At 63.3% G+C, this 56,105-nt stretch carries 52 protein-coding genes, 1 tRNA gene and 4 pseudogenes (2 of these 57 cut by a window edge); 18 read left to right on the top strand and 39 right to left on the bottom strand.

Annotated features, from left to right (window positions below):
• The 7 genes from WKH79_RS12705 to WKH79_RS12675 form a co-directional block, all read right to left on the bottom strand.
• Positions 1 to 231, bottom strand: the beginning of a protein-coding gene (locus WKH79_RS12705; RefSeq protein ID WP_050599567.1) for an acyl-CoA dehydrogenase family protein. It extends 861 nt beyond the left edge of the window; only the first 231 of its 1,092 coding nucleotides appear in the window; it begins with the start codon at positions 229 to 231; its stop codon lies beyond the left edge, outside the window.
• Positions 231 to 1,481: an acyl-CoA dehydrogenase family protein gene (locus tag WKH79_RS12700; RefSeq protein WP_063506922.1), complete on the bottom strand. Its 1,251-nt coding sequence runs from the start codon at positions 1,479 to 1,481 to the stop codon at positions 231 to 233. Before WKH79_RS12700 ends, WKH79_RS12705 begins: the two co-directional genes overlap by 1 nt.
• Positions 1,482 to 1,487: 6 nt before the next feature.
• Positions 1,488 to 1,964: an OB-fold domain-containing protein gene (locus WKH79_RS12695; protein ID WP_006834185.1), complete on the bottom strand. Its 477-nt coding sequence runs from the start codon at positions 1,962 to 1,964 to the stop codon at positions 1,488 to 1,490.
• A complete protein-coding gene (locus WKH79_RS12690) occupies positions 1,961 to 3,133 on the bottom strand; it encodes a transporter (RefSeq protein WP_006834186.1) in 1,173 nt (390 codons plus the stop codon). The genes WKH79_RS12695 and WKH79_RS12690 overlap by 4 nt, the downstream gene beginning before the upstream one ends.
• Positions 3,130 to 3,822, bottom strand: coding sequence for a Coq4 family protein (locus WKH79_RS12685; protein WP_006834187.1), 693 nt, complete (start codon positions 3,820 to 3,822; stop codon positions 3,130 to 3,132). Before WKH79_RS12685 ends, WKH79_RS12690 begins: the two co-directional genes overlap by 4 nt.
• 80 nt (positions 3,823 to 3,902) lie before the next feature.
• Entirely contained in the window at positions 3,903 to 5,045 is a 1,143-nt protein-coding gene (locus WKH79_RS12680) for a nitronate monooxygenase (RefSeq protein WP_341859084.1), read from the bottom strand.
• 50 nt (positions 5,046 to 5,095) lie between these two features.
• Complete coding sequence (locus WKH79_RS12675) at positions 5,096 to 5,824, bottom strand: FCD domain-containing protein (RefSeq protein ID WP_006834189.1); 729 nt, start codon at positions 5,822 to 5,824, stop codon at positions 5,096 to 5,098.
• A 201-nt stretch (positions 5,825 to 6,025) separates the two neighbouring features.
• Here WKH79_RS12675 and WKH79_RS12670 point away from each other — a divergent pair, with 201 nt between their 5' ends.
• The 6 genes and pseudogenes from WKH79_RS12670 to WKH79_RS12645 form a co-directional block, all read left to right on the top strand.
• Complete coding sequence (locus WKH79_RS12670) at positions 6,026 to 7,288, top strand: cytochrome P450 (RefSeq protein WP_006834190.1); 1,263 nt, start codon at positions 6,026 to 6,028, stop codon at positions 7,286 to 7,288.
• 28 nt (positions 7,289 to 7,316) lie between these two features.
• Entirely contained in the window at positions 7,317 to 7,643 is a 327-nt protein-coding gene (locus WKH79_RS12665; RefSeq protein WP_006834191.1) for a 2Fe-2S iron-sulfur cluster-binding protein, read from the top strand.
• A 68-nt stretch (positions 7,644 to 7,711) separates the two neighbouring features.
• Positions 7,712 to 8,923 carry an acyl-CoA dehydrogenase family protein gene (locus WKH79_RS12660; RefSeq protein WP_006834192.1) on the top strand — a complete coding sequence of 404 codons (1,212 nt, stop codon included), beginning with the start codon at positions 7,712 to 7,714 and terminating at the stop codon, positions 8,921 to 8,923.
• Positions 8,924 to 8,941: 18 nt separating this feature from the next.
• Complete coding sequence (locus WKH79_RS12655) at positions 8,942 to 10,012, top strand: acyl-CoA dehydrogenase family protein (protein ID WP_006834193.1); 1,071 nt, start codon at positions 8,942 to 8,944, stop codon at positions 10,010 to 10,012.
• A gap of 166 nt (positions 10,013 to 10,178) precedes the next feature.
• Positions 10,179 to 12,912, top strand: a pseudogene (locus tag WKH79_RS12650) (TonB-dependent receptor).
• 320 nt (positions 12,913 to 13,232) lie between these two features.
• Positions 13,233 to 13,403: pseudogene (locus tag WKH79_RS12645) on the top strand (IS3 family transposase); the annotation flags it as partial.
• Between the two features lie 156 nt (positions 13,404 to 13,559).
• On the opposite strand, the gene WKH79_RS12640 reads toward WKH79_RS12645, so the two are convergent.
• Entirely contained in the window at positions 13,560 to 13,973 is a 414-nt protein-coding gene (locus WKH79_RS12640) for a hotdog fold thioesterase (RefSeq protein WP_006834195.1), read from the bottom strand.
• The gene (locus tag WKH79_RS12635) at positions 13,970 to 14,857 is read right to left on the bottom strand and encodes an alpha/beta hydrolase (protein ID WP_006834196.1); all 888 of its coding nucleotides are present in this window, start codon (positions 14,855 to 14,857) and stop codon (positions 13,970 to 13,972) included. The genes WKH79_RS12640 and WKH79_RS12635 overlap by 4 nt, the downstream gene beginning before the upstream one ends.
• Before the next feature lie 263 nt (positions 14,858 to 15,120).
• Here WKH79_RS12635 and WKH79_RS12630 point away from each other — a divergent pair, with 263 nt between their 5' ends.
• The 3 genes from WKH79_RS12630 to WKH79_RS12620 all read left to right on the top strand — a co-directional run bounded on the left by WKH79_RS12630 (position 15,121) and on the right by WKH79_RS12620 (position 17,786).
• A complete protein-coding gene (locus WKH79_RS12630; RefSeq protein ID WP_228135198.1) occupies positions 15,121 to 15,306 on the top strand; it encodes a MarR family transcriptional regulator in 186 nt (61 codons plus the stop codon).
• Between the two features lie 330 nt (positions 15,307 to 15,636).
• On the top strand, positions 15,637 to 16,203 hold the full coding sequence (locus WKH79_RS12625; protein WP_006834198.1) for a MarR family transcriptional regulator: 567 nt from the start codon (positions 15,637 to 15,639) through the stop codon (positions 16,201 to 16,203).
• Positions 16,200 to 17,786 carry an AarF/UbiB family protein gene (locus WKH79_RS12620; RefSeq protein ID WP_006834199.1) on the top strand — a complete coding sequence of 529 codons (1,587 nt, stop codon included), beginning with the start codon at positions 16,200 to 16,202 and terminating at the stop codon, positions 17,784 to 17,786. The genes WKH79_RS12625 and WKH79_RS12620 overlap by 4 nt, the downstream gene beginning before the upstream one ends.
• Before the next feature lie 138 nt (positions 17,787 to 17,924).
• On the opposite strand, the pseudogene WKH79_RS12615 reads toward WKH79_RS12620, so the two are convergent.
• Positions 17,925 to 18,401 (bottom strand): annotated as a pseudogene (locus tag WKH79_RS12615) (integrase core domain-containing protein); the annotation flags it as partial.
• A 173-nt stretch (positions 18,402 to 18,574) separates the two neighbouring features.
• Between WKH79_RS12615 and WKH79_RS12610 the strand changes: the two are divergent.
• The 3 genes from WKH79_RS12610 to WKH79_RS12600 all read left to right on the top strand — a co-directional run bounded on the left by WKH79_RS12610 (position 18,575) and on the right by WKH79_RS12600 (position 19,960).
• Positions 18,575 to 19,159: a lytic transglycosylase domain-containing protein gene (locus WKH79_RS12610; protein ID WP_341859083.1), complete on the top strand. Its 585-nt coding sequence runs from the start codon at positions 18,575 to 18,577 to the stop codon at positions 19,157 to 19,159.
• Between the two features lie 64 nt (positions 19,160 to 19,223).
• Positions 19,224 to 19,775, top strand: coding sequence for a thermonuclease family protein (locus WKH79_RS12605; RefSeq protein ID WP_341859082.1), 552 nt, complete (start codon positions 19,224 to 19,226; stop codon positions 19,773 to 19,775).
• A complete protein-coding gene (locus WKH79_RS12600) occupies positions 19,766 to 19,960 on the top strand; it encodes a hypothetical protein (RefSeq protein ID WP_341859081.1) in 195 nt (64 codons plus the stop codon). Before WKH79_RS12605 ends, WKH79_RS12600 begins: the two co-directional genes overlap by 10 nt.
• Before the next feature lie 136 nt (positions 19,961 to 20,096).
• On the opposite strand, the gene WKH79_RS12595 is transcribed toward WKH79_RS12600, so the two are convergent.
• Both WKH79_RS12595 and WKH79_RS12590 read right to left on the bottom strand, forming a co-directional pair.
• Positions 20,097 to 21,320: an integrase arm-type DNA-binding domain-containing protein gene (locus tag WKH79_RS12595; RefSeq protein ID WP_222828596.1), complete on the bottom strand. Its 1,224-nt coding sequence runs from the start codon at positions 21,318 to 21,320 to the stop codon at positions 20,097 to 20,099.
• A gap of 165 nt (positions 21,321 to 21,485) precedes the next feature.
• A tRNA-Leu gene (locus WKH79_RS12590) sits at positions 21,486 to 21,572 on the bottom strand.
• A 172-nt stretch (positions 21,573 to 21,744) separates the two neighbouring features.
• Here WKH79_RS12590 and WKH79_RS12585 point away from each other — a divergent pair.
• A complete protein-coding gene (locus WKH79_RS12585; RefSeq protein WP_341859080.1) occupies positions 21,745 to 22,695 on the top strand; it encodes a complex I NDUFA9 subunit family protein in 951 nt (316 codons plus the stop codon).
• Positions 22,696 to 22,714: 19 nt separating this feature from the next.
• On the opposite strand, the gene WKH79_RS12580 is transcribed toward WKH79_RS12585, so the two are convergent.
• Genes WKH79_RS12580 through WKH79_RS12570 form a run of 3 tightly spaced genes read right to left on the bottom strand, consistent with a single transcriptional unit; the run spans position 22,715 to position 25,112 of the window.
• The gene (locus tag WKH79_RS12580; RefSeq protein ID WP_050601781.1) at positions 22,715 to 23,164 is read right to left on the bottom strand and encodes an NfeD family protein; all 450 of its coding nucleotides are present in this window, start codon (positions 23,162 to 23,164) and stop codon (positions 22,715 to 22,717) included.
• An 8-nt stretch (positions 23,165 to 23,172) separates the two neighbouring features.
• The gene (locus tag WKH79_RS12575; protein WP_341859079.1) at positions 23,173 to 24,180 is read right to left on the bottom strand and encodes an SPFH domain-containing protein; all 1,008 of its coding nucleotides are present in this window, start codon (positions 24,178 to 24,180) and stop codon (positions 23,173 to 23,175) included.
• On the bottom strand, positions 24,174 to 25,112 hold the full coding sequence (locus WKH79_RS12570) for a dienelactone hydrolase family protein (protein ID WP_341859078.1): 939 nt from the start codon (positions 25,110 to 25,112) through the stop codon (positions 24,174 to 24,176). The genes WKH79_RS12575 and WKH79_RS12570 overlap by 7 nt, the downstream gene beginning before the upstream one ends.
• A 126-nt stretch (positions 25,113 to 25,238) precedes the next feature.
• Here WKH79_RS12570 and WKH79_RS12565 point away from each other — a divergent pair, with 126 nt between their 5' ends.
• The gene (locus WKH79_RS12565; RefSeq protein WP_341859077.1) at positions 25,239 to 27,410 is read left to right on the top strand and encodes a PQQ-dependent dehydrogenase, methanol/ethanol family; all 2,172 of its coding nucleotides are present in this window, start codon (positions 25,239 to 25,241) and stop codon (positions 27,408 to 27,410) included.
• On the opposite strand, the gene purU is transcribed toward WKH79_RS12565, so the two are convergent.
• The 4 genes from purU to WKH79_RS12545 form a co-directional block, all read right to left on the bottom strand.
• A complete protein-coding gene (gene purU / locus WKH79_RS12560; RefSeq protein ID WP_341859076.1) occupies positions 27,411 to 28,265 on the bottom strand; it encodes a formyltetrahydrofolate deformylase in 855 nt (284 codons plus the stop codon).
• Positions 28,266 to 28,338: 73 nt separating this feature from the next.
• Positions 28,339 to 28,665 carry a hypothetical protein gene (locus tag WKH79_RS12555; protein WP_050601776.1) on the bottom strand — a complete coding sequence of 109 codons (327 nt, stop codon included), beginning with the start codon at positions 28,663 to 28,665 and terminating at the stop codon, positions 28,339 to 28,341.
• Between the two features lies 1 nt (position 28,666).
• Positions 28,667 to 29,683: a nitronate monooxygenase gene (locus tag WKH79_RS12550; RefSeq protein WP_341859075.1), complete on the bottom strand. Its 1,017-nt coding sequence runs from the start codon at positions 29,681 to 29,683 to the stop codon at positions 28,667 to 28,669.
• 41 nt (positions 29,684 to 29,724) lie between these two features.
• A complete protein-coding gene (locus WKH79_RS12545) occupies positions 29,725 to 30,534 on the bottom strand; it encodes a LytTR family DNA-binding domain-containing protein (RefSeq protein ID WP_341859074.1) in 810 nt (269 codons plus the stop codon).
• Positions 30,535 to 30,692: 158 nt separating this feature from the next.
• Between WKH79_RS12545 and WKH79_RS12540 the strand changes: the two genes are divergently transcribed.
• Entirely contained in the window at positions 30,693 to 31,229 is a 537-nt protein-coding gene (locus WKH79_RS12540) for a DUF2306 domain-containing protein (RefSeq protein WP_341859073.1), read from the top strand.
• Positions 31,230 to 31,235: 6 nt separating this feature from the next.
• On the opposite strand, the gene purT is transcribed toward WKH79_RS12540, so the two are convergent.
• Together purT and WKH79_RS12530 are read right to left on the bottom strand one after the other, a co-directional pair.
• Positions 31,236 to 32,396 carry a formate-dependent phosphoribosylglycinamide formyltransferase gene (gene purT / locus WKH79_RS12535; RefSeq protein WP_341859072.1) on the bottom strand — a complete coding sequence of 387 codons (1,161 nt, stop codon included), beginning with the start codon at positions 32,394 to 32,396 and terminating at the stop codon, positions 31,236 to 31,238.
• Complete coding sequence (locus WKH79_RS12530) at positions 32,393 to 33,673, bottom strand: aspartate kinase (RefSeq protein WP_050601771.1); 1,281 nt, start codon at positions 33,671 to 33,673, stop codon at positions 32,393 to 32,395. The genes purT and WKH79_RS12530 overlap by 4 nt, the downstream gene beginning before the upstream one ends.
• A gap of 53 nt (positions 33,674 to 33,726) precedes the next feature.
• On the opposite strand from WKH79_RS12530, the gene ubiG reads away from it, so the two are divergent.
• Positions 33,727 to 34,497, top strand: coding sequence for a bifunctional 2-polyprenyl-6-hydroxyphenol methylase/3-demethylubiquinol 3-O-methyltransferase UbiG (gene ubiG, locus WKH79_RS12525; protein WP_341859071.1), 771 nt, complete (start codon positions 33,727 to 33,729; stop codon positions 34,495 to 34,497).
• Here the strand turns inward: ubiG and WKH79_RS12520 are convergent.
• From WKH79_RS12520 to WKH79_RS12500, 5 genes are all read right to left on the bottom strand, one after another.
• Positions 34,478 to 35,512, bottom strand: a complete 1,035-nt coding sequence (locus WKH79_RS12520) for a glycerophosphodiester phosphodiesterase family protein (protein ID WP_341859070.1) — start codon at positions 35,510 to 35,512, stop codon at positions 34,478 to 34,480. The genes ubiG and WKH79_RS12520 overlap by 20 nt on opposite strands.
• Positions 35,491 to 35,841, bottom strand: coding sequence for an ArsC family reductase (locus WKH79_RS12515; RefSeq protein WP_341859069.1), 351 nt, complete (start codon positions 35,839 to 35,841; stop codon positions 35,491 to 35,493). The genes WKH79_RS12520 and WKH79_RS12515 overlap by 22 nt, the downstream gene beginning before the upstream one ends.
• Positions 35,842 to 35,936: 95 nt before the next feature.
• Entirely contained in the window at positions 35,937 to 38,294 is a 2,358-nt protein-coding gene (locus WKH79_RS12510; protein ID WP_341859068.1) for a TonB-dependent receptor, read from the bottom strand.
• 147 nt (positions 38,295 to 38,441) lie between these two features.
• Complete coding sequence (gene ruvC / locus WKH79_RS12505) at positions 38,442 to 38,909, bottom strand: crossover junction endodeoxyribonuclease RuvC (protein ID WP_063513106.1); 468 nt, start codon at positions 38,907 to 38,909, stop codon at positions 38,442 to 38,444.
• A 117-nt stretch (positions 38,910 to 39,026) separates the two neighbouring features.
• Positions 39,027 to 39,773 carry a YebC/PmpR family DNA-binding transcriptional regulator gene (locus WKH79_RS12500; RefSeq protein ID WP_341859067.1) on the bottom strand — a complete coding sequence of 249 codons (747 nt, stop codon included), beginning with the start codon at positions 39,771 to 39,773 and terminating at the stop codon, positions 39,027 to 39,029.
• A 92-nt stretch (positions 39,774 to 39,865) separates the two neighbouring features.
• On the opposite strand from WKH79_RS12500, the gene WKH79_RS12495 reads away from it, so the two are divergent.
• Positions 39,866 to 40,576 carry a CPBP family glutamic-type intramembrane protease gene (locus WKH79_RS12495; RefSeq protein ID WP_341859066.1) on the top strand — a complete coding sequence of 237 codons (711 nt, stop codon included), beginning with the start codon at positions 39,866 to 39,868 and terminating at the stop codon, positions 40,574 to 40,576.
• Here the strand turns inward: WKH79_RS12495 and WKH79_RS12490 are convergent, their stop codons facing one another.
• The 5 genes from WKH79_RS12490 to WKH79_RS12470 all read right to left on the bottom strand — a co-directional run bounded on the left by WKH79_RS12490 (position 40,577) and on the right by WKH79_RS12470 (position 42,925).
• Positions 40,577 to 40,852 carry a hypothetical protein gene (locus tag WKH79_RS12490; protein ID WP_341859065.1) on the bottom strand — a complete coding sequence of 92 codons (276 nt, stop codon included), beginning with the start codon at positions 40,850 to 40,852 and terminating at the stop codon, positions 40,577 to 40,579.
• Positions 40,853 to 40,938: 86 nt separating this feature from the next.
• Positions 40,939 to 41,286, bottom strand: coding sequence for a heavy metal-binding domain-containing protein (locus tag WKH79_RS12485; protein ID WP_341859064.1), 348 nt, complete (start codon positions 41,284 to 41,286; stop codon positions 40,939 to 40,941).
• A gap of 54 nt (positions 41,287 to 41,340) precedes the next feature.
• Positions 41,341 to 42,216 (bottom strand): SDR family oxidoreductase, encoded by an 876-nt coding sequence (locus WKH79_RS12480; RefSeq protein WP_341859063.1) that lies wholly within the window; start codon positions 42,214 to 42,216, stop codon positions 41,341 to 41,343.
• A gap of 73 nt (positions 42,217 to 42,289) precedes the next feature.
• Positions 42,290 to 42,526 (bottom strand): DUF2312 domain-containing protein, encoded by a 237-nt coding sequence (locus WKH79_RS12475; protein WP_050601763.1) that lies wholly within the window; start codon positions 42,524 to 42,526, stop codon positions 42,290 to 42,292.
• Between the two features lie 84 nt (positions 42,527 to 42,610).
• Positions 42,611 to 42,925 (bottom strand): DUF1244 domain-containing protein, encoded by a 315-nt coding sequence (locus WKH79_RS12470; RefSeq protein ID WP_063506200.1) that lies wholly within the window; start codon positions 42,923 to 42,925, stop codon positions 42,611 to 42,613.
• 49 nt (positions 42,926 to 42,974) lie between these two features.
• Between WKH79_RS12470 and pyk the strand changes: the two genes are divergently transcribed.
• Positions 42,975 to 44,441 (top strand): pyruvate kinase, encoded by a 1,467-nt coding sequence (gene pyk / locus WKH79_RS12465; protein ID WP_341859062.1) that lies wholly within the window; start codon positions 42,975 to 42,977, stop codon positions 44,439 to 44,441.
• Positions 44,442 to 44,494: 53 nt separating this feature from the next.
• Here the strand turns inward: pyk and WKH79_RS12460 are convergent, their stop codons facing one another.
• From WKH79_RS12460 to rpoB, 8 genes and pseudogenes are all read right to left on the bottom strand, one after another.
• Complete coding sequence (locus WKH79_RS12460; RefSeq protein WP_341859061.1) at positions 44,495 to 44,794, bottom strand: hypothetical protein; 300 nt, start codon at positions 44,792 to 44,794, stop codon at positions 44,495 to 44,497.
• 52 nt (positions 44,795 to 44,846) lie between these two features.
• Positions 44,847 to 45,209 (bottom strand): hypothetical protein, encoded by a 363-nt coding sequence (locus tag WKH79_RS12455; protein ID WP_341859060.1) that lies wholly within the window; start codon positions 45,207 to 45,209, stop codon positions 44,847 to 44,849.
• Positions 45,210 to 45,241: 32 nt separating this feature from the next.
• Positions 45,242 to 46,072, bottom strand: coding sequence for a hypothetical protein (locus WKH79_RS12450; RefSeq protein WP_341860126.1), 831 nt, complete (start codon positions 46,070 to 46,072; stop codon positions 45,242 to 45,244).
• Between the two features lie 38 nt (positions 46,073 to 46,110).
• On the bottom strand, positions 46,111 to 46,536 hold the full coding sequence (locus WKH79_RS12445; RefSeq protein WP_341860134.1) for a hypothetical protein: 426 nt from the start codon (positions 46,534 to 46,536) through the stop codon (positions 46,111 to 46,113).
• A gap of 13 nt (positions 46,537 to 46,549) precedes the next feature.
• On the bottom strand, positions 46,550 to 47,899 hold the full coding sequence (gene gltX / locus WKH79_RS12440; RefSeq protein ID WP_341859059.1) for a glutamate--tRNA ligase: 1,350 nt from the start codon (positions 47,897 to 47,899) through the stop codon (positions 46,550 to 46,552).
• A gap of 40 nt (positions 47,900 to 47,939) precedes the next feature.
• Positions 47,940 to 50,303: an EAL domain-containing protein gene (locus WKH79_RS12435; RefSeq protein WP_341859058.1), complete on the bottom strand. Its 2,364-nt coding sequence runs from the start codon at positions 50,301 to 50,303 to the stop codon at positions 47,940 to 47,942.
• A gap of 193 nt (positions 50,304 to 50,496) precedes the next feature.
• Positions 50,497 to 54,825 (bottom strand): DNA-directed RNA polymerase subunit beta', encoded by a 4,329-nt coding sequence (gene rpoC / locus WKH79_RS12430; protein WP_050601756.1) that lies wholly within the window; start codon positions 54,823 to 54,825, stop codon positions 50,497 to 50,499.
• A 60-nt stretch (positions 54,826 to 54,885) separates the two neighbouring features.
• Positions 54,886 to 56,105: pseudogene (gene rpoB, locus WKH79_RS12425) on the bottom strand (DNA-directed RNA polymerase subunit beta) (it continues 2,987 nt past the right edge of the window).

Genomic DNA, 56,105 nt, shown 5'->3' with positions numbered 1-56,105 from the left:
CTGCTCGGCCACAGCGGCGGCATCGAGCATTGTCATCCCGAGCCCGTCATGTTGCTCGGGAACCATCATTCCCCAAATGCCGATTTCGCCCAGCGCCGAACGCACGTTGTCGCTGAAGGGAACCGAGCCCTCCGCGCATTCGCGCACATGATCGAGCGGACAAGTATCAGCAAGAGTGCGGCTGATCGCGTCGCAGAGCATCTCTTGGTCTTGCGAAAGTCCGAAATCCATCAGGCGGCTCCCTTATTCTGCCCGCTTGCAACGGCCGTCGCCTGTTCGACGGCGGGAGGCGTTGCGAACTTGGGTTCGCGCGGCATTTCCAGCCCGCGTTCGGCGATGATGTTCTTCTGGATCTGGGCGGTGCCTCCACCGATGATCAGACCAAGCTGGAACATGTAGTTCCACTGCCAGGCACCGTCTTCGCGCTCGCGCTCGCTTCCGTGATAGAGTATGCCCATCTCGCCCATTGCGTCGATCGCGAGCGCGGAAATCTGATGGGCGAGCTCACAGCTCTGCAGCTTCACGACAAGTTTCGCCATGCCGCCGGCATCCCCCCTAAGGCTGTTCGACAGGATGCGCATGCCGTTGAATTTCATCGCCGCGACTTCGGCTTGCAATGCAACCAGCCGGTCACGCAGAACGGCGTTGTCCATTGCGCAACCCTGGCCGATGCGTTCTTTTTGCATCAGCCTGACCAGCGCCTGGAGCCGGTTTTCCAGTGCATCGGGGTCGCCCAGCATGCCACGTTCATGGCCCAGTGTGGCATTGGCCACGTACCACCCCTGCCCGCGCTGCCCGACGATCTGATCCAGGGGAACCCGCACGTCGGTAAAGAACGTTTCATTGAACTCGGCATGACCGGTCATGGTCTTGAGTGGTCGGACCTCGATCCCTGGTGTGTCCATCGAGAAGATCAAGTAGGAGATGCCGCCGTGCTTGGGCGCGTCCGGTTCGGTCCGAACAAGGCAAAAGATCATGTCCGCCTGCTTGGCCGTGCTGGTCCAGATCTTCTGTCCGTTGATGACAAAGTCGCCATTTTCGACGCGGGCGCTGGTCTTGAGCGCGGCGAGGTCCGATCCCGCTCCAGGTTCCGAATATCCCTGACACCAGACTATCTCGCCATTTAGGGTCGGCTCGATCCATTGCCGTTTCTGGGCTTCGGTTCCGAGTTCCAGCAGCGTGGGAACGAGCATGGAAATGCCCTGGTTCGCAAGGCCTGCGGGGATGCCAGCGCGCGAAAATTCCTCGGCAATGATCCGCGATTTCAGGATGTCCGGCTCGGCTCCGTATCCGCCGTATTCCTTGGGAATCGTACGCGCCGTGTAACCATGCAGGATCAACAGCTTTTGCCATTCGACGGCTTCGGGGGAAGGGCGCGCGGCACGGCCTTGGCCATCGGGTGCGCGGTGACCGTGGGTTTGCAGGAACTGGCGCACTTCCTCGCGAAACGCGTCATACTGGGGTCCGTAGTCGAGATCCATCTTGGTCTATCCTTCTGCGCGCGCGATCGCGACGGGTCGGAATACTGGCAGGCGAAAATCTTCGGAGATCGGCTCGAAATCCAGCGTGACCGGCAGATCGAGCTCAAGCTCGTCGAGCGCGCAATCGACCAGCCGGGTTGCCATGCGCACTCCCTCCTCCAGTTCCACCACCGCAGCGATGAAGGGAATCTCGCCGGCGAAGGCGGGATGCAGTGCCTGATGGGTCACCGTCCAGGAAAACAGCGTGCCATTGCCGGTGCTACGCTCCCACGACCATTCAGGAGAACCGCATCGGGCGCACATATAGCGCGGCAAATGCCGAAAACTGCCGCATCCTTCGCACTGCTGGAAGTAAAGGTTGCCGTCCTGACACCGGTTCCAGAATTCCTGCTCCACCGGATCCTGCGGGCGCGGCTTTGGCTTGGCTGGTGCGGCCTGCGCCGAGGGGCGCATCTTGGGCGGCAGATCTTTCTCGTCGCTCACGCAAACCTCCTCAAAATCGCTATACTGCCGTCACCCAGATCGCCCCAGCCGGTCACCAGGCCGGTCTGGGCGCCTTCGACCTGCCGCTCCCCACAATCGTGGCGCAACTGACGCACCGCCTCGACGACATGGTTCAGTCCCCAAACATGGGCCTCGCTCAGCAGGCCGCCATGGGTGTTGACGGGATAGCGCCCGCCCAGCTCGATCTGGCCATTCGCGACGAACTCTGCCTGTCCACCTGGTTCGCAATAGCCCAGGGCCTCCAGCTGAAGGAGAACCACGTAGGTGAAGCAGTCGTAGATCTGCAGAAAATCCATGTCTTCGCGATCGACCCCCGCCATTTCGAACGCGCGCGGCGCGGCGTAGCTCAGGCCGATCTTGAAGGGGTCGGGACGCGAAGGGATATCGTCGGCGGGGTAAGGATGCCCTTCAGCCGCACCGGCGATGCTCACGGGAACATGCGGCATGTCCCTGGCGCGGTCTATTCGCGAAACCACGACTGCGCATGCCCCGTCAGTCTCCAGACAGCAATCGTAGAGGCGAAAGGGTTCGGATATCCAGCGCGCGGAATGGTAGGTTTCGGCATCCAGTTCCCGGCCATAAGTGAAGGCCTGCGGATTCATCTGCGCATGGCGACGGCACGCCAGTGCAACGGCCGCCATCGCTTCCGGGCCGATATCGTAAATTCGGGAGTGCCGGGTGGCGAGCCAGGCATACATCTGCACCGGCAGGAACACGCCATACGGAATGTAATAGCCTTGGATCGTATTCGTCAGGGTGTTCATGTTCATCGGCCGCGTCGGCGGTGCGCCAGGCTTGGGCCGCAAGGCGGAATAACCGTTCCACCCGAGCGTCACCAGCACATGGTCGCATAAGCCGCTGGCAATTGCCATCGCGGCGTTCTGGAGTGCCGTGGTAGGGCTCGCCCCGCCCATGTGGACCGTAGAGGCATAGCGCAGAACTTCGATACCGAGGTTAGCCGCCATCTCTTCCGAGGTGGTGTAGATCGGCGGAGGAACCATGCCGTCGATATCCGACGGCTTCAGCCCTGCATCTGCTATGGCTTTGCGCGATGCTTCCAGCATCATGTCGACCGCGGTTTTCTCGGTGCCTTTCACGAAAGCGGTTTCGCCCACTCCGGTGATGGCCGATTTGTCGCTTAAGCTCATGCCTGCCTGACCGCCTGGTAATCGCGTTCGAGCTGTTCGGAAAGAGCGCGCACCCTCTGATAGGTCTCCGGCGGACGCAGTCGCAACTCGCGGCGGACATCCTCCAACGGACGATCGAGATTTTCTTCCCAGTAGAAGGTGGTCAGATCGGCTGCAGCCCGGCCCCGGCGCCACGCTTCAAATGCAGCGCGCGCCACTGGCAACTGGGCAGCTTCCAGTTTCATCTTGGGAATGCCGACGCCCAAGATGAAAGCGATCCCGTGATTATAGAATTGCGCGTTTCCGAAGGACAGCACGCACAATTCGCCCAGTGCGTCCCTGCCGTATCCGGCGACGTCATGAAACAGGTCATGCGAATCGCGAAGGCGCCGACGATAGAGGGAAACATCGGGGTCGCCGAGGTCCTCCAGACCTCCGGCCTCGCTGGCTTCCGCCAGACCTTCTGCTGTCAGACCCTCCCCGTAAACAAAATCGAGGTAGGCTCGGCCAAGCGTGCCAGACGCACAGGTCGCAAGGCGTTTGCGATCGCACAAGGTTTCAAGTAGGTCGGCCCGGTCGGAAGCGATACGCCGCCCATCGCTCGACTTCATGAAGCGATTGAAATTCCGATAATAGGAATTGCCCGACAATGCCTTGACGATACGGAACACCTGCGCCGTATCCTCCTTGTCGGCAATCAACTGCCTCATTGCCCCAGCGCTCTGAGAGGCTCTACGGGGCGGCGCAATTCATGACCTTTGGCGTAAGCCATCTTCTTGCCTCCTGCGCTTCACTTGTAGATACCAGCGGACGCCAACGCCTTCTCGGCTCCATCGACCAGGTCGCGCATCACTTCGGCGACAGGCCGGATCGAATCGATCAGGCCGATGCCTTGCCCCGCGAAGCCGGGGATGACATCCTTGCGCTCTGCCTTGATCCCGGAGGCCATGACCGGGCCGGAGATCATCGACTGATAGGGCATCGGCAGAGGCTCCTTTCCGGCCTGCACCCAGGCGTCGGCCCATTTGTTACGGATCATGCGCGCCGGTTTGCCGGTAAGCGATCGACTAACGACCGTATCGGCATCGCCGCTTTCGGTGATCGCCTCTTTCTGGAAGCGCTCGATGCCCGCTTCCTCGGTCGCGAGAAATGCCGTGCCGACCCACGCGCCCTCTGCCCCCAGCATCATCGCAGCGGCAACACCCCGGCCATCCGAGATACCGCCGGCCCCAAGGACAGGAACACGATCGCCAACGGCGTCGACCACCTGGGGAATCAAGGAAATAGTCCCGATCGGCGAGTTGTGACCTCCGCCATCGTGCCCTTGCGCGACGATCATGTCGATGCCCGACCCGACGACCTGTTCGGCGTGCTTGACCTTGCCGATCACCGCCATGACCTTGGTGCCATTGGCATGGAGCCGATCCATCCACGGTTCAGGATTGCCAAGGCCGGCAGCATAAACCGGCACCTTTTCCTCGATCACCACTTCCATCTGCGCCTCAAAGAATTCCTTCGAGAACAACTGCGGGCCGCCCTTGCCCATTTCAGGCGCGCCCGCCGCCCGCATGGCGGCGGCAGCATCGACCTCCGGAAGCTCTTCACGATCCATGAAGTCGCGCGCGAACTGCTGATATTCACCCATCAGATCCATGGGATTTTGGGGTGCAGCACCGCTTTGAGGGGCAGAGCCGCGCCTGACCGACGCGGGGAGCAGCGTATCGACACCGAAAGGTTTGTCGGTCAATTCCCGGGTCTGGCGAATCCAGTCACGCAACTGATCGGGCGAACACGCCGCGGCACCCAGGACCCCGAGCCCGCCGGCATTCGAAACCGCAGCCGCCAGCGCCGGAACGCTCGCTCCGCCCATCCCGGCAAGCAGGATCGGGTACCGGATCCCCAGCATTTCGCATATTCGGCTCTTCAACGCCATTCTTCCTCTCCAGCCACTTGCCTAAACGCACACTCAAACTATTGAAAATTCTACAGCTGCCCCCACCGCACCCGCTGCGAGACCAGCTCGGGGCTGCGCTCCGAAAGATAGACGGCAGAGCCGGCCACCAACCGGCTCATTGCTTGACGGGCCGCGGCGCTGTCGCCAGTCCGCACTGCCTCGAGCACCCGCACCAGAAACTTCATCTGCACCGCCCGTTCCTGTGCCGAATATCCCAGCGAATGGGAAAACTCGCGGGTCAACAGATGCATCGCAGAGGTCAGCAAACCGAACAGCGGATTGCCGCTCGCCCAACCCAACAAGTCGTGAAATCTGCGATTAAGTTCCTCGAATTGATCAGAGGCTTCATGATGCCTCAATTCCGCCAGACACCCTGCCAACGCGCTGAGATCAGCGGTAGTTGCACGCTGGGCTGCATACCCTGCGACATCGGGAGCAATTGCTTCGCGCAATTCAAGCAAACCACGCAAATCGGCTTCCATGAAATGCAGAATCAATGACAAACTGCTTGCAAAATCGCCGGTCTGCGGACGGGCTACGACGGGACCTCCACCACGGCCGAGCTGGAGATGGATGACCCCTTGCAATTCCAGGAACCGCAAAGCCTCCCGCAAAGTTGCGCGCGCAACCTCGTAACGCGCGAGCATTTCATCCTCGCGCGGAAGCCTGTCACCCGGGTTATGGCGACCCGCCTCGATGTCCCGCACGATGCTTTGCGCAAGAGAAAGGGCACGCTTGGCCTTCTTCACCGCTGACATCCGCCACTCATCAGCACACCCGCACCTCTCGAATAAAAAGTATAAGGATATTAGCAAACCTTCGTTGGATCGGCACACTATCCGATGGGATTGGTGTCTGCAAGGGACTAAAAGAGTATACGATTTATTGACTGCACGAGATGTCTCCCTTAAGGATGACTGAAGGCCGATCAGGCCTGAGATGTAGAAGGAATAGTTCTTATGGACAGCCAGATCGCCGAGCCGGATGCCGCGGCGAGGATCGCGTCAATTCCGATCGAGGAAATCGACGTGGCCCGGCCAAGCCTGTTTCAGAACGATACCATCGGTCTATTTTTTGACAGGTTGCGCGCCGAAGAACCTGTCCACTACTGCCGCGAGAGCTATGTCGGCCCTTACTGGTCCATTACCAAGTTCGACGACATCATGGCGGTGGACACCAATCATAAGGTCTTCTCTTCGGAAGCGAAGCTAGGCGGAATTGCAATCCAGGACATGCATTCGGTGGAAGGCGCGCTCGAACTTGAAATGTTCATAGCGATGGACCCGCCCAAGCACGATCAGCAGCGCAAGGCGGTGACTCCGGCAGTGGCTCCGTCCAACCTGCAACTGCTCGAGCCGATCATCCGCAAGCGCGCGGGAGAGATTCTCGATGAACTCCCGATTGGCGAAGATTTCGACTGGGTGGATAAGGTTGCGATCGAGTTGACGACGATGACGCTGGCAACCTTGTTTGATTTCCCTTGGGAGGAGCGGCGCAAGCTGACGCGCTGGTCCGATGTAGCAACTGCGGCACCTGAAACCGGGATCGTCGAATCCTACGAGGCGCGGCGCGAAGAACTCATCGGTTGCGCGATGTATTTCAAGACTCTGTGGGACGAACGGATAAACGAGGAGCCGAAGAACGACCTCATCTCGATGATGGCTCATTCTCCCGCCACGCGCGACATGCCGTTCCTCGAGTTTCTCGGCAATCTTATGCTGCTGATCGTCGGTGGAAACGACACAACACGCAATTCCATCAGCGGCGGCGTGCTCGCCTTGAACCAAAGCCCGGACGAGTACGCGAAACTCGACGCGGATCCTTCGCTCATTAGCAAAATGGTTCCGGAAATCATCCGTTGGCAGACCCCCCTCACTCATATGCGCCGCACCGCGCTGGAAGATTGGGAGATCGGCGGCAAACAGATCAAGAAGGGCGACAAGGTGGTGATGTGGTACCTGTCAGGCAACCGCGACGAGAGTGCTATCGAGCGCGCGGACCAGTTCATCATCGACCGCAAAAATCCGCGCCATCACCTCTCATTCGGCTATGGCATTCACCGCTGCATGGGAAACCGGCTCGCGGAACTGCAGCTGCGGATCATCTGGGAAGAAATTCACAAGCGCTTTTCCCGGGTCGAGGTTACAGGTGAACCAGAGCGTCTTTTTTCAAACCTCGTCCGCGGAATCACCAGGCTGCCGGTGCGGCTCCGCGCCCGCTGACTCTCGAGATCGAAATGCGGAGTTCAAGATGATCAAAATTACGTTCGTGGCTAGCGATGGTGAGCGACGGGAGGTCGAAATAGAAGAAGGCGAGACAGCCAGGGAAGCGGCGCTATACAATGACGTGCCGGGTATCGATGGCGATTGCGGAGGGGTATGTGCTTGCGCGACCTGTCATGTGCATGTCGATCCCGAATGGATCGACAAGGTGGGTCGGCTTATGCATGATGGAATGGAGGCCGACCTCTTGCAGTTCGCCGAAGGCACCACTGAATACAGTCGCCTTGCCTGTCAGATTCCGATGAAGCCGATGCTGGATGGATTGGTTCTTCACCTACCCGAACAACAATACTGACGGAGGGATCCTCGTCCCCGTAGCCTACATTCTTATCTGTCTTTCCTTGATTCTTCGAGAAAACACCCATGGCCACACAAATCGAGCCCGCAACCCAGACCGACGAAGACGCCTTCCGCGCGGAAGTGCAGCAGTTTCTGGCGGACAATTTTCCCGCCGAACTCAAGGGCCAGTCGAACGCGCTGGCCGGCGTGGACGGCCCCACCAATGAAACGCCGGCGCAGACCAAGTGGCGCGAAGCCGTGGGCGCGCGCGGCTGGGGCACCCCCACCTGGCCGAAGGAATACGGCGGCGGCGGCCTCACCAAGGCGCAGGCCAAGATCATCGACCAGGAATTCGCCAAGGCGGGTGCCTACAACCCGATCGGCGGCATGGGCGTCATGATGTTCGGCCCGACGCTGCTCGAATACGGCAACGAGGCACAGAAGCAGGAGCATATTCCGCCGATCTGCCGCGGCGAAATCCGCTGGTGCCAGGGCTATTCGGAACCCAATGCCGGCTCTGACCTCGCGAACCTCCAGACCTTTGCCGAGGACAAGGGCGACCACTACCTTGTCAACGGCCAGAAGACCTGGACCAGCGGCGGCCAATGGGCCGACAAGTGCTTTGCAATTGTACGAACCGACAAGAGCGACAAGCACAAGGGCATCAGCTTCATGCTGATCGACATGGACACGCCCGGCGTCGAAGTCCGCCCGATCACCATGATCAGCGGGACCAGCCCGTTCTGCGAAACCTTTTTCACCGACGTGAAGGTCCCGAAGGAAAACCTCGTCGGCGAGGAAGGCCAGGGCTGGACCATCGGCAAGCGCCTTCTGCAGCACGAGCGCACCAATATCTCGGGCGGCGGCAGCCTCGCCCGACTCATGGGCCAGAGCCTTGGCGATATCGCCAAGAAGTACCAGCCGACGGGCGCCGACGGCGAACTCGCCGATGCGGTGCTGCGCGACAAGATCGCTGATTTCGAAATCCGCTGGAACAGCTTCCTGCTCACCGCGCGCCGCGCGATGGAAGAGAGCAAGGCAGCTGGCGGCGTCTCCGAAATCAGCTCTGTGCTCAAGAAGCTCGGCACCAAGCTGAGCCAGGAACGCAGCGAATTGCTGATCGAAATCCGCGGGTTGCAGGGCCTCGGCTGGGAAGGCGACGGCTTTTCGGACGGCGAGCTCGGGGCCGTGCGCGCGTGGCTCTTCGGCAAGGCGACCACCATCTATGGCGGCTCGACCGAAATCCAGAACAACATCATCGCCAAGCGCGTGCTCGGCATGCTCGACCACCAGTAAGAGAGGGGAGCAAGGACAATGGCCGTTCTCAACGAAGAACAGGAAATGCTGCGAGATATGGCGCGCGAATGGACCGTCAACGAAAGCCCGGTCACCGAATTCCGCAAGGTCCGCGCCAGCGGCGAGCCCGAAGCCTTCAACCGCGACGCCTATGCGACGATGGCGCAGATGGGCTGGGCCGGGGTCATCATCCCCGAAGAGCATGGCGGGTCGGACTTCGGCTTCCTGTCCGCGGGCCTCGTCGTCGAGGAACTCGGCAAGACGCTCACCGCCAGCCCGCTGGTGATGAACACCGTCGCCGCCTCGGCGATCGTTCTTGGCGGCAGCGACGAGCAGAAGGCCAGGTGGCTGCCCAGGCTGGCGAGCGGCGAGGCCATCGCCACCCTCGCCGTCGACGAAGGGCCGAGCCACGATCCTGCGAAGATCGAGACCAGTGTGTCCGACGGCAAGCTGAGCGGCACCAAGGCCTTCGTCCATGAAGCGCATGGTGCGGACCTGTTCGTCGTCGCGGCGAAGGACGGGCTTTACCTGGTCGAGAAAGGCGACGGCGTCGCGCTCACCACCCGCAAGCTGACCGACCAGCGCAGCCATGCCGACGTCACCTTCGACGGCGCGGCGGCGGAGAAGCTCGCCAATGGCGGCGACAACCTGCTCGATGACGTGCTCGACCGCGCGCGCGTGCTCACCGCAGCCGAAATGCTCGGCATGGCGCAGCAAGTGTTCGACGACACGCTCGACTATCTGAAGCAGCGCGTGCAGTTCAACCAGGTGCTGGCGAGCTTCCAGGCGCTGCAACACCGCATGGCGGACCTCTTCGCCGATCTCGCCCAGATGCGCAGCGCGGTCGAGGCGGGCCTGCAAGCCGTCGATGCCGGCTTCGGCGTGGCGCGCGCGGCGACCATCGCCAAGGCGGAAGCCAACCGCGTTATGCACACCATGGCAAACGAGGGCATCCAGCTGCACGGCGGGATCGGCATGACCGATGAGTACGACGTCGGCTTCTATCTCAAGCGCGCCCGCGTGCTGGAGCAGAGCTTCGGTTCGTCGAGCTGGTTAAAGGACCGATTTTCCAAGCTTTCTGGCTACTAGAAACCTGCATGTAGTGACCTGCATGGCATTTTTGCCACATGCTTGTCGACAATGTGAAATAATCCGTCAATTCATCTACCAAGTCTTGAAATGAAACGCGCTTATCGGCATCGTTTCTAACATCGACTAGTGCCTAGGATGGGGCACATTCTTAGAGGAGAGGCACATGAAAAGATTTCCATCACGCCACCATTGCGCCCTTGGTGCATTGGCAGCGGCACTTGCCTTCACACCGACAGCCGCCTTCGCCCAGGATGTTGGCGAACCCGATGCGGATCTGGTTGAAGGGGCCGATGTCGAAGACCAAAACGTAATCATTGTTACCGCGCAAGGGCGATCGCAGGTCTTGGCGGATGTTCCAGTCGCCGTGTCAGCTGTTTCCGGAGAAACCCTCCAGAATTCGGGCGCCAGCGACATACGTGAGCTGAACCAGGTTGCACCGTCCCTGCTGGTGTCTTCCACCGGCAACGAAGCTAACGGTTCCGCGCGTATTCGCGGTATCGGCACGGTCGGCGACAACCCTGGTCTGGAAAGTTCGGTCGCGGTTTTTGTCGATGGAGTCTATCGCTCTCGTTCGGGAAGCGCCCTGAGTGAGCTCGGCCCTATCGACAGGGTCGAAATCCTTCGCGGTCCCCAAGGTACTCTGGGCGGGCGGAACTCATCGGCAGGCCTGATCAATATCTACACCGCACCGCCCGAGTTCGATTTCAGCGCATACGGGGCCTTCACTTATGGCAACTATGATGCGATCCGCGTCGAAGGTGGCATAAACGCTCCGCTTGGCGACACCGTAGCTGCGCGTGTGGACGGCGTGTATTTTGAGCGCGACGGCTTCTACAACGATATTACCAACGGCGGGACGATCAACAATCGCGATCGTTATCTGGTCCGCGGTCAGCTCCTGTTCGAACCCAATGACGACCTGTCCATTCGCCTTGTCGGGGATTATTCCAAAAAGGACGAAGCGTGCTGTGCCGCGACGTTCGTCCAGCCCGAGTTTGCTCCGCTTGCACGGATCAGCGCTGGATTTGATCCCTTTACGAGGCCATCGGATGGGGCCGCCCTGACGAGTACCGCAAATCCGATCGTTCCCGTGTTGCTTGCGCTTGGGCAGGATCCGCGTGCCCTCACCCAGGATACATTCAACCGCGACCTGTACCCTACGCCGGGCAGAAGCTATGAAGGCGAAACCGAAGACTACGGTATTTCGGCTGAGATCAATTGGGATTTCGGGAACGTCACGTTGACGTTCTATCACGGGCTACCGTGAATATGCCAACAGCCAGGGATCTGACACCGATTACACTACTGTCGATATTCTCTACCGCGCTCCGACCGAGAATGCTCTTGCTCGAGACTTTGAAACATTCACTCAGGAACTGCGCCTTACCGGTGAGGCCTTCGATGGCAAACTCGATTGGTTGATCGGCGCGTATTACGCCAATGAAGAACTGCAGGTGCGTGACAATCTGCGGTTCGGCACCCAGTACGGCAATTTCGTAGCGTGCCGCATCGCTATCGCGATCAACCCGGCTTTGGTCAATCCGGGGGCTTCCAATTGCCTGGGTGCCAACGTGGCGGCATTGGACGGTACGCTGACCGGAAGCCCGGCATTCGGCGCTGCAACCCCGGCGATCCTCGCAGGTATCAACAACCTTGCAAGCATCAGCGATTTGGGAACGGTCAGCGAGGTCTACAATCAGACGAGTGAGAACTTCGCGTTCTTCACGCATAATATCTTTGCGATCACGGATACGCTCGATTTGACGCTGGGGCTTCGTTATACAAACGAAACCAAGGACTTCGACGCAACTTTCCGCAACGACAACACGGTTTGTCCGACAAACCGCAATCTGCTCGGAGGCTTTCTGGGTGTTCCGACTTTGGCACCTCTGGCCGGTGGTATCATCAGCCTTTCCTGCCAAGGCAATTCGACATCGGAGCTCGATGGAGTTTCTCTCGAAGACTCGCGCGAAGAAGAGGAGTTTACCGGCACGGCTATCCTGAGCTGGAAGCCAACTCCCGATCTGCTAGTCTACGGTTCGTATTCACGCGGCTACAAGGCGGGCGGTTTCAACCTCGACAGGTCTGCACTGTCAAATCCGCTTGCGTTCGATCCGGCCAATATCTCGGCAGCCGCGCTGCAGTTCGATGAAGAAACAGTCGATGCATATGAGATCGGCCTCAAATACTCGACACGCGAGTTCGGGGTTAGCATTGCAGGCTTCCGGCAAGAGTTCAGTAACTTCCAGTTGAACACGTTCAATGGGGCGTTCTACATTGTGCAGACGGTCAATAGTTGCGATAGCGATCTCGGCGGGGCCGACAGAGACGCAAGCGCGACAACCGGTGCATGCTCTTCCGATGAAGTTGCACCAGGTGTGATCGCTCAAGGTGTCGAGATCGAAACCTATCTACGGCCCGCTCGTGATTTGGATATTACCCTTGGCGTCACCTATTCTGATACGAGCTTTGAAGACAATCTTATCGGGGACGATACCGGGGCACCGCTCGACCCCGCACTACGCTTGCTGCCAGGCGACAACCTGTCGAATGCACCAGAGATCGTGGCAACATCGTCGCTTACGTGGACGCCGCCAATCGGCGACAGTGGGCTCGAAGGCCTGGTCTTCGTGAACGCTCGTATGGCTGGTGATTACAACACCGGCTCCGACCTGCTCTTCAGCAAGGAACAGGACAGCTTCGTCGTAGTGAACGGGCGTGTGGGTCTGACCAATATTGCGGATCGCTTCGCGATCGAGGGATGGGTCAATAATTTGTTTGACGTTGGGTATACGCAGGTGGCCTTCAACACGCCTTTCGTGGCTCCGCAACAAACGTTCTCCGCTTTTCTTGCGGAACCGCGGACTTACGGCATCACCGTGCGCGGCAAGTTTTAAACTTACTCGCTAATTGCAAGAGGGTTCGGCGCTTCGCTGTGTCGAGCCCTCTTTTTCGAACTTTTATTTGCTCACGACTAGGTGGCGTCCGAACAAAAGTTCCGTGTGCTCAATATCGTCGATGATGTGATAGGGAGAGGCCGGCAGCGGTGTTCGCTGCATGAATCCCTCTTCGCTGGGCTACCAGCCGCCGGCCCCACAAACAATCTTGCCTCGTCCTGCCATGCTGCCTTACGCTGCGCTCCAGGCCGCCCAGCAGGGCGACCCCAACCGCCGGAACTCTAACTTAACCGGTGGACCACCCTGATGGGGCAGGTCAGGTGGAAGACTACAACCGAGAGAGACCGCCCTCATCCCTTGGCTACGCGACACCGGCGGCGTTCGCCGCCGAACTAGATAAGCAATGGCCTGCTTCGCCACGCCCTACGGGCTCCGCTGCGCAGCCCATTGCTTCAACCGCGCTCATACGCATCAACGCAGCTCGGCTCTAATCCCGGCTGGGGGGAAGATCAGGGGGTCACGTCACTCATTGGAAGGCGGCTATCGCGACGCAATTCGCTCTGAAAGTCGTGGGACTATTTTGCAGGTCTTCGAGGAACAGACCTGCTAATTTTCGCCCTGCAGTTAGTTCCATTAGGATAACGCTGTTAGCATACGTAGGCACCGCGGCCGCTAGCCAAAAGGTTGCCAGTAGGACCGTATACACGTGTTTCAGCGACCGAGATATTTTTACCGATCTTGATTATTTTGCCCGATGCTACGAGTGGTCCCGAGGTTGCCGGGCGGTGGTAGTCGACCCTCAGATCGGCGGTCGCCTTGGCCCCTGTACCTTGCGACAATAAGGTGTAGAGCCCGGTTAAATCGATCAGAGAGGCGAGCACGCCGCCATGCGCTGAACCGATTGCCGGGTTTGACACGATCTCGTCGCGCCAAGGCATCTCCAGTTCAAGCTGCTCGTTCGAGCATGACCGTAAAGTGAGGCCAAGCCACCGGTGAAACGGGGCAATCTGCAGGATCTCTTCGAGGCGCTTAGGATCGATCCTTGTCAGATTATCGGTCATGTAACGGCTCCCTGCGGACTGTGATTACGCTTGAGAAAATCGAGTATCGCTGCCGAAAAGGCATCGTTGGCATCGCCAACCACCATATGTGTTGCCTCTGCGATGTCGGTGTATTCAGCGTGTGGAACAAGTTCGAGCAATTGCGCGACCGCGTCTTCGGAAACCAGATCGCTCGATCCGCCGCGAATAATATGCAATGGCAGCGAAAGCCTGCTGGCTGCATCGTTCAGCGCATCAAACTGGCGTTCCTGATGAGCCGGATCGCTTCGCTTGGCTAGTGTGATGTTGCGGATAAAGGCCGGATCCCAATGCCAGTAGTAGCGGCCGTCTTCCTTCTCTCGCAGATAGCGCCGTAAGCCCTTGCCGGCTCCGCGCTTGCGGCGATGTGGCATGTAGCGCGCGATGACCTCTGCCGCTTCGTCCGGTGAAGAGAAACCGGTCTCCACGTGCTCCTCCATAAAGCCGACTACGCGCATAACGCCCCCCGTCTCCATACGCGGCGCGATGTCGACGAGAGTGAGCGACGCGAAGCGGCCCGGCGCAAGGTGTCCTTCGGCGATCAGTCCGGCCAACCCGCCAAGGGAGGCCCCGACGAGCGCTGGCTTGCGGTCCATTTTTGAAGCGATCGCAACGAGATCTGAAGCGAAGTCGCGCGTTTCGTAAGCGCCCTCGGCAGACCATTCGCTGTCGCCATGACCGCGCATATCAATTGCGATCGGACGAAATCCCGCATTGGCGAGATCGGCTGTGACACGTTTCCATGCGTGACGGGTCTGGCCGCCCCCATGCGCGAGCAAGACCGGTAAAGCATCGGCATTTCCGGTCGCTTCGGCTGCTATGGAGATGCCACCATTTCCCCCGATATGGAAAGTTTGCGACTGCATACCGCAACCTCATATTGTAAATCGATTTACAGTAAACGGCTTTATTTCCTGATCCGCTATGGTAGGTTGCCCTAGATGGCTGCCATGACGGGCTATGACGCGGATACAAAGGGGGGCAAGTTCCCTCACCGATACCGATCGGCTGTTCTTTCTTATGGAGGAAGTGACCCGGCGTTTGCGCAGGACCGCCGATTCTTCGGTTGAACAATTCGGGCTCACGCGGACGCAATGGAGTATATTGGCTTATCTTTCGGAGCCCAGGCATGACCCAGACAGAGCTGGCTCGGGAACTGAAGCTAGAGCGCGCTAGCATCGGCCAGACTATTGATCGCCTGGAAGAACTTGAGCTGGTGGAAAGACGCAGGCGCGAAGAACGACAGGCGCGTTTGGCGGGTTCATTTACGCCCTGCCGCAATCGAGCTACTTCCCAAGATGCGAGTAGAAGCTGATGCAATGTATGCTCGCTTGCTCGGGGGGATCCGTTTTGGGGAACTGGAGCGCTTACGCGGATCGCTGGCTAGGATGCATGACAATCTGGGCAGCGAGCCATAATCACTCGAAATCGAGCCCATGCCCCGCGTTCACGCCCGCGTTTGCCCTTCAGGGGGTCTGATGCTCAGATGAGGGACGCCGAGCGCATGCGATCATAACATCCCGGCAGTCGTGGCAGGCGAGGTGGCCGGAGCCCCCGCACTCACCCAGCGCAGTTCGGTTCCTTATCAGCTTGAGCGACCATCGGATTCAGTTTCTGCTGTAGCGTGAAATCAGCGAGTGTTTGCATGGCGGCACTGCTAGCGAATATGGTTGACGCTGAGCTTGAACACGCCAGGCATGCGCGAGCCTTCCAAGATAGCGCTATGGATAAGCATATGCCGAAAGATGAGATACGTGATTACGCCCCCAACGAAAAGGATGACATCCTTTATTTGCTAGAAGAGGTGAACAGGACCGCTCGGCGGACCTTCGACGCTCTGATCGTGGGGCTCGACCTCAATCAAACACAATGGCGGATCATCGCGTCCTTGTTGCGAGAACCTACGCTAACACAGACCGAGATTTCTCGCCTGCTCGAGCTTGAATCGGCGACGATAGGACAGGCTGTCGCAGTTTTGGTTGAAAAAGGTTTGATCGAGCGAGAGCGGGCGGCGCACGATCGAAGGGTTTGGAACCTCCACCTCACCGAGCAAGTAAGAACCATCTGGCCGGAACTGCGCGAAGCGGCTGATCGACTCCACGAAATTCTCTGGAAGGGAATGTCTGCGCCTCAAATCGACCTCCTGCGTACGATGCTTCGAAAAGTTGCGGAGAATCAGAAGCAGGCTGACACTTGCGAAGAAAGCCGATGAAGCATGATCTGGAAAACAGTGTCGGTGAACTGACGCGGCTAGCAGAACTCGGTCAGATTTTCGCCCGGCACGGTCTGAAAAATCTCGGAAGCTTGCTTGGCTTTATGCCGGTTTCGGAGAATGAGCCAGATACCGAGGACTTGCGTCCTGCATCGGTGGTGGCGCTGTTGCGCGATGTCGGCCCTGTCGGAATAAAGCTTGGCCAGCTCCTGGCGACCAGAAGCGATCTGTTTACACAACCCTGGATTTCCGCGTTCGGCACTCTCCACGACCAGGTGGAACCGCTGCCGTTCGATAAGATCGAACCGGTGATTGTATCGGCTTGGGGCAGCGACTGGGAACGTGAATTCGCCGCTTTCGAGAGAAACCCGATCGCCTCAGCCTCTATCGCGCAGACTTATGTCGCAACCCTGCTGGACGGAAGCGAGACTATCGTGAAAATCCGCCGACCCGGCATGGCGTCCAGGATCGAGGCGGACATGAGGCTGTTGACACGGCTCGCGGGCCTCGCCGAGCGTCGGTCAAGCGACATTGCTCGCTATCGACCCGTGGAATTCCTTCAGACATTCGCCAAGAATTTAGCGCGGGAGATGGACCTGGCGGCAGAAGCACGTGCCTGTGAAAGGATTGGCGGTTATCTGGAGATGCTTGGGGTGAAGACGCCCGCGATCCACTGGGAACTCACAGGCTTGACGATCAATGTGCAGGAAGCCCTGGGCGGAAAGCCCGCGTCGCGGCACCCGGCAACTGATCCGGCAGGGAATGCCCAGTTCGCGAAGCGCTATGCCGATGCAGTGCTACGGATGATCCTTCTCAATGGAGAGTTTCATGGCGACCCGCATCCCGGCAACGTCTTCTGGATGGAAGGGAACCAGGTAGGCTTCATCGATTTCGGCTCGGTCGGCTTTCTCAGCGGCGCGCGGCGTCAGGAAATCGTCCGACTGATTTTCGCTATCGCGAACGGACAGATAGACAAGGTGGCCGATCTGCTGCTCGACTGGGCAGGCAATCCACTCGTGGATCGCGCGCAATTGGTGATGGACCTGGATGAGCTGATCGCGGAATTTAGCGGCACAGCTCTTGCCGGGATAGAATTCGCGGCAATTTTCGATCGGGTTTTCGGATTGTTGCGCGATTATCGCCTCGTATTGCCGCCCGACCTCGCTATTTTGCTGCGCACCCTGCTGACCGCAGAGGGCTTCGTTCGCTCTTTGGCGCCGGACTACAATATCGCCGAAGAAACGAAGCCGATCGTGATGCAATTGTTTGCCGAGCGATTTTCGATCGGAGCCGCGCGGGATCATTTGGCCAAGGTCCGCAGTGGCCTGCTTGATTTCTCGGCATCGCTGCCCGAGCTAATCGATAACGTTGCCTCGGTCGCTCGATCAGGTACGATTCAGGTATCCATCGACCCAGCCAGTCTGAACCATCTGACGCGGGAAGAGGACCGCAGCACCCCCGTCAAGGGTCCGGTGGTGGCAGCGTTGATCATCTCTGCCGCATTGCTGGCCGACCAATCGTTGTTACTGGCAGGAATTGTTCTGGCTTTCGCGGGAATAGCACTCATTCCTAGATGGAACTGATAAGACCACACACAATGAACGCTTAGACCACGGCCGCCCGGCACCGATATTGGCTACATCAAGGGAGAAGAGTGGAAATGACCGAACAGAAACCTGCCGAAGCGGTGCCTGCCGCCACCATGCTGCTGACCTGCCCCATCAGGGTGGTCCACCGGTTAAGTTAGAGTTCCGGCGGTTGGGGTCGCCCTGCTGGGCGGCCTGGAGCGCAGCGTAAGGCAGCATGGCAGGACGAGGCAAGATCGTTTGTGGGGCCGGCGGCTGGTAGCCCAGCGAAGAGTGTGGCCGGACGGTGTTGTAGTGGATACGCCAGCGCTCGATCAGGATGATTGCCTCCTTCAGAGTGTAGAAGATCTCCCCGTTGAGAAGCTCATCCCTGAGCTTGCCGTTGAAGGATTCGTTGTAGCCATTCTCCCATGGTGATCCGGGTTCGATGTAGAGGGTCTTCACACCAATCCGCCAGAGCCAGTCGCGCACGGCATGAGAAGTGAACTCAGCGCCATTATCGCTACGGATGTGATCAGGCGGACCATGGCGTTGGAACAGCTCGGTCAGCACGGCCAGGACATCATCGCTCTTGAGCTTGCGCTGGACATGGATCGCCAGGCACTGGCGGCTGACCGGTTGGGATGAGTTTGGACAGACAGGGACATGCGAGCTCCTCAGCATGCAAAGTGGCCCCCTCATCAGCGCTCCTCTCCTCTCCCGAAAGCAGGCATTCGCGGCTTTCCTACAGGCACATGTTCTTTTTATGTTCTCTTTCGATTCAGATCAATGGAGCACAAGTCGAGATGAACTGCCTCAATTGTCTGACCGCGCTAGCGGTCGCCTGTCTGGGGATGATCGCGACCTCCTCACAGCAAGTTCGCGCCCAGGATTTCACCTTGTTCGAGCACGCGATCGTTCCGCCGAAGACGGACCAGCAGCCGGCAAGGGAATATCTTCCTGCAATCTACCACGCCGAGCCAGCAAACGTATCCTACCGGGAAGGCTTGTATATGGCGGCGATAGCCGAGGCTGAACGCCGTTACGGGCTTCCGACCAACCTGCTCCGAGCTCTTATCTGGGCTGAGTCCCGCTTCAATCCGATGGCTGTTAGTCCAGCCGGTGCTGCCGGGCTGGCTCAGCTTATGCCGGCCACGGCGAGAGAACTGGGCGTCCGGAACCGTCATGACCCTCTTGCATCGATCGACGGTGGCGCCAGGTACCTTCGCGATATGTTGGACCGGTTCGACGCGGTCCACCTGGCCTTGGCAGCTTACAATGCTGGCCCAGGTGCCGTCTCCCGATCACGCGGCATTCCCAACAATGGTGAAACACCGCAATATGTCCGGTCTGTGTTGGGACGTTGGCAAGCAATTGGTACCTACAATTGACGAAACTACCTGATTTCCGGCTATTGTCTGAAATCATGTGCCGGAATGAAGACGGACAACGCCAGTGAATGAGACCCCCGGTGAGCCGTTCGACTTTCGCAAGGCGTTGAAGGCACAGAAGCGCCGGAAGCTGAGAAAGGAGATCGCGTTGGGTTTGGGAGCATTCGCGATCGTATTTGCTGGAGGGATGCTGGCACTCAACTGGCCAGTCCATGATGCCAGCCTTGCTAACGACGATCAGCAGCCTCAGGCTTTATTCCAGCAAGCGAACTCCCCACAATTCGACATCTGCGGATCCATTCGGCGCGCATGCGTCGTGGATGGAGATACTTTCTGGCTTGATGGCGTGAAGATCCGCATTGCCGACATCGACACTCCCGAGATCAGCGAGCCTCGTTGCGACTATGAATACCAGCTCGGCATGCGCGCGACGCACCGCCTTGTCGAATTGCTGAATGGCGGGCCCTTTGAACTGAGGACCATCGGTGGCAGAGACGAGGATCAGTACGGTCGCAAATTGCGGGTTGTAACGCGCGGCGGCCGCTCGCTTGGCGATCAGCTGGTCAGCGAAGGCCTGGCGCGAACCTGGACCGGGAGACGTGAACCATGGTGCTGAACCGCGATCAGGAATTGTGGGCGGTCGCGCTCTGGGTGGAAAAGAACCATGGCAAAGAGGGAACCGCGTATATCGCGCAGCAAATCGAGCGGCTATCCAACGAAGGGGACGAGGCTGGCATAGCAACGTGGAAGACTGTTTCTGAACGGTTCGATCAGCTTAGCTGCCAAAGCTCTACGAACTGAGGCTCGGCACGATGCGGAAGTGGCTTAAGGTCTGGGGCATCAGAATTGAGTTCGTCTTGCTCGCGTCAGTGTCCCTGATAGGGCTGGTCCTGAGCCTTCAATCCTGCACTGGCTGAGAAGAAATTCGTTCTTCCGATCAACCATTCGCAAACTTTCCCATGATGACCTTTCCTCCTGTCCGGAGCTCATCGAGGTAGTCGCTCCACCATTGAGCCATGCGCACGCGCTCTTCCCAATGTTTGCCGCGATGGTAGATGCCACGCACAACATTGCTGTCGCCATGTGCCAGGGCACGCTCGATCGCATCGGGATTCCAAAGGCCCGACTCGTTCAGGAATGTCGATGCTGTCGCCCGGAGTCCATGCGCGGTGACTTCTTCCTTCGAATATCCCATGCGACGAAATGCGGCATTGAGCGTGTTTTCACTCATGGGACGCTTGGAGCTGCGCGCAGACGGGAAGACATATCCTTCGCGGCCGAGCATCTCGGCCAGGTCTGTGAGATAACCTCTAACTTGCTTGGACAGCGGGACGGCATGCGCTCGGCGCGCTTTCATTTTACCGGCAGGGATCTTCCAGACCCCATCGACCAGGTCGATCTCATGCCATTCGGCGTGGCGGAGTTCGCCGGGACGTACGAACACATGCGGCGCGATCTGCAAAGCAAACTTGGTCACCATGTAGCCAGTGAAGTCGTCGATTGCGCGCAGCAGCCCGCCTAGCTCGGTGGGCTCGAGGATTGCTGCATAATGCGTGGCTCTCGGCGTTACGAGAGCGCCCTTCAGCATACTGGTCGGATCGGATTTGCAGCGGGTGGTAGCGACACCGTAACGAAACACGCGGCCTGCGAACGAGCGGCATTTCTTCGCAGTCTCGTGCTTACCAGTGGCTTCCAGTCGTTTCAGAGGAGCCAGGACTTCGAACGGCTCGATCTCGTGGATGGGTCGGTTACCGATGGCAGGCGCAAGCTTGTCGAGGAAATAATTGGCCTTGACGATCGTGCCATCGGCGCGGCCATTCTGGACCATCATCTGCTCGATATATTCACGCGCGACTGCCTCGAACGTCTGTGCAGAAAGGAACTCGGCGCGGATTTTCCGCTTCCGCTTCTCAAAGGCCGGGTCGCCCCCAGAAGCAACAGCTCGTCGTGCCTCGTAGGCTGCGTCTCGGGCTTGCTTGAGGCTGATGTCAGGATAGCTGCCGATGCAGAGCTTCTTTTGCGCACCACCGATCCGGTATCGGAATCGCCAAAGCTTGCTGCCGGTCGGCGTGACCTCGACATATAGGCCGCGCTCATCGGTTACCTTGTACGGTTTGTCCTTGGGCTTGAGAGCGCGGAGGCGAGTATCTGTCAGCGGCATGTGGGGGCCTTTTCATCTGGGCCTTTGCGAAACGGCCTCAAAAGGCCCACAAAAGTGTCTGGAACCCCCGAGAACAGGCGGGACGATCCGGAACGATCCAAGGGCCAAATCCCTAGGATTTCTGCGGGTTTTATAGATTATTTGGGAGAACGTGAGAAGAACAAATGGTGCCCAGAAGAGGACTCGAACCTCCACGCCCTTGCGAGCGCCGCCACCTGAAGACGGTGCGTCTACCAATTCCGCCATCTGGGCACACTATCGATGGCCGGTCTTCGAAGCACGGCCATGGGTAGGGGCGCGCCACTAGCGAAGCAGGGGCTTACCTGTCAACGCCTTTCGCACATGCTGGAACGCTTGCGGCGCGGCGGGGGTTGAGGCTAGGGGCGGAGCGACACTTCTCCCTTCGAGGAATCAGGCGAATATCATGGCGAAAAGCGGCGCGTTGAACGGCAAGCTGGTGGTGCTGATGGGTGGCAGCGGCTTCATCGGCAATTACGTGGCGCAGGCTCTGCTCGAACGCGGAGCACGCGTGCGGATCGCCGCCCGCCATCCGGAAAAGGCGTTCAAGCTCAAGCCGCTCGCCAATCTCGGCCAGATGCAGTTCGCGCGCTGCGATGCCAGCGACCGGCAATCGGTCGACCAGTGCATTGCCGGTGCGGATGCCGTGGTGAACCTGGTCGGCGCGTTCAGTGGCAATCTGCGCCGCCTGATGGGCGAAGCGCCTGGCTGGATGGCCGAAGCCGCCGCCCGCGCAGACGCGCAGGCCTTCGTCCATGTCAGCGCGATCGCCGCCGAACCCGAGGACGAGACCGAAATCGAATACGCCGCCGCCAAGAGGCTGGGCGAGGAACGCGTGCTCGCGGCCTTCCCCAAGGCGACGATCCTGCGCCCGAGCATCCTGTTCGGCGAGGACGACAATTTCATCAACATGTTCGCGGGGCTGATTTCCACCCTGCCCGTGCTGCCGGTGTTCGGCCCCGATGCGAAACTGCAGCTGGTCTATGTCGACGATGTCGCCGAGGCAGCGGTGCGCGCGCTCGAGGATCCGGGCAAGCATGGCGGCAAGATCTACGAACTCGGCGGCCCGGAAGAGCTGTCGATGATGGAGATCAACGAAGCGATCGCGGCAGCGCAGAAGCGCAAGCGCACCTTCCTGCCGATGCCCGACGGTCTGTCGGCCACCTTCGCGGCGCTACCGGGAACCCCGATGGGTAGCGACCAGTGGAAGCTGCTCAAGCAGGGCAATGTCGCCTCGGGCGCGTTCCCCGGGTTCGACAGGCTGGGTATCGAGCCCAAGCCGCTCGACCTGTTTCTCGACCGGTGGATGGTGCGGTATCGCAAGCACGGCCGCTTCCACGCCGAATCGGCGGTCTGAACCGCGGCTGCGCAGCGCGTCAGCCTTCGATCAGCGCGACCGGTTCGACCAGCAGTTCGCTGCCGTCATTGCCGATGATCCGCACGCGGGCGCCCGCTGCGGCATCCGCGCCGCGCGCGATCCATTCGCTGTCGCCGACCTTGACCCGCCCCGACCCGTTTTCGATCGCCTGCGTTACCAGCGCGGTCTGGCCAACCATCCGGCCGCCGCGATTGTTGAGCAGCGGGTCGCTGGACACGATCGGCCGTTCGCGCAGCCAGCGGCGCGCGGAGAAGACGAAAATCAGCGATAGCGAAACCCAGGCGATGATCTGCAGCGCGAGCGGGGGGACCGAGACGAAGGCCAGCACGGCCACCGCCAGCGCTGCCATCGCCATCCAGATCAGATAGACCCCCGGCACGACCAGTTCGAGCGAGGCAAGCGCCAGCCCGATGATCAGCCAGATCCAGTAGGTTTCGATACCGTCCACGGCCCCGCCTAGCTGTCGCGCGAACGCGGCACGCTGGGCCGCCGAACCGGGGCCCGGTCCTTCGGCTCGGGCACGGGTGTGCCCGTATCCACCGTGCCTTCGACACCGTCGAATGTGCCCTTGAGCAATTCGCCGATCCCGCCGAGCGAGCCGATCAATTGCGTCGCTTCGACCGGGAACAGGATCGTCTTGGCATTGGGGCTTTCGGCGAACTTGCCGACTGCCTTGGTGTATTCCTGCGCGATGAAGTAATTGATTGCCTGATTGCCCGAGGAGGCAATCGCATCGGACACCATCTGCGTGGCCTTGGCCTCAGCTTCGGCGGCGCGTTCGCGCGCCTCGGCATCGCGGAAGAGCGCCTCGCGCTGGCCCTCGGCCTGGAGGATGGCCGATTGCTTGCGCCCTTCGGCGCGCAGGATCGAACTGGTCTTGTCGCCTTCCGCCTCGAGGATCTCGGCGCGTTTCAGCCGTTCGGCCTTCATCTGCCGCGCCATCGCTTCGGAGATGTCGAGCGGCGGACGGATGTCCTTGATCTCGACGCGGGTGATCTTGATCCCCCAGGGCGAGGTCGCGTGATCGACCACGCTGAGCAGACGGGCGTTGATCTCGTCGCGCTTGGACAGCGTCTCGTCGAGATCCATCGAGCCCATGACCGTGCGCAGATTGGTGGTGGTGAGTGCGAGGATGGCGTTCTGAAGACCCGAGACCTCATAGGCCGCCTTGCCCGCATCGAGCACCTGGAAGAAGACCACCGCATCGACGCCGACCATGGCGTTGTCCTTGGTGATGATTTCCTGGCCCGGGATGTCGAGCACCTGTTCCATCATGTTGATCTTGTGCCCCACCCGGTCGATGAACGGGATGATCAGGTGCAGCCCGGGGTTCGCGGCGAGCGTGTACTTGCCCAGCCGTTCGATGGTGTAGACATAGCCCTGCTTGACCACGCGCACGCCCATGACGAGGAACAGCACGGCCAGCAGGACCAGCAAAATCAGGACGAGCGTACCGCCTAGCATGTAAAGCCTCCTCTAGCTGCAAGGCATGGTAGCGCCCGCGGGGGTGGCGGCAAGCGAAAGCGTGTTACAGCGCCTCTGCGTAAGTCGCCAGCAAGCGTCCCCAGGCGCGCTCTGCAGCGGGCTGGTCGTAAGCGGGCAGAATCGGGCACGCACCAGCCGTGATCGGCAGGATAGACCTCGATCTCGGCAGCGGCACCGGCAGCATCCGCCGCTTCGCGCAGCGCGGTCTTGGCTTCGGGTTCCTTGGCATCGTCGTTCTGCGCGATCGCGATCAGGTAATGCGCATCACCGCGCAGCATCCGGTGCGGACTGTCCGCATCGTCGCGCACCAGCCCGCCGCCGTGGAAACTGCCCGCCGCGCGCATGCGTTCGACCGCCGCAGTGCTCCACACGGTGAAGGGGCCGCCCATGCAATAGCCCTGTGTGCCGATGCCGCGGGCGGTGTCGACCCCGTCTTGCGTGTCGAGCCAGGCCGTCGCCGCGCGGGCATCCGCCTGGATCGCCGGGGCATCGAGCTTGGCGCGCCACGGGCGGACCGTCTGGAACCCGTCGGCGGCTGCGAAGGCAGCAAAGTCGGCGAACTGCTCGCCTGCGACATCGCGGTAATAGGGATTGGCGACGAACACGGCGTAGCCTTCGCCCGCCAGCCGCCGCGCCATCTGCCGCTTCGCTTCGCGCAGCCCGGCAATGTCGGGCCAGAGCAGCACCAGCGGGCTGGCCCTGTCCGCGGGATGCACGAAGAACCCGTCCATCGTCCCGCCGGGTGCGGCAAAGCTCACCATGCGCTCGGTCAACCCGCCCGCCGCCGGACGATCGACATCGGCGTTGACCGGCGCGCAGGCCGCCACGCCCGCCGCCATCGCACCGCCGCCGAAGGCCCGGCGCGAGACCTTGCCGCGCGCCCACCGCGCCAGATCCTGTTCAACGCACATCGCTCGTCTCTCCTCGCAAACCCGTCCGCGGCGACCCTTGCAGGGTGCAGCCTTATGGACAAGCCCGCGCATCGACGGCAGGATAGGTTGCATAGAGCGACGCAAATGTCGCCGGGGAGAGTAAAGATGCGAGGGATCGGTTGGGCGGCAGTGGCCGCGCTTGGCCTGGCAGGCGCACTGGCGGGCTGCAGCATGGCAGCGGGCGAAACACCCGAAGGCGGGATCGACACCGTCCGGCTGGTCAATGCGGGCGAGGACCCGGCCAACTGGATCACCCATGGCGGGACCTATTCCGAACAGCGCTTCTCGCCGCTGGCCCAGATCGACCGCGACAGCGTGGGTGACCTCGGGCTCGCCTGGTTCGCCGACATGGACACTGCGCGCGGGCAGGAAGCCACGCCGTTGGTGATGGACGGCAAGCTCTATGTCACCACCGCGTGGAGCAAGGTCTTCGCCTATGACGCCGCGACCGGCGAACCGCTGTGGAGCTACGATCCGCAAGTGCCCGGCGAAACCGGAGTGAAAGCGTGCTGCGACGTGGTCAATCGCGGGCTGGCGGCTTGGGGAGACAAGCTCTTCTTCGGCACGCTCGACGGGCGGCTGGTCGCGCTCGACCGCGATACCGGCGCGGTGGCGTGGGAGACAGTCACGGTCGACCAGGACAAGAGCTACACCATCACCGGCGCGCCGCGCGTGGTCGATGGCAAGGTGCTGATCGGCAATGGCGGCGCCGAGTTCGGCGTGCGCGGCTATATCGCCGCCTACAGCGCCGACGACGGGGAGGAGCTGTGGCGCTTCTACACTGTGCCTGGCGACGAGGGCGATGACGCGCCCGACTACCTCAAGGCAGCGGCAGAGACCTGGAGCGGCGATGCGCTCGGCAGCGAAAACGGCATCGGCGGCGGCGGCACGGTGTGGGATTCGATGGCCTACGATCCCGAGCTCGACCTGCTCTATTTCGGAGTCGGCAACGGATCCCCGTGGAACCGCGCCTATCGCAGCCCCGGCCCCGACGGACGCGGCGAAGGCGACAATCTCTATCTTTCGAGCATCGTCGCAATCCGCCCCGATACGGGCGAATATGTCTGGCACTACCAGACCACGCCGGGCGAGACCTGGGACTACACCGCCACACAGCACATCGTGCTGGCCGACATGGAAATCGACGGGCGCAGCCGGCAGGTGCTGATGCAGGCGCCCAAGAACGGCTATTTCTACGTGCTCGACCGCGCGACGGGTGAGTTCATTTCGGCCGAGCCCTATATTCCGCTCAACTGGTCGACCGGGATGAGCGAGGATGGCCGCCCGCAGATGAATCCCGAAACGCGGATCGACATCACCGGCCAGCCCGCGCTGGTGATGCCGGGTCCGCTGGGCGGGCACAACTGGCACCCGATGGCGTACCACCCGGGCGAGAACCTAGTGTACATCCCCGCATTCGAAGCCGCGATGCTCTATGCCCCCGAGGCAGACTGGAAGCCCGACCGCGCGCGCGGGTTCAACATCGGCTTCGATCTCGGCGCGGGCGATCTGCCGCCCGATCTGGGCATCCGCCGCGAAGTGCAGGGCACGATCAAGGGCAAGCTGGTCGCGTGGGACCCGGTGGCGCAGGAAGCGCGCTGGAGCGTTGAGCATCCCGGGCCGTGGAACGGCGGCTTGCTGGCGACCGGCGGCGGGCTGGTCTTCCAGGGCAATTCGGGCAGCGAGTTTGCCGCTTACAATTCGGCCACTGGCGAGCGGCTGTGGAGCTTCGCCGCGCAGACCGGCGTGGTCGCCCCGCCGATCACCTACGCGGTGAATGGCGAACAATATGTCGCCGTGCTGGCCGGCTGGGGCGGGGCCTTCGCGCTGTCCGCCGATGGCGCGCTGATCGACAACATGCACCCGGTGCGCAACATCAGCCGCTTGCTGGTGTTCAAGCTGGGCGGGACCGCTGCCCTGCCCGAAGAACCCGATTTCGCGCTCGCGCCGCTCGATCCGCCGCTTTCGAAAGCGAGCGCGGAGGTGATCGAACTGGGGCGGACGAAATACGCGCGCTATTGCGCGGTGTGCCATGCCCCGGGCGCGGTCGGATCGACCGAACTGCCCGACCTGCGCCGCTCGGGCGCGCTCGAAAACCGGACCGCATGGCTGCAGATCGTCCATGGCGGCGCGCTGAGCGAAAACGGCATGGCCAGCTTCGCCCCCTCGCTATCCGAGGACGAGGTCGAGGCGATCCGCCAATATGTCATCAAGCGCGCCAACGAGGACAAGGCGATGGAGGCGGAGCGCGCCAAGACGCGCATCACGCGGCGCTGATCAGCCCCTGAACACGACGGTCCGCTGGCCGTTGAGCAGGACGCGCTCCTCGAGATGCAGGCGGACCGCTTCGGCGAGCACGCGGCTTTCGATATCGCGGCCCTTGCGCACCAGCGCATCGGGCGTGTCCGCATGGCCGATGCTCTCGGCATCCTGATGGATGATCGGGCCTTCATCGAGGTCGGCGGTAACGTAATGCGCGCTGGCGCCGATCATCTTGACCCCGCGCTCATAGGCCTGGTGATAGGGCTTGGCGCCCTTGAAGCCGGGCAGGAAGCTGTGGTGGATGTTGATGCAGCGCCCGGCGAAATGCGCCGCCTGCTCGTCCGAGAGGATCTGCATGTAGCGCGCCAGCACCACCAGCTCGGCATCGGCATCGGCCGCGATGGCGCGGACCTGCGCTTCCTGTACCGCCTTCGTGTCGCGCGTGACCGGCAGGTGGTGGAAGGGGATATCGCCGAGGTCGGTGTGGCCGATCGCTTCGCGCGGGTGGTTGGACACGATCGCCATCGGCTCCATCGCGAGTTCACCGATGCGCCAGCGATAGAGGAGGTCGGCCAGGCAATGGTCGAACTTGCTGACCATGATCAGCACGCGCCGCGGCCGGTCGCGCAGCGCCAGCTTCCAGTCCATCGCGAATTCGCCGGCCAGCGCAGCGAATTCGCTGCGGATCGTATCGCGCGTGGTGCTGCCGGGATCGAATTCGACGCGCATGAAGAAGGCATCGCTCAGCCGGTCGTTGAACTGCTGCGCTTCGAGGATATTGCCCCCGCGCTCGAACAGGAACGAGGTGACGCGCGCGGTGATGCCGGGGCGGTCGGCGCAGGACAGGGTCAGGACTAGCGGATCGGCCATGGGCCTTCCATGTGCCGCAAGCGCCCCGCCGCGCAAGCGCAAACCCGCTTGGCCGCGCGCAACGCAGGCTTGGTCAGTCGATCTCGAAGACCACGGTCCTGATGCCCGACTGGTGCAGCGCGGTCTGCACGATACCGCGCTCGAGGTGGTTGAGCGGGGTTTCGCAGCCCACCACATGCGCAACCGGATCGCACAGCATGAGGGCCTTGTCTCCGTGCGCGATCTGGCGGATCGCGCGAACGATCGTGTCTTCGAAACGCGCCGGTTCGGCGACCACGGACTGATCGCTCGAAAAGCTGCGATAGGCACGCTGGTCGGCAAAGGTCTTGGTAGCGCGATTGATCACCTGGACCCGGTCGCGATAGATCGCGACGTCCAGGTCGAGCGGTCGGTGCTTCATGTCAGCGGCGGGTTAGCGCCTCTTCGCTTTGCGACATCAGCTTCTCGATGATGACCGCGACCGGCTCTTCTTCCTTCAGCATGCCGACCGATTGCCCCGCCATCAGGCTGCCGGTTTCGACATCGCCATCGATCACTGCGCGGCGCAGCGCGCCGGCCCAGTAATGCTCGATCTGCAATTGCGCCTCGTTCATCGCGATTTCCTCGCGGTCGAGCGTCCCCGCAACCTCGCGCTGCTTGGCAGTGAATTCCTCGCTGCCCTTGTTCTTCAGCGCGCGGACCGGGATCACCGGCAGGCGCGGATCGACCTGGACGCTGGCCACCGCGTCGCGGGCGCTGGCACGGAAGAAGGCCTTCTTGAAATTGGGATGCGCGATGCTTTCCTGCGCGCAGGCGAAACGCGTGCCCAGCTGGACGCCCGCCGCACCCATTTCGAGATAGCCCGCGATCGCCTGCCCGCGGCCGATCCCGCCGGCAACGAAGATAAGGTGGTCTTCGGCCAGCTCGGGCAGCATTTCCTGCGCCAGTACGCTGGTCGATACGGGGCCGATATGGCCGCCCGCTTCCATGCCCTCGATCACCAGCGCATCGGCGCCCGAGCGCAGCAGCTTCTTGGCCAGCGCCAGCGTGGGCGCGAAGCAGATGACCTTGGCGGGGTTCTTGCCGCCCTTGATCGCCTCGACACTGCCCTTGGGCGGGATGCCGCCCGCCAGCACGACATGGCCCACGGCGTGCTTCTCGCACACGGCGATAAGCTCGAACAGGTCGGGATGCATGGTGATCAGGTTCACGCCGAAGGGCTTGTCGGTCAGCGCGCGGGTTGCGGCGATCTCGCGGTCGAGCAGTTCGGGGGTCATCGCCCCGCAGGCGATCACGCCGAAGCCGCCGGCGTTCGAAATCGCCGACACCAGATTGCGTTCGGACACCCAGCTCATCGCGCCGCACAGGATCGCGGTTTCGCTGCCGAGGAAATCTGCGCCGCGCTGCATCAGGCGGGCGGTCTTGGGATAGGTCGTCATGATGCGGCGCTTACGGCGCGCGCGGGGCAACGGCAAGATGCTTAGAACCAGCCGGCGGCGCCCAGTTCGCTCACGCGGCTGCGCGCGACCGGCGCCGCGATCCCCCGCGGCAACAGCAGCCGCAGCTTGCGCCCTTCGCGCTCGACGCCTTCGACCGCATCGCGGGCCACCCACCAGCTGCGATGGACCTGCGCGCCCTCGATCCCGTCGAGTTCCGCGATCGCATCGCGCAGCCGCAGCAGCACGAGGTCCGAGCCGAGCATGGTATGCGCGCGAACGTAGTGGTCTTCCATCTCGAGCGCGATCAGGTCGGACCCCAGCTCGGCCGGCAGGCGCTGCAGGAATGCGGAATGCGGCTCGCCCTGCGGGGCATTTTGCACGTCGCTCGCGGCGACGGACCGGGCCATCGCGTCGTGCGCCGCCGCCTTCGGCCGGCCGCGTTCGAGCAGGTAGAAGACGACGGTGACCCTGGCCCCGATCGCCAGCACATTGAGATAAGCCAGCAGCGCCTGTTCGAGCGTGGGCGCGGGAACCGGCCCGGGAAGGAATTCGATCGTCCAGATCGCTGCCGTCAGCGGCACCGTGGCGAGCATGGTCAAGCCGCTCCACAGCCCGGCCCGGGGCAGCTCGAGCCGCGGGTGCAGCCAGGCGACCAGCGGGGCGAGCGGACGGTAGAAGGCATAGCCGAGCCAGGCGAGCCCGATCCAGCTCACCAGCCGCCATGCCAGCGGCGCGGCGGCCGTCCCGAAGGGGCCGATGATCGCCAGCACCAGCCCGACCGCGGTCATGACCGACAGATCGATCACCAGCTTGCGGGCGATGCGCGCTGCAGCGGGGCGGGCCTGTTCCATATCCTGCAGACTAGTGCCCGTTCGCGCTTCGTAAAGTGGTCAAACACCCGATTTCGCGTCCTTTCGCGAAGCGGTCGGCCCCTTTGCGCAAGCCCGCTTGCCCGCCAGCGGCGCGCTGCCACCAAGGGGACGAAACCACCCGCCTGGAGACCCAGACAATGTTCGCACTTCCGCTGTCCGCGCCGCCCGCCCCCCGCCGCCCGTCCGCATTCGATATCGGTCCGGCCAGCCGCGCGCTGGTGGCCACCATCGGGACCGTGATGACCTTGCTCTGCGTCATCGCGATCGGCCGCGCGCTTGCCGGCATCACTCCCGAATTGCCACATCTGCGCCATGCCGCCATCGCGGTGCATGTGGTTGCAGTTATCCCCGCGATCCCGCTGGGCGCCTATGTCCTGCTGACGCGCAAGGGCGATGCGCGGCACCGGCTGCTGGGCAAGATCTGGCTCGCGCTGATGCTGGTGACCGCCTTTTCGGCGATCTTCATCACTTCGGGCGGCGGCTACGGCCCGATCCATGTCTTCATCCCGCTGACGATTTTCTCGGCCTGGCGTTCGGTGGCGACCGCACGGCGTGGCAACATCCCGGCACACAAGCGGCAGCTCGTTTTCACCTATGTCACCGGACTGGTCTTTCCCGGGCTCGCGGCCTTCCTGCTGCCCGGGCGGCTGATGAACGTGATGCTGCTGGGCTGAGGCTGATCAGTCGCCGTAGGTGATGCGGACCTTGTGCGCCGCCTCGCGCGCGATGCGGCGCGCTTCGTCGGTATCGCCCGCGGTGGCCAGCGCCACGCCCATGCGGCGGTAGGGACGGCTAGTGGGCTTGGCGAAGATGCGGATATCGGCCCCCTCGCCCATCGCCTCGGCCAGCCCGTCATAAGCCAGCGCCGCGCTGTCGCGTTCGGCGAGGATCACCGCGCTGGCGGCGGGGCGTGCGCGCAGCACGGGCGGAACCGGCAGCCCCATCACTGCTCGGGCATGGAGGTCGAATTCGGTGAGGTTCTGGCTGACCAGCGTGACCATGCCGGTGTCGTGCGGGCGCGGGGAAAGCTCGGAAAAGATCACGTCCTCGCCCTTCACGAAGAACTCGACCCCGAACAGGCCGTAGCCGCCCAGATCGTCGACCACGGTGCGCGCCATGTCCTGCGCCCTGGCGATCGCCGCGTCGGTCATCGGCGTGGGCTGCCAGCTTTCCTGGTAATCGCCGCGTTCCTGCCGGTGGCCGATCGCCGGGCAGAAGCTGATGCCGTCCTTGTGGCGCACGGTCAGCAGCGTGATCTCGTAATCGAAATCGACGAATTGCTCGACAATCACGCGTTGGCGGTCGCCGCGCATGTTGGCGCAGGCATAGGCCCAAGCCGCTTCGAGCTCGGCCGCGTCGCGCACGGTCGACTGGCCCTTGCCCGAGGACGACATGACCGGCTTGATCACGCAGGGCAGCCCGGTGTGCTGCGCGGCCGCCTGCACTTCCTCGAAATTCTTGGCGTAGCGGTATCGGGAGGTGACAAGGCCCAGATCGTTGGCCGCAAGGTCGCGGATCGCGTCGCGGTTCATCGTCAGCTGCGCGGCGCGCGCCGAGGGCACGACGGTGAAGCCTTCCTCCTCCAGTTCGGCCAGTACCGAAGTGCGGATCGCCTCGATCTCGGGGACGATGTAATCGGGGCGGTGCTTCTCGGCCGCCTCGCGCAGCTTGTCGCCATCGAGCATGGAGAACACTTCGCGTGCATCGGCCAGCTGCATGGCGGGCGCATCGTCATAGGCGTCGCAGGCGACGACATAGGCGCCGAGCCGCTTGGCCGATATCGCGAACTCGCGCCCCAGTTCGCCCGAGCCGAGCAGGAGGATCCGGGCGGTGTGGCTCATGCCGCTTCGTCGGCAGCGTCCAGCCCATAGGCGGTGTGGAGCACGCGGACCGCGAGTTCGGTCTCGTCCTCGTCGATCAGCACGCTGACCTTGATCTCGCTGGTGGTGATCGCCTGGATGTTGATCGCGCGGTCGGCCAGCGCCTTGAACATCGTGCTGGCGACACCCGCATGGCTTTTCATGCCGACGCCGACGACGCTGATCTTGGCGACCTTGCTGTCGGTGATCAGGCGGTTGTAGCCGATGTCGTCGCGCTTGTCCTCGAGCAGCGCCTGCGCGCGGGCGAGGTCGGCCTGCGGCACGGTGAAGGTCACGTCGGTCTCGCCCTTGTCGCGGCCGACGTTCTGGATGATCATGTCGACATTGATGCTCGCCGCAGCGAGCGGTTCGAAGATGTGGGCCACCGCGCCGGGCTTGTCGGGCACGCGGGTGAGGATCACCTTGGCCTCGTTCTTGTCATGCGCGATGCCGGTCACGTGCTGGCGTTCCATATCGCCTTTCTCCACCAGTGCGTTCATTTCTTCCTCCGACACGATCATCGTGCCGGGGTATTCGTCTGCGGGAACCGCGTCGTCGCCGACGAAGCTGGAGAGGACCTGCACGCGCACGCCCTCCTTCATCGCCAGCCCGACCGAGCGTGTCTGGAGCACCTTGGCCCCGACGCTGGCGAGTTCGAGCATTTCCTCATAGGTCACCGCGGTCTGCTTGCGCGCCTTGGCGACGATCCGCGGGTCGGTGGTATAGACACCGTCGACATCGGTATAGATGTCGCAGCGATCCGCGCCGATGGCTGCAGCCACCGCCACGGCGGACGTATCCGACCCGCCGCGGCCCAGCGTGGTCAGCCGGCCCTCGCCCGAGAGGCCCTGGAAGCCGGGGATCACGGCGATCTCGCCGCGCTCCATGCTGGCGATCAGCGCGTCCGCATCGATGCTGTCGATCCGCGCCTTGGCATGCGCCTCGATCGTGTTGATCGGCATCTGCCAGCCGAGCCAGCTGCGCGCCTGGCAACCGAGCGACTGCAGCGTCAGCGCCAGCAGCCCGCTGGTCACCTGTTCGCCGCTGGCCACCACCACATCGTATTCCGCCGGGTCGTAGAGCGCATTGGCCTCGCGGCAGAAATTGACCAGCCGGTCGGTCTCGCCCGCCATGGCCGAAACCACCACCGCGACCTCGTGCCCGCGCGCCTGCTGCTTGCGCACGATATTGGCCACGCGCCGGATGCGTTCGGTCCCGGCCATCGAGGTGCCGCCAAATTTCATCACGATACGGGCCAAGCGTAGAGGTCTCCGTGCTGGAATGCGTCGAGCTAGGCTGCTAGCCAGAGGGCATGAGCGATGCAACCACACAGCCGCGTAGCAATACTTCGGCCGGCACAATTTCGGGCGCAACGATCCGCGCCGACGAAGCCGCGCATTTCGGCAAGCTCGCCAAGGACTGGTGGGACGCCAAGGGCTCCTCGGCCATGCTCCACCGGCTCAACCCCGTGCGGCTGCAATTCCTGCGCGAGGCGATCGACCTGCACTGGGCAGGCGACATCGAGGCGCGCCAACCGCTCGCGGGCAAGACCGCGCTGGATGTCGGCTGCGGTGCCGGGCTGCTGTGCGAACCGTTGGCGCGGCTGGGCGCGGATGTCACCGGCGTCGATGCCGCGCCCGAGAACGCCGCGGCTGCGGCAGTGCATGCCGAAGGCGCGGGGCTCGATATCCGCTATATCGCGGGCGAGGTCGGCGCGCTGGATATCGGCAGCTTCGACCTGGTCACCGCAATGGAAGTGATCGAGCATGTCGCCGACAAAGCCGCCTTCGTGGCAGCGCTGGCCGGCCGGCTGGCGCCCGGCGGGCTGATGGTGCTGTCGACCCCCAACCGCACGCCGCAATCGCGCCTGCTGATGATCGGTGCGGCGGAAGGCATCGGACTGATCCCCAAGGGCACGCACCACTGGGACGATTTCATCACGCCCGAAGAACTGGACGCGCTGCTCGACCAAGCGGGCCTCGACATGGGCGAACCGCGCGGGATCGGCTTTTCGCCCGCCAAGGGGCTGCATCTGTCCGGCGATCTGTCGCTGAACTACATCGTCACCGCCCGAGCGCGCTGAGCACCAGCGCGGGATCGTCGGTGAAGACACCATCGGCCCCTGCTGCCACGACCATTCCCACCAGCGCGGCGAGATCGCCCTGCGCGCCTTCGGCAGTGCCCCGGCGGAGCGCGAGCGGGAGGAAGGCGTTCTCCTTGCGCAGCGTCCACGGGTGGACCTGCAGCCCCGCGGCATGCGCATCGGCGATCAGCGCAGTCGGACTTCCATCCGCAGCGAGGACACGGCCCAGATAGGGGCCGATACCATCGGCATATCGGGCCACATCGGCGAGACCGCTGGGCGTCAGCAATTCGTCCCAGGTGATCGCGGGTTCGTCATAGGGACCGCCCTCGACCGCGATCAGCAGCACCAGCGGGCTTTCGACCAGCGCGTCCAGCCGCTGCAGCGGGCCGATTTCGAACGCCTGCACGAATACGCGGTCATCGGCGTCGTCGAGATCGGCTTTGCGCAGCGCAGTGGCGAGCAGGTCAACCGTGTCGATGCCTTCTTCCTGCAACAACCAGGTGGGGTGTTTGAGTTCGGGGTAGATGCCGATCGCGCGGCCGGTTTCGGCCTCTTTCGCGCGCACCAGCGTCACGATCTCTTCGAAGGTCGGGATCTGGTAGAGCCCGTCGAACCGTGCATTGGCCGGGCGCAATCCGGGCAGCCGCTCCTTCACGCGCAGGCTGCGCAATTCGGCGAGCGTGAAATCCTCGGCGAACCAGCCGGTCACCAGCCGCCCCTCGATCGTCTTCGACCGCTTGCGATCGGCAAATTCCTCGTGCGTGCCGACATCGGTCGTCTCGCCGATCTCGGTCTCGTGCCGCGCCACCAGCCGCATGTCCTTCGTCGCGACAAGGTCGGGCTCGATATAGTCCGCGCCCTGGTCGATCGCGCGCTCATAGGCCGCGAGCGTATGCTCGGGCCGCTCGCCGCTGGCACCGCGATGCGCGATGACGAGAAAGTCGCCTTCCGCCGCAGCGGCGGCGGGGACGGCACCGAGTGCCGCGAGGATCAGGAGAAATGCGCGGACCATTCGTCTTCCTTGAAACCGACCAGCAGGGCCCCGCCGTCTTCGACGATCGGGCGTTTGATCATGGACGGATTGTCTTGCAGCAATTTGACGGCCTTTGCCGCATCGACATCGGCCTTGTCGGCCTCGGGCAGCTTGCGCCAGGTGGTCCCGCGGCGGTTGAGCACGGTATCGACCCCCGCCGTCTCGATCCATGCGGCCAGCTTGGCCGGATCGGTGCCCTGCTTCTTGTAGTCGTGAAACGCGTAATCGACGCCCTGCGCATCGAGCCATTTGCGCGCCTTCTTGACCGTGTCGCAATTGGGAATGCCGTAAAGGATAGTCTCAGTCACTGATCTGTCCGCTTCTGGTTGGAACGCGCCTCGCTAACGGCTTGCGCAGCGCTTGAACAGGCCGCCGGGGCGCGAACCCCGGCGGCGCTGTCAGATCAGTCGCCGAAGCGCGCGGTCAGCTGGACGCCGAAGAAGCGCGGTTCCGCCGGAATGAAGGTCGGGATGCCGAAGGCGCCACCGGTGTTGCCCGCATCGAGCAGATAATCCTCGTTGAACGCATTGCGGATGAACCCGGCGATCTCGTAGCGGTCGTCGGCGAAGCTTACCCCCGCCCGCGCATTCACCAGCGTAACCGGGCCTTGCGAAGTCAGTTCGCTGTTGGGCACTTCGAAGTAGATCCGGCTGCGATGCGTGATGCTGGGGGTGGCGAACAGCCGTGCCCCGCCGCCCAGCGGATAGTCGACCGTGAAACCGGCTGCGGCCTGCCATTCGGGCTGGAGGCGGAAACGCGCACCCGAAAACTCGGGGGCGAAGCTGTTGTCCTCGTCGATCCCGCCGTCGATATAGCCGACATTGCCGAAGAAGCTGAGCCAGTCGGTGGCCTCGACCGCGATCTCGGCTTCCACGCCGAGGTTGGAAGCCGCCCCCGCGCTCCGCGTGACGAAGCTGCCGGTCGGGTTGCCGTTGGCGTCCAGTTCCTCGACCGAGACCTGGAAATTGTCATAGACCTGGTAATAGACGCCCAGCGAGCCCGAGACCCTGCCGGTGGCAAGCTTGAGCCCGGCCTCGTAGTTCCACACCGTCTCTTCCGGAATGTCCTGCCGGTTCGGCACGACGTTCCCGGCATCGTCGACACGCGCGCCCATCTGGACGACCGGCGAACGGCGGCCCTTCGACACGGTCGCGAACACATTGGCGTCGTTGCTGATCCGGTAGAGCGCATTGAACCGCGGCAGCAGCGCCGAGAAACTGTCCTCGGCCGAGAACAGGCGGCCGCCGGTGTCGATCTGGCCGGGGATCAGCGGCGCGCCGCTAAGCACCGCGTCCGGGACATTGCTGCGATAGGCCGACTTGCGGTTTTCCTCGAGCAGCCGCGCGCCGGCAGTCAGCTCGAGACTGTCGGTCGCCAGCCAGGTGACATCGGCAAACACCGAATAGGCTTCGTTCCGGCCCTGGTTCTCGAACACCGACGCATAGGGGATCGCGTTTGCGGCGCCGTTGGTGGCGAGCGCCGTCACTCCGGTCGCGGGCACGCTGCCATCGGGGGCGACACAGGGAATACCCGCAATCAGCGGTGCGCCGAACAGGCTGGTCAGGCACTGGAGGAAGGTGCCTTCCTCGGTTGCGAAGGGGACGTTCTGCAACCCGTCCTCGGTGAAGAAATTCCAGCCGAACGACGCGCGCAGCGCGGAACCCGCATAGCTGAACCGGCCTTCGTGGCTGAACTGGTGCCCCTGCGCGATTTCGGCGAACTCGAGGAACGGCGCAGCCGAACCATCGGCATCGAACACTTCGGCGCTGTCGAACTCGCGATAGCCATTGACCGTGGTGAAGGTCCAATTGTCGCCGAATTCGTAGGCGGCGGTCAGGTTGAGATCGTAGACTTCGCGATCGAGACCGAGCTGGTCGTCGCCAAGGCTGGCGGCCCCCGCCGGATAGCCGCCGAGATTGGCATCCTCGAAAGCATTGCCCGGCCCGCCCGGCGCACCGGCGAAAGCCGGGAGCGTGCCCGAGATGAAGGGCGTACCGCCATTGCGCTGCTGGTCGTAGGTGCCGATCAGGTCGATCGTCAGGTCCATGCTCGGCGTGTACCGCAGCGAGGCGCGCACGCCGAACTGGTCCTGCGCGTAGAGCTCTTCGTCCTGCCCGAGGTTGAGGTTTTCGACATAGCCATCGCGCTGGCGCCATTCGAAGGCGATACGCCCGGCCAGCACGTCCGAGCCGGCATTGAGATACCCGCCCAGCAGCGTCTGGTCGAAATTGCCGTAGCCGCCGGTGATCTCGCCCGAGAAGCCTGCGCGCGGACGCGCCGAGACGAGGCTGATCGCGCCGACCGCCGAGGCAGTGCCGAATAGCGTCGCCTGCGGCCCCTTGATGACCTCGACCCGCTCGAGATCGTAGATCGCCTGGTACGACCCGCGCGAACGCGAGATGTCGACGCCGTTGTAATAGAGCGTGACGCGCGGCCCCTGCTGCGAGGAACCCGAATCCGAGGTGATCCCGCGGATGACGATGCCGGGGTTGTTGGCGCTCTGCTCCTGGATGTTGAGCCCCGGAACATAGTTCGACAGCTCGTCCAGATCCGACACGCCGAGTTCTTCGATCCTGTCCCCGGTCACTGCCGAAATGGTGATCGGCACATCCTGCGCGCGCTGTTCGATCTTCTGCGAAGTGACGATGATCGTGGTGCTGCTGGCAGGCTGGTCCGCGGCCGGCACTTCCTGCGCCATCAGCGGAGCGGGAACGAGAGCGATGGAAGCAAGCAAGGCGCTGCGAAGAGCAGGAAATGTCATGGAAGGCCCCTGTCGTTGGATTGAATTGCAACGCGCCTAGCCCCGCCTTGTGACACACCGGCGGCGAAAGTCTTTCAATTATAAGAAGGATTTGGGACAGCTATCGGACAGCGGACGGCCGCGCCTGCGCCGCGCGAAATCCGCAGCCTAGGCCAGATGCGCGTCGGCGATCGCCACGGCCAGCGCATCGGCGGCATCGGCGCCGGCGATCTGCACGCCCGGCAGCAGGATTTTGACCATGGCCTGCACCTGCGTCTTGTCCGCCCCGCCGGTGCCGACCACGGCCTTCTTGACCAGCCGCGCGGCATGTTCGTTGACCGCCAGCCCGGCGGCCCCGCAGGCGGCCAGCACGCAGCCCCGCGCCTGCGCCAGCTTGAGCGTCGATTGCGGGTTCTTGTTGACGAAGACTTCTTCGGCTGCCGCGCGGTCGGGCCGGTGCGCGGCAATGACATCTGCCAGTGCCGCCTGCAGGCCGGCCAGCCGCGCCGCCATCGGGGCCCTGGCGTCGGTCGGCACCTGGCCGTTGGCGATATGCACGATGCGCGACCCCTCGGTGCGGATCACGCCCCAGCCGGTGCAACTGAGCGAGGGGTCAAGGCCAAGGATCAGCGCCATGCGGCGTGGCCCCCGCGCCGTGTCAGCCCGGCAGGCCGATGCGCCAGCCGAGCCGCCAGGCCAGGGCCAGCAGGAATGCGGCGCCAAGAACGCCGGCCAAGGCCCATTCGCGCCAGGTCAGCTGTCCAGCTTTTCCATCACCTCGTCGGAGATGTCGTAATTGCCCCACACGGTCTGCACGTCGTCATCGTCGTCCAGCGCGTCGATCAGCTTGAGCAGCGTGCTCGCATTCTTCTCGTCCATGTCGACGGTCAGGTTGGGCTTCCACGCCAGCTTGACCGTCTCGGCCTCGCCCAGCGCCTTCTCGAGATCGGCCGCGACCTGGTGCAGGTCTTCGGCGGCGGTCCAGATTTCGTGGCCATCCTCGCTCGAGGCGATATCTTCCGCGCCCGCTTCCATCGCCGCTTCGAGGACCTTTTCCTCGCCGCCGGCCTCGGCCGGGTAGAAGATGAAGCCCAGCCGGTCGAAGCCGTGCGCAACGCTACCCTCGGTGCCCAGATTGCCGCCGTTCTTCGAAAAGGCGGTGCGCACGGCGGTGGCGGTGCGGTTGCGATTGTCGGTCAGCGCCTCGACGATGATCGCGCTGCCGCCCGGGCCGTAGCCTTCGTAACGCACTTCCTCATAGCTTTCGCCGTCCTGCGCGCTGGCCTTGTCGATCGCGCGCTGGATGTTGTCCTTGGGCATCGACTGCGCCTTGGCGGCATTGACGGCCAGCCGCAGGCGCGGGTTCATGTCGGGATCGGGCATGCCCATTTTCGCCGCCACGGTGATTTCGCGGCTGAGCTTGGAAAACATCGCGCTGCGCTTCTTGTCCTGCGCGCCCTTGCGATGCATGATGTTCTTGAATTTGGAATGGCCGGCCATGGTTTCGCTTTGCGTAGCTGAAATGGTTGGAATCAGAGGGTCGCCTTAGCCTCATGCACGCCGCAACGACAAGTCTTGCGCCCGCGAATTCAATGCGCGGCGAATGGCGGCGGTGTGCCGCCTTCCTGAAGCGCCCGACGCTCCCCGAGCGGGCCCCGCTGCCGCAGGCGGCCGGCCTGCGCGCGGTCGTCTGGCTGGTTTTGCTGGACCTGCTGGTCATGGCCGCGCTGCTGGGCGTTGCAGGCGCGGTGATGGCCGCCGGGGTGAGCCTGCCGGAAACCGCGCTCGCCGGAATGGAAATCGGCACCGGGATCATCCTGGCCGTGGTGGTGATCGCCCCGCTGACCGAGGAAATCGCCTTCCGCGGCTGGCTGTCGGGCCGCCCGGGGCATATCTTCGGCCTGCTCGCGGGAGCCCTCGCTGCCATGGTGGCGGGGCTGGCAGCCATGGCCTTTTTCGGCGCGGCGTTGGCGACGGCCGGGCTTGTCGCGCTGGCGGCAGGCACGCTGGTGGCGCTGGCGATCGTCTACCGCTTGCGGCATCGCAATACGATCGGCTGGTTCAGGCGCCTGTTCCCAGCGCTGTTCTGGCTCAGCACGCTGGGCTTTTCGCTGGTGCACCTGACCAATTTCCCCGCCGACCAGCTGGCCACCGCATTGCCGCTGGTCCTGCCGCAATTCGTGACCGGCACGATCCTGGGCTATACGCGCGTGCACTACGGCCTGTGGGCGAGCGTGCTGCTGCACATGCTCCACAATGGCGCGATCATCGCGTTGGTGCTGACGGCCAGCAGCGCGGCCTGATCAGATTTTACCCTGCATGGCATCGGTCACGCGACCAATATTGACGTTGAAGGCATTCGCAATTTCTTGATTGTGCATCTTGGGGTGGGCCGCTGCAAAATCGCGAATTTCCTCAGCGAGTTCCGGCGTAAATTCGTCGCTCTTGATCGGAGCCTTTTTCTTCATCTGCTTCTGATGCAGCTCATTCGCGAGGTATGCCAACTCTTCGTTATTAGTCTCTTCCGCGATTTCAAAGAGACGCTTGCGCACCTGTGGAATATTCATGTTGTAACCCATTAGGTCCGACTCCATACTATAGAGCATGGTAGTCAACGATACTATTATTTCAACGCAAATAGTATCGTCTAGTCATCTCGCTTCTGTCAGATCCGCACTGCAGTGCCGCTGGCGCTGACCATCAGCATCGAGCCGGTGTCGCCGATGACCTCGTAGTCGAGATCCACCCCGACCACCGCATTGCCCCCGCGCGAGCCGCATTCGGCCTGCAGTTCCTCGATCGCCTGCTCGCGTGCATCGCGCAGGATCCGCTCGTAGCTGCCCGAGCGGCCACCGACGATATCGCGAATATTGGCGAACAGGTCACGGAACAGGTTCGCGCCCACGATCACCTCGCCGGTGACGATGCCGAGATATTCCTGGATCGGCTTGCCCTCGATCGTGGGCGTGGTGGTCACGGTGATCCCGCGCGCGTCTTTCCAGGGGCTGGGCATGTTCTGTCTCCTCGCTTGAGCTGTGTTAGACAGATATTACGCCAGCGTGTCAGGTCAACCGTTGACCACGATCCCGCCATTGGGATGCAGCACCTGTCCCGACATGTAGGAACTGTCATCGCAGGCGAGGAACAGGAAAGCGGGGGCCACTTCGTTGGGCTCGCCCGGACGGCCCATCGGCGTATCCTCGCCGAAATCGTCCATATTCTCGGGCGGCTGGCCGCCGCAGGGATTGAGCGGGGTCCAGATCGGCCCCGGTGCGACCGCATTGACCCGGATGCCGTCGGCCACGAGGTTTTCCGACAGCGAGCGGGTGAAGGCGGTGATCGCGCCCTTGGTGGCACTGTAGTCGAGCAGGATCGGCGCGCCCTTGTACATGGTCACGCTGGTGCAGTTCACGATCGCCGCACCGCGCTGCAGGTGCGGGCGTGCCGCCTGGACGAGGTAGAACATCGAGAAGATGTTGGTCTGGAAGGTGCGCTGCAATTGTTCGGCCGTGATATCGGTCACGTCCTCGTCGGGGTGCTGTTCGCCGGCATTGTTGACCAGCACATCCAGCCGGCCCCATTTGCCGATCACCGCATCGACCAATCCGCGGCAATGGTCGAGATTACCCAAATCGCCCGCCGACAGCAGCACTTCGGCGCCCTCGGCCTCGCATGCTTCGCGGGTGATCCGCGCATCGTCATGCTCTTCGAGATAGGCGATGGCGACCTTCGCACCCTCGCGCGCGAACAGCACGGCAGTGGCCCGGCCGATGCCGCTATCGCCGCCGGTGACAATCGCCACCTTGCCTGCGAGACGGCCCGAACCGGGGTAGCGCGGCTGCCATTGAGGCTGGCGATCCAGCGCGCTTTCGTGCCCCGGCATGCGGGGCTCCTCGCTGGTTTCCTCGACGAATGCGGTATCGACATGCTGCGGATCGGCCATGGGTGAAAACTCCTTTCACCCGACCAACACAGCAGCTTCCCGCCCCGTTCCGGCAGCCCGCCGCAGCCAGGCCTCAACCCATGCCGAGCGCGGCCTTGTAGGTATCGAGGATGGTTTCCTGTTCGCTGCGCTCGTCGGGCTTCATCTTCCGCAGGCGGATGATCTGACGCATGATCTTGGTATCGTACCCGACCGCCTTGGATTCGGCGTACACGTCGCGAATGTCGTCGGCGATGCCCTTCTTCTCTTCCTCGAGGCGCTCGATACGCTCGATCAGCAGGCGCAGGCGGTCGTCGGTGGCTTCGGCCATGTTCGGGGTGTGCTCCGGTAAGAAATGAGAATCGGTTGGCGGTGCGATAGCCATCAGGCGATGCAGGGTGAAGGCGGCGACTCGTTACTCCACGCGATTTTTCGCAATGCTCGCCTCCATGAGCGCCAGCTGTTCCTCGGTCGCGGGCGATTGGCGGGTGGCCTTCCATTCCTCCTGCGGCATGCCGTGGATCAGCGCGCGCGCGGCCGCCTTGTCGCCTTCGAAACCCGCGTCGCGGATCCAGTCGGCCAGGCAATTGCGGCAGAAGCCCGATAGCCCCATCAGGTCGATATTCTGCGCGTCGTGGCGGTGCTGCAAATGCCGCACGAGCCGGCGGAAGGCCGCTGCCGCTACGGCATCGGGCAGCGTATCGAGCGCATCGTGTGCATTCGTTGTCATGATCGTATCGTCCTTGCTTTGTCGCACACCGCTGCCATAGGCGATGTCCATGGCCAAATCCGCCCCCAAGCTCGATCCTCGTGGCCGCAAGGTCAAGATCCTCGCAACCGTCGGCCCCGCCAGCCGCTCTCCCGAAATGCTCGCACGGCTGTTCAAGGCCGGGGTCGACGCCTTCCGCGTCAACATGAGCCATGGCGAGCATGCCGATCACGCGCAGACGATCGAAACGATCCGCACGCTGGAAAAGCAGTTCATGCGCCCGATCGCGATCCTTGCGGACCTGCAGGGCCCCAAGCTGCGGGTGGGCAAGTTCAAGGACGGGCAGGCGGTCATCCGGCATTCGGGCCACTTCACGCTCGACCGCAATCCCGAACCCGGCGACGACACGCGCGTCGAGCTGCCGCATCCCGAACTGTTCGGCCTGCTCGCCAAGGGCCAGCGGCTGCTGATCAACGATGGCAAGATCCGCCTGCGGGTGATCCGCGCGGACGAAAACGAAATTCTCTGCTCGGCCGAAGTCGGCGGGGTCATTTCCGACCGCAAGGGCGTCAACGTGCCCGATGCCGAAGTGCCGATCCCCGCGCTGACCGACAAGGACCGCAAGGATCTCGCCTTTGCCATGGCGCAGGGGGTCGACTGGATCGGCCTGTCCTTCGTCCAGCGCCCCGAAGACCTTGCCGAAGCGCGTAAGCTGATGGGCGGCTACGGCGCGCTGTGCGCCAAGATCGAAAAGCCGATGGCAGTGCACCGGCTCGATGAAATCATCGACATGAGCGACGGCATCATGGTCGCCCGCGGCGACCTGGGCGTCGAGCTCGAGCCGCAGGAAGTCCCGCCGCTGCAGAAGAAGATCGTCAATGCGACGCGGCTCAAGGGCAAGCCCGTGATCGTGGCGACGCAGATGCTCGAAAGCATGATCGAAAGCCCCGCCCCGACGCGCGCCGAAGTCTCCGACGTGGCCAATGCGGTCTATGACGGGGCCGATTGCGTCATGCTCAGCGCCGAAACCGCGGCGGGCGACTGGCCCGAGGAAGCGGTCACGATCATGCACAAGATCGCACGGCAGGTCGAAACCGACGAAGCCTATCTCGACCGCGTGCGTTTCCTCGACACGCCGCCCGATGCGACCACCTCCGATGCGCTGGCGCATGCCTGCATGACGGTGGCCGATACGGTCCCGATCAGCGCGATAACCGTGTTCACCGGTTCGGGTTCGACCGCGCGGCGCGTGGCGCGCGAACGGCCCAGCGTGCCGATGCTGGTGCTGACGCCGAGCATGAAGACCGCGCGCCGGCTGGGCCTGCTGTGGGGCGCGCATGCCGTGGCGACCAAGGACATCGGCAGTTTCGAGGAAATGATTGCCAAGGGCAAGCGCATGGCGCTGCGCCACGGCTTCAGCGCTGCGGGCAGCAAGCTGATCGCCCTGGCCGGGGTGCCTTTCGGCACGCCGGGATCGACCAATCTGATGCATGTGGTCACCGTGAGCGGCGACGAGCTCGACAAGCACGGCGGCTGATGCCGCGGCAGGCGGGCGCGCATTGCCCCGCCTGACGCCGCTTGCTCAAGTGCTCAGCCGCTCAGCGCAACGAAAGCGATTGCCCCCAGCAGCACCACGCTGGCGATGATGATCGCGGCCAGCTCGGCCGTGGTCAGCCGGTCGACGTGTTCGGCACGGAAAGCGCGATAGTTCGCGCGCAGCTCGTCCTTGCTCGACAGGCTGGCGACCTCGAAGGCGGTCGCCTCCTTGGTAAACCAGCGTTTCAGCTCGGCGCGCTCGGTCTTGGCGATGGCGGGATAGCGGTGCAGCAGCGCTTCGATCCGGTCGAAGCGGTCGTGGACGGCAGAGCCGCCGTCGGTTGGAATAGTCATCTGTCTTGTCCTGTCTGAACGGGAATGCGCGCCCGGTGGGACGCGTGGCGGTTCAGATCAGGTGCGGGGGTCCGCGGGGGGCGGCGATGGACCGCGGCGGGGGGCGCAGCGGCGGGCCGCGAACGCGATGCGCCGCCCAGCGCTGGGGTATTACAGGCGCCGCCGCCAGCGCCAGGGGCGGCAGTGCAGCGGCATCGGCCAGCCGCTTGTCGGGACATGGCGCCGCGAGCGTGCAGACCTGCGCCGTCTCGCCCTCGCCCGGCGGCAGCGTGACATCCGCCGTGGCTGCGCTGAACACCGCGCCGCGCCCGCGATCGGGCGAGATCGGCTGATGCGGCAGCGCCTGCGCGCACAGCACTGCCAGCAGCAGCGCGGCGCATAGGCGCAGGGGCCATCGGCAGAGGGAAGCGAGCATGACCGCGAGGAACTGGGGAGCCGGAGCGCGCGCTACAAGGCCGCGGCGCGCTCTTTCATGATCCGCTTGCCGCGCGCATCGACCAGGCGGAAGGCCTTGAACACGGGGAAGTCGCGATCGACGCGCCCGTCGTGCCCGAGCATCCAGAGCTGCTGGTAGAACCAGTAGATTCCCGCGAAACCGCTGATCGCCTTGACCATCTGGAACCGCTTTAGGAAGCCGAGCCAGCCGGGCACCAGATCGAGGTCGTCCTCATATCGTGCCAGCTGCTCCGCGCCTTCGAGCAGCCGTGCGGGTGCATCGGTATCGACGCAGAGCGGGCGGCCCAGCCCGATCACATCGGCCGCGCCGCTGGTCAGCGCCTGCTCCATCGCCGCGCGGCTGCGAAAGCCCCCGGTGACCATCAGCGGGACCGAAACCTCAGCCTGCATGGCCTTGGCGAAATCGACGAAATAGGCCTCGCGCGCCGCGGTCGAGGGCGCGACGACCTGTTCGTCCTCGGCTTCCTGACCGGCCACGCCCAGCAGCTTGGGCTGTTCGTAGGTGCCGCCCGAAATCTCGATCAGATCGACCGGGGCCGCCTCGAGCCAGCGGACCACCTTCAGGCTGTCGCTGAAATCGAACCCGCCTTTCTGGAAGTCGGCGCTGTTGAGCTTGACCGAGACCGGGAATCCTGGCCCCACGGCCGCGCGCACCGCGGCGACGATGTCGAGCAGGAACCGCGCGCGGTTTTCCAGGCTGCCGCCATATTCATCGGTCCGCCGGTTCACGCGCGGCGAGAGGAATTGCGACACCAGATAGCCATGCGCGCCGTGCACCTGCACGCCGGTGAAGCCCGCATCCTTGCACGCGCGCGCAGCAATGGCCCAGCGCGCGACCAGATCGGCAATTTCCGCCGTTGTCAGCGGCGTCGGCTTGCCGAACTGCCCCCGGGGAGCGCCAGGGCGACGTCGGAAGAGGATTTGGGGTGCGGATTGACCACCTTCTGCGTCTGGCGGCCGCCATGGCTGATCTGCGCCCAGAAGTGATTGGCTTGCCGGGTCGCCGCCTGCGCCCAGCGGGCCAGCCGCGCCTGCATGTCGGCATCGGGTTCGCGGTCGATCACGACATTGCCGGGCCGTTCGAGATGGTCGGCATCGACGATGATGTTGCCCGACAGCAGCATGCCCGAACCACCATCGGCCCAGATCCCGTAAAGCCGCTCGAGTTCGGGCGTGGGGCGTCCGTCGGGGGTGGCGAGCCCTTCGGTCATCGCGGCCTTCGCCAGCCGGTTGGGCAGCACGGCGCCGCACGGCAGTTCCAGCTCGGATCCCAAAGTCACGGCCATGATCGCGTTTCCCCTACCCTTGCGCGGCTTGCTCCAGCCGCTCGCGTGCCCGCGTCTCTCCGATCAGCGGCAGCAATTCGCCCATGTCGGGCCCATGGTCCATTCCCGTCAAGGCCTGGCGCAGCGGCAGGAACAATTGCTTGCCCTTGCGTCCGGTCTCTTCCTTGAGCGCCGCGGTCAGCGCGCGCCAAGGATCATCGCCCCAGGCGAACAGCCGTACCGCCTCGGCCAGATAGGCGCGGTCTTCATCCGCGAACTCGCGCCGCTCGATCGGACCGGTCACCAGCCGCCACCATTCGGCAGCCTCGCCGACCAGCGCGAGATTGGGCCGGATCGCGTGCCAGCCGGCGGCGTCCATCCCCGCGGGCAGGCGGTCGGCGACCGCGGCGTGGTCCATCTGGTGGACCAGCGCGGCGTTGATCCGCTCCAGTTCGGTTTCGTCGAACTTCGCCGGGGCACGGCCGAAGGTCGCCAGGTCGAAGGTTTCGAGCAGCGCGCCCCGGTCGGCGATCGGCTCGACCGGAAGCGACGTGCCCAGCCGCGCGAGCAGCGCGACGATCGCCTGCGGCTCGAACCCGCGCTCGCGGAAGGCATCGCAGCCCAGCGAACCGAGCCGTTTCGACAATTTGCCTTCCTTGCCGACCAGCAGCGCCTCATGCGCGAACCGGGGCATTTGCGCCGCACCATCGCCCGCGGCGATAAGCGCGCCGAACATCTGGATCTGCACCGCGGTGTTGCTGACATGGTCTTCGCCGCGCAGCACGTCGGTCACCCCCATCGCGAGATCGTCGACCGCGCTGGGAAGCATGTAGAGCCAGCTGCCGTCGGCGCGGCGGATGACCGGATCGGACAGCTGGGCGGGATCGAACTTCTGCGGCCCGCGGATGCCGTCGTGCCAGCTGATGGCTTCGCCGTGGTCGAGCTTGAACCGCCAGTGCGGGGTGATGCCCTCGGCCTCCTTGGCCGCGCGCTCCGCGTCGCCCAGTTCCAGCGCGCCGCGATCGTAGATCGGCGGCAGACCCCGCCCGAGCCGGATCTTGCGCTTCAGCTCGAGTTCCTGCTGCGTCTCGTAACAGGGATAGACCCGCCCCGCCTCGCGCAGCGTGTCGAACGCCGCCTGGTAGCCGGCGAGCCGGTCCGACTGCCGCTCCTCGCCATCGCTCGCGAGCCCCAGCCAGCCGAGATCGCTGCGGATCGCGTCGACGAATTCCTCGCGGCTGCGGTCGGCGTCGGTATCATCGATCCGCAGCAGGAAGCGGCCGCCCGCCTGCTTGGCGAGCATCCAGTTGTGGAGCGCGGTGCGGATGTTGCCGACATGGAGGCGCCCGGTGGGCGAAGGGGCGAAGCGTGTGACGATGGTCATGCGCGCGCCGATAGCCGAGGCCGGCGCACTTGGCGAGCGTTCAGCCGGTCCCCGCGCTGCGCCGCTTGAGCGCGGCCTCGCGCGCCTTGCGGTAATCAAGGATGCCGCTGGCATCGGCCTTCATCGCGGCCTCGACCGCATCGGCGGTGGCGAAGTTCTCTCCCGGCACAGGTTCGCAGATCAGATAGCCCTGCGCTTCCTGGCACCCCAGTTCGCGCAGCAAATCGAGCTGGCCGCGCGTTTCGACGCCTTCGGCAGTCGCCGCCATCCCCAGCGCTTCGGCCAGCCGGGTGATGCTCGAAACGATCGCCTTATTGTCCGAACAGGTTTCGATTCCCTCGACGAAATCCTTGTCGATCTTGATCCGGTCGAAGGGAAAGCGGCGCAGGTAGCTGAGCGAGGAATAGCCCACGCCGAAATCATCGAGCGCGATCTTGGCGCCGAGTTCGCGCAGCTTTTCCAGATTGCCGACACAGACATTGCTCTTCTGCATCAGCACGTGTTCGGTAATTTCGAATTCGACGCGCGCGGGCCGGATGCCGTAGGCGTGGATCGCCCGCGCGACGACATCGACCAGATGCGGGCTGCGCACCTGCGTCGGCGAAAGGTTGATCGCGATGCGGAAATCGCCGCTCCAGCGCGAGGTTTCTTCCAGCGCCTTGCGGATCACCCATTCGCCGATCGGCACGATCATCCCGGTTTCCTCGGCCACGCCCAGGAAATCGTCGGGCCGGACCACGCCGCGCTGCGGATGGTACCAGCGCAGCAACGCTTCGTATCCCGACACCTGGCCCGAATCGAGATCGATCACCGGCTGGTAGTGGATGTTCAGCTGGTCGCGCGCGACCGCTTCGCGCAGATCGGTCTCGATCTCGCGTCGTTCGCGCGCGGCATGGTCCATCGCATGGTCGTAAAGCGCGATGGTGTCGCGCCCCTTCGCCTTGGCGGCGAAAAGCGCCAGGTCCGCGCGGCGCATCAGCTCTTCCGCCTCGCCGCAGCCATCGGAGCGCTTGGCAATGCCGATGCTGCCCGAGATCCGGTAACTGTGCCCGTCGATTTCGAACGGTTCGCGGATCACGGCGAGGAACCGGTGCGCGCGTTCGATCAGCATCCCTGCCCCGGCACGCGTTTCGAGCAGGACGGCGAACTCGTCCCCGCCCAGCCGCGCGACGAGGTCCTGCCCGCGCACTTCCTTTTCGAGCCGGGTGCCGACCTCGCGCAGCAGGCGATCGCCGACCAGGTGCCCCCGCGTGTCGTTGACCGCCTTGAAATTGTCGAGGTCGAGGTAGAACAGCACGACGTTCTGCGGCTGCTCGTCCTGCGACAGGGCCGACCGCAGCCGTTCGTTGAACAGGTAGCGATTGGCGAGGCCGGTGAGATTGTCGTAATGCGCCATGAAGGCGACGCGGTCTTCGGACAGCCGGTCACCGGTGACATCGCGCGCGACCCCGCTCATCCGCCCATCGCTGCGCGGCCGCGCGGAAAGCTTCCAGTAGCGCACGCCATCGTCGACCCTGACCTTGATCACGAAATCGCGGAACCGGCTGTGTTCGAGCAGATGCCGCTCAAGCCGGTCGCGGTCCTCGCCCGGGGCGAACATGTCTAGCAGCGCCATGCCTTCGAGCTCGTGGACCGCCTTGCCCGCCGCCTCGGCAAAGCGCCGCGACACGTCGCGCAGCTTGCCCGCGGGATCGACGGTCCACAGCCAGTCGGACGAATGCTCCTCGTAATCGTAGAGCAGCATGCGCACCGTGCCCGCTGCCTCGCGCCGGCTGATTTCGGCGCGGGCAGCTGCGATGATCTGGCCGTTCTGCGCCTGGACCGAACAGACCAGGGCGAGTACGAACACCGCAAGCAGCAACAACGCCGGCCAACCGCCGCTGCCCGCCTGGATCATGGTGGCGACCGCGATCGAAGCGGTTAGCAGCGCGATGTGGACGCGCGCGGCGGACGGGGCGGTGCGGTAAACCAGCAGGACACCGCTGAGCAGGGTGATGGCGATGACCGCGAGCACGGCGGCCGTTAGCCCCTCGGCGGCGGTTGCCAGATAGGGGATCATCGCCGCCCAGATCGCGGAACTGAGCCATTCCAGCGCCATCAGCCGGCGCCAGTGGTCGCGCAGGTCGGCCAGCGTCGCGTCTGCGCAGGTGAACCGGTAGTCGGCGATGATCTGGACCACGATCGCGCTCACCAATGCGCCCGCCCAGCCGAGCAGGCCGGCCAGCGGAACGCGGTCGCTGAACATGTAGATCAGCGCGACCATCGAGCCGAGCGACGGGAGCAGCGCCAGCCGGGCGCCGGCGCGGAAATCTTCCATCCGGCGGGTCAGCAGCAGGCGCGCGACGGCTTCGCTCGTGCCTTCCTTCCCGTCAGCTTCCGGCAGTTCGCTTGCGAACTCCGCCATGTTCGCGCTCCCCCCGCGCCTGTGGTGGCCGCGCGGGGCGGCAACACGATGGTTCACCGTGCATTTACAACAAGTTTGCGTCAAGCGCCAACTACTTGCCAGAAGCCAGCCAAGTATAATCCGTTCCGGCAAAGAAAAGGCCCCGCCGGATTGCTCCGACGGGGCCAATGTTGTGCGCTAAAGCTGGTGCGGCTTATTCGCCGTCCTTGGCTTCCTCGTTGAGGTATTCGCCGGCATCTGCATCGGTGCCGTGCGTTTCGCCTTCGACGGCTGCCAGCGGATCGTCGCCGATGGCCGCTTCCGCGCCCTGGGCCAGTTCCGCCTTGTGCTCTTCCTCGGCGGTGTTGGCCGCGATGATCGCATCCTGCGCCTTCTTCCATTGCGCCCGCAGCGCCGCGTCGCGGCTCGAGGCGGTGATCCGCATCCGGTTCATGCCCGCGCCGGTACCGGCGGGGATGAGACGGCCCACGATCACGTTCTCCTTGAGCCCGACCAGCGTGTCCTTCTTCCCTTCGACCGCGGCCTGCGTAAGCACGCGCGTGGTTTCCTGGAACGAAGCGGCCGAGATGAACGAACGCGTCTGCAGCGAAGCCTTGGTAATGCCCAGCAGGATCGGCGTGCCGGTGGCATGCTCCTTGTTCTTGCCGAGCTTGGCGTTGGTTTCCTTCAGCTCTTCCAGGTCGACCTGTTCGCCGGGCAGCAGCACGGTGTCGCCGCCATTGGTGATCTCGACCTTCTGCAGCATCTGGCGAACGATCACCTCGATGTGCTTGTCGTTGATCTTCACGCCCTGCAGTCGGTAGACTTCCTGGATCTCGTTGACGAGATATTCGGCCAGCGCCTCGACGCCCAGCACCTCGAGGATGTCGTGCGGGTTCGGCGAACCGGAAATCAGGGTATCCCCCTTCTTCACGAAGTCGCCTTCCTGCACGTCGATCACCTTGGTTTTGGGGATCAGGTATTCGACTGCATCACCTTCTTCCGGCACAATCGCGATCTTGCGCTTGGCCTTGTATTCGCGAACGAATTCGATCTTGCCCGAAATCTTGGCGATGACCGAATTGTCCTTCGGCAGACGCGCCTCGAACAGTTCGGCGACGCGCGGCAGACCGCCGGTGATGTCGCGGGTCTTGGCGGCTTCGCGGCTGGCACGGGCGAGAATGTCGCCCGCTTCGACCTGTTGGCCATCCTCGACCGACACGGCCGTACCCGGCGCCAGCATGTAGCGCGCGGCTTCGGTTTCGTCCCCTGCATCGTTGAACAGGGTCAGGCGCGGACGCAGGTCCTCGTTCTTCTTGCGGCCGGTGGTCTTGGTGTCGGTGACCACACGCTGCGCGATGCCCGTGGCATCGTCGACGCGCTCTTCCATGGTCGTGCCGTCGATGAGGTCCTGGAACTTCACCACACCCGACTGTTCGGTGATGATCGGCAGCGAGAAAGGATCCCATTCCGCCAGGCGATCGCCTTCCTTCACCTTGCCGCCATCCTTGTGCATCAGCACGGTACCATAGGGCACCTTATGGATTTCGCGTTCGCGGCCCTCGGCGTCGATCACAGCCAGTTCGCCATTGCGGGCGAGCGACAGGATCCGGCCCTTCTTGTCGGTGATGGTGGGCATGTCGCGATAGACGACCTTGCCGTCCGACACGGCTTCGAGATGCGAAGTCTCGTTGAGCTGTGCGGCACCGCCGATGTGGAAGGTACGCATGGTCAGCTGCGTACCGGGTTCACCGATCGACTGCGCGGCGATGACGCCGACAGCTTCACCGATGTTGACCGGCGTACCGCGGGCAAGGTCGCGTCCGTAACAGGTCGCACACACGCCCTGCTGCGCATCGCAGACCAGCGGCGAGCGGATCTTGGCGACCTGCACTTCGGCTTCCTCGATGACCTTGATCATCGGTTCGTCGAGCAGCGTGCCGGCCTTGGCGATCACTTCGCCGGTCGCGGCATTGACGATGTCTTCGGCCACGGTGCGGCCGAGGATGCGTTCACCGAGCGAGGCGATCACGCTGCCGCCCTGGACGATCGCCCGCATGTCGAGCGAGTTCTCGGTCTTGCAGTCCTGCACCACGATGGTGCAATCCTGCGACACGTCGACCAGACGGCGGGTCAGGTAACCCGAGTTCGCCGTCTTGAGCGCGGTGTCGGCCAGGCCCTTACGGGCGCCGTGGGTCGAGTTGAAGTATTCAAGGACGTTGAGGCCTTCCTTGAAGTTCGAGATGATCGGGTTCTCGATGATCTCGCCCGACGGCTTGGCCATCAGGCCGCGCATCCCGGCGAGCTGCTTCATCTGCGCCGGGCTACCACGAGCGCCCGAGTGGGCCATCATGTAGATCGAGTTGATCTCGGCCTGGACGCCGTCCTTGCCGATCGGGCGGGCCTTGATCTTTTCCATCATGGCATCGGCCACGCGGTCGCCGCACTGGCTCCACGCGTCGATCACCTTGTTGTACTTTTCCTGCTGGGTGATCAGGCCGTCCTGGTACTGCTGCTCGTAATCGGCAACCAGCGCCTTGGTCTTCTCGACCATCTCGACCTTCTCCTCGGGGATGATCATGTCATCCTTACCGAAGGAGATGCCGGCCTTGAACGCGTGGCGGAAGCCGAGCGACATGATCGCGTCGGCGAACAGCACCGTGTCCTTCTGGCCGGTGTGGCGATAGACCTCGTCGATAACGTCGGCGATGTCCTTCTTGGTCAGCAGGCGGTTGACGATGTCGAACGGAACCTTGTGGTTCTTGGGCAGACATTCGCCGATCAGCATCCGGCCGGCAGTGGTCTCGAACCGCTTCATCGCGATCTTGCCATCTTCGTCGGCCTGCGGAACGCGGGCGAGGATCTTGGTGTGCAGCGAAACCTGCTTGGTTTCGAGAGCCTGGTGAACCTCGGCCATGTCCGAGAACATCGGCAGCTTCTCGACCTTGTTGCCATCGCTGTCCTCGACGAATTCGGGCGTCTTTTCCTGCCGCTCCATCGAGAGGTAGTAGAGACCCAGAACCATATCCTGCGAGGGCACGATGATCGGCTTACCGTTGGCAGGCGAGAGGATGTTGTTGGTCGACATCATCAGCACGCGTGCTTCGAGCTGCGCCTCGAGGCTCAGCGGCACGTGAACGGCCATCTGGTCGCCGTCGAAGTCGGCGTTGAAGGCCGCGCAGACCAGCGGGTGCAGCTGGATCGCCTTGCCTTCGATCAGCACGGGTTCGAATGCCTGGATGCCGAGACGGTGAAGCGTCGGCGCGCGGTTCAGCAGGACCGGGTGTTCGCGGATGACTTCATCCAGGATGTCCCAGACTTCCTTGCGTTCCTTCTCGACCCACTTCTTCGCCTGCTTCAGGGTCATCGAGAGACCCTTGGCGTCGAGCCGGGCGTAGATGAACGGCTTGAACAGTTCGAGCGCCATCTTCTTGGGCAGGCCGCACTGGTGCAGCTTGAGTTCGGGGCCGGTCACGATGACCGAACGGCCCGAATAGTCGACGCGCTTGCCGAGCAGGTTCTGGCGGAAGCGGCCCTGCTTGCCCTTGAGCATGTCGGACAGCGATTTGAGCGGACGCTTGTTCGCGCCGGTGATCACCCGGCCGCGGCGGCCGTTGTCGAACAGCGCATCAACCGATTCCTGCAGCATGCGCTTTTCGTTGCGCACGATGATGTCGGGCGCGCGCAGTTCCATCAGGCGCTTGAGGCGGTTGTTGCGGTTGATGACGCGGCGATAGAGGTCGTTGAGATCCGACGTCGCGAAGCGGCCGCCGTCGAGCGGCACCAGCGGGCGCAGTTCGGGCGGGATGACCGGTACGACTTCGAGGATCATCCATTCGGGGCGGTTGCCCGATTCGATGAAGCTTTCGACGACCTTCAGACGCTTGATGATCTTGGCCGGCTTGAGCTTCGACTTGGTGGTCGCGAGGTCTTCGAGCAGGTCTTCCTTTTCCTGTTCGAGATCGAGATCCATCAGCATGGTCTTGACCGCTTCGGCGCCGATGTTGGCGGTGAAGGCGTCTTCGCCATACTCGTCCTGCGCCTCGAGCAGTTCATCTTCGGTGAGGAGCTGGAACTTCTCGAGCGGGGTCAGGCCGGGCTCGGTGACGATGTAGCTTTCGAAATACAGCACGCGCTCGAGCTGCTTGAGCTGCATGTCGAGCAGCAGGCCGATGCGCGACGGCAGCGACTTGAGGAACCAGATGTGCGCAACCGGTGCGGCCAGTTCGATATGGCCCATGCGTTCGCGGCGGACCTTGGTCACGGTCACTTCGACGCCGCACTTCTCGCAGACGACGCCCTTGTACTTCATACGCTTGTACTTGCCGCACAGGCATTCGTAGTCCTTCACGGGACCGAAGATGCGGGCACAGAACAGGCCGTCACGCTCGGGCTTGAACGTCCGGTAGTTGATCGTTTCCGGCTTCTTGATTTCGCCGAAGGACCACGAGCGAATGCGCTCGGGGCTGGCGATGCCGATCTGGATCTCGTCGAAAGTTTCGGGCTTCGCGAGCTGGTTGGTGAATTTGGTCAGTTCGTTCATGACTTATTCCCTTAGCGGGTGAATTCCTTGGGGCGGTGGTGGGGGGCGTTGCCGCTCCCCCTATTCCGCCGCGATCGCGAGACCGTCGTCGTCCTCGTCGTCGGCCAGCGACTTGAGTTCGACGTTGAGGCCCAGGCTGCGCATTTCCTTGACGAGCACGTTGAAGCTCTCGGGAATGCCGGCCTCGAAAGTGTCGTCGCCCTTGACGATCGCTTCGTAGACCTTGGTCCGTCCGATCACGTCGTCCGACTTCACGGTGAGGATTTCCTGCAGCGTGTAGGCAGCCCCGTAGGCCTGCAGCGCCCAGACTTCCATTTCCCCGAAGCGCTGGCCGCCGAACTGCGCCTTACCGCCCAGCGGCTGCTGGGTGACGAGGCTGTAGGGACCGATCGAACGGGCGTGGATCTTGTCGTCGACCAGGTGGTGCAGCTTGAGCATGTAGATGATGCCCACGGTGACCTTGCGGTCGAATGCCTCGCCCGTACGGCCGTCGAACAGGACCGACTGGCCCGACGAATGCAGACCGGCCTTCTCGAGTTCGATGGTGACATCGCCTTCGCGCGCCCCGTCGAACACCGGCGTACCCATCGGGACGCCGGCGGTGAGGTTGCCCGCCAGTTCGACGATTTCGGCGGTCGAACGTTCGTCGATCGCATCGTGATACTCTTCGCCGTAAACCTCCTTGAGACGGTCGACGACCGCTTCGGGCGGCTTGGCCTTGGCATAGTCCTTCGCCGCATCGGGGTTGGCGCGCTTCCACTCGTCGAGCTGCTCGCCGATCTGGTGGCCCAGGTTGCGGGCCGCCATGCCGAGATGCGTTTCGAAGATCTGCCCGACGTTCATGCGCGAAGGCACGCCCAGCGGGTTGAGCACGATATCGACCGGCGTACCGTCTTCGAGGAACGGCATGTCCTCGACCGGCAGAATGCGCGAAATCACACCCTTGTTGCCGTGACGGCCGGCCATCTTGTCGCCCGGCTGCAGCTTGCGCTTCACCGCGACGAACACCTTGACCATCTTGAGCACGCCCGGAGCGAGTTCGTCGCCGCGTTCGAGCTTTTCCTTACGGTCTTCGAACTTCTCTTCGATGAACTTGACCGCTTCGTCATACTGCGACTTGACCGCTTCGAGCTGCGCCTGGCGGCCGTCGTCGGCCACGGCGAACTTGAACCAGTCGTGGCGATCGATGCCCTCGAGCAGCTCTTCGCTGATCTCGGTGCCCTTCTTGACGCCCTTGGGCGCCGCCGATGCGGTCTGGCCGATCAGCATGTCGCGCAGGC

The sequence above is a fragment of the Qipengyuania sp. GPGPB31 genome, assembly GCF_038396345.1.
GTDB classification, from domain to species: domain Bacteria; phylum Pseudomonadota; class Alphaproteobacteria; order Sphingomonadales; family Sphingomonadaceae; genus Qipengyuania; species Qipengyuania citrea.
The sequence above is the reverse complement of the archived record's forward strand: the minus strand, read 5'-3'. Positions and strand labels throughout refer to the sequence as shown.

Coding starts and splice junctions, on each gene's coding strand:
- WKH79_RS12700 (WP_063506922.1), bottom strand. CDS start 1,481: ATGGATCTCGACTACGGACCCCAGTATGACGCGTTTCGCGAGGAAGTG.
- WKH79_RS12690 (WP_006834186.1), bottom strand. CDS start 3,133: ATGAGCTTAAGCGACAAATCGGCCATCACCGGAGTGGGCGAAACCGCT.
- WKH79_RS12685 (WP_006834187.1), bottom strand. CDS start 3,822: ATGAGGCAGTTGATTGCCGACAAGGAGGATACGGCGCAGGTGTTCCGT.
- WKH79_RS12680 (WP_341859084.1), bottom strand. CDS start 5,045: ATGGCGTTGAAGAGCCGAATATGCGAAATGCTGGGGATCCGGTACCCG.
- WKH79_RS12675 (WP_006834189.1), bottom strand. CDS start 5,824: ATGTCAGCGGTGAAGAAGGCCAAGCGTGCCCTTTCTCTTGCGCAAAGC.
- WKH79_RS12670 (WP_006834190.1), top strand. CDS start 6,026: ATGGACAGCCAGATCGCCGAGCCGGATGCCGCGGCGAGGATCGCGTCA.
- WKH79_RS12665 (WP_006834191.1), top strand. CDS start 7,317: ATGATCAAAATTACGTTCGTGGCTAGCGATGGTGAGCGACGGGAGGTC.
- WKH79_RS12660 (WP_006834192.1), top strand. CDS start 7,712: ATGGCCACACAAATCGAGCCCGCAACCCAGACCGACGAAGACGCCTTC.
- WKH79_RS12655 (WP_006834193.1), top strand. CDS start 8,942: ATGGCCGTTCTCAACGAAGAACAGGAAATGCTGCGAGATATGGCGCGC.
- WKH79_RS12640 (WP_006834195.1), bottom strand. CDS start 13,973: ATGACCGATAATCTGACAAGGATCGATCCTAAGCGCCTCGAAGAGATC.
- WKH79_RS12635 (WP_006834196.1), bottom strand. CDS start 14,857: ATGCAGTCGCAAACTTTCCATATCGGGGGAAATGGTGGCATCTCCATA.
- WKH79_RS12630 (WP_228135198.1), top strand. CDS start 15,121: ATGACCCAGACAGAGCTGGCTCGGGAACTGAAGCTAGAGCGCGCTAGC.
- WKH79_RS12625 (WP_006834198.1), top strand. CDS start 15,637: ATGGCGGCACTGCTAGCGAATATGGTTGACGCTGAGCTTGAACACGCC.
- WKH79_RS12620 (WP_006834199.1), top strand. CDS start 16,200: ATGAAGCATGATCTGGAAAACAGTGTCGGTGAACTGACGCGGCTAGCA.
- WKH79_RS12610 (WP_341859083.1), top strand. CDS start 18,575: ATGAACTGCCTCAATTGTCTGACCGCGCTAGCGGTCGCCTGTCTGGGG.
- WKH79_RS12600 (WP_341859081.1), top strand. CDS start 19,766: ATGGTGCTGAACCGCGATCAGGAATTGTGGGCGGTCGCGCTCTGGGTG.
- WKH79_RS12595 (WP_222828596.1), bottom strand. CDS start 21,320: ATGCCGCTGACAGATACTCGCCTCCGCGCTCTCAAGCCCAAGGACAAA.
- WKH79_RS12585 (WP_341859080.1), top strand. CDS start 21,745: ATGGCGAAAAGCGGCGCGTTGAACGGCAAGCTGGTGGTGCTGATGGGT.
- WKH79_RS12575 (WP_341859079.1), bottom strand. CDS start 24,180: ATGCTAGGCGGTACGCTCGTCCTGATTTTGCTGGTCCTGCTGGCCGTG.
- WKH79_RS12570 (WP_341859078.1), bottom strand. CDS start 25,112: ATGTGCGTTGAACAGGATCTGGCGCGGTGGGCGCGCGGCAAGGTCTCG.
- WKH79_RS12565 (WP_341859077.1), top strand. CDS start 25,239: ATGCGAGGGATCGGTTGGGCGGCAGTGGCCGCGCTTGGCCTGGCAGGC.
- purU (WP_341859076.1), bottom strand. CDS start 28,265: ATGGCCGATCCGCTAGTCCTGACCCTGTCCTGCGCCGACCGCCCCGGC.
- WKH79_RS12555 (WP_050601776.1), bottom strand. CDS start 28,665: ATGAAGCACCGACCGCTCGACCTGGACGTCGCGATCTATCGCGACCGG.
- WKH79_RS12550 (WP_341859075.1), bottom strand. CDS start 29,683: ATGACGACCTATCCCAAGACCGCCCGCCTGATGCAGCGCGGCGCAGAT.
- WKH79_RS12545 (WP_341859074.1), bottom strand. CDS start 30,534: ATGGAACAGGCCCGCCCCGCTGCAGCGCGCATCGCCCGCAAGCTGGTG.
- WKH79_RS12540 (WP_341859073.1), top strand. CDS start 30,693: ATGTTCGCACTTCCGCTGTCCGCGCCGCCCGCCCCCCGCCGCCCGTCC.
- purT (WP_341859072.1), bottom strand. CDS start 32,396: ATGAGCCACACCGCCCGGATCCTCCTGCTCGGCTCGGGCGAACTGGGG.
- ubiG (WP_341859071.1), top strand. CDS start 33,727: ATGAGCGATGCAACCACACAGCCGCGTAGCAATACTTCGGCCGGCACA.
- WKH79_RS12520 (WP_341859070.1), bottom strand. CDS start 35,512: ATGGTCCGCGCATTTCTCCTGATCCTCGCGGCACTCGGTGCCGTCCCC.
- WKH79_RS12510 (WP_341859068.1), bottom strand. CDS start 38,294: ATGACATTTCCTGCTCTTCGCAGCGCCTTGCTTGCTTCCATCGCTCTC.
- ruvC (WP_063513106.1), bottom strand. CDS start 38,909: ATGGCGCTGATCCTTGGCCTTGACCCCTCGCTCAGTTGCACCGGCTGG.
- WKH79_RS12500 (WP_341859067.1), bottom strand. CDS start 39,773: ATGGCCGGCCATTCCAAATTCAAGAACATCATGCATCGCAAGGGCGCG.
- WKH79_RS12495 (WP_341859066.1), top strand. CDS start 39,866: ATGCGCGGCGAATGGCGGCGGTGTGCCGCCTTCCTGAAGCGCCCGACG.
- WKH79_RS12490 (WP_341859065.1), bottom strand. CDS start 40,852: ATGGGTTACAACATGAATATTCCACAGGTGCGCAAGCGTCTCTTTGAA.
- WKH79_RS12485 (WP_341859064.1), bottom strand. CDS start 41,286: ATGCCCAGCCCCTGGAAAGACGCGCGCGGGATCACCGTGACCACCACG.
- WKH79_RS12480 (WP_341859063.1), bottom strand. CDS start 42,216: ATGGCCGATCCGCAGCATGTCGATACCGCATTCGTCGAGGAAACCAGC.
- WKH79_RS12475 (WP_050601763.1), bottom strand. CDS start 42,526: ATGGCCGAAGCCACCGACGACCGCCTGCGCCTGCTGATCGAGCGTATC.
- WKH79_RS12470 (WP_063506200.1), bottom strand. CDS start 42,925: ATGACAACGAATGCACACGATGCGCTCGATACGCTGCCCGATGCCGTA.
- pyk (WP_341859062.1), top strand. CDS start 42,975: ATGGCCAAATCCGCCCCCAAGCTCGATCCTCGTGGCCGCAAGGTCAAG.
- WKH79_RS12460 (WP_341859061.1), bottom strand. CDS start 44,794: ATGACTATTCCAACCGACGGCGGCTCTGCCGTCCACGACCGCTTCGAC.
- WKH79_RS12455 (WP_341859060.1), bottom strand. CDS start 45,209: ATGCTCGCTTCCCTCTGCCGATGGCCCCTGCGCCTATGCGCCGCGCTG.
- WKH79_RS12445 (WP_341860134.1), bottom strand. CDS start 46,536: ATGGCCGTGACTTTGGGATCCGAGCTGGAACTGCCGTGCGGCGCCGTG.
- gltX (WP_341859059.1), bottom strand. CDS start 47,899: ATGACCATCGTCACACGCTTCGCCCCTTCGCCCACCGGGCGCCTCCAT.
- WKH79_RS12435 (WP_341859058.1), bottom strand. CDS start 50,303: ATGGCGGAGTTCGCAAGCGAACTGCCGGAAGCTGACGGGAAGGAAGGC.
- rpoC (WP_050601756.1), bottom strand. CDS start 54,825: ATGAACGAACTGACCAAATTCACCAACCAGCTCGCGAAGCCCGAAACT.